We start from the raw sequence: 57,671 nt of genomic DNA, 5'->3' as shown, positions 1-57,671 counted from the left end.
CCAGGTTACATGGCAACAAACACATCATCTACAAATGTTAATGTAACATTACCAACGGGTGAAAAAGTTACTATGCCAAAATATACTGTTGGTAAAACTGGTTTGAACGTGAAACAGATGAGTACAGGAAATGTTGTTACAAATGATATGGAAACAAATGCTGTGGCTCAGCCAACAAGCACAACTAATAATATGGCTATGTTACCAAATACAGGTCAAGAACAAAGAAATAGTATGCTAGCAGGACTTATGGCATTACTTGCAGGTGTTGCAACATTCTTCGGATTCCGTCGTAAATCATCACAAAAATAATACACAAAGAAAAAGACCTCAGTTCTAGTGACTGGGGCCCTTTTTTACCTTGACAAGTTAGATGGTTATTTTCAACTATAAATAGTCACTGTCTTTTTAACGGAATCACAAGAAATGTCTGATCAAGTATCTCTTGCTAAATTGATATACCGAAATAAATAATAACAATAAATATAAAAGTTTATGAAATTTAAGTGAGTGTGAATCCGTAGTATAAACTTAAATATGCAAATAGCTAAGTTTTACTAATGAAGCGGGGGATGTATTTACAGATAAGCATGCCTAACTGTTTTCCATTTTTTATTTGGTAACAGTTTTGAATAGAATATGATGAGTTACGCAAGAATCCTCATATATACATATGTTTCCATTACAATAGAATTAAGAAAAACAAAGAGGAGGTTACAATCATGACTTGGGCAAGTATCATTTTAGGTATTGTAAAATTAATTAAAGGTTTAGTGGACACATTTGCAAAATAAGCAATTATTACAGAGATAATGGACTGGAACATAGTTTCCAGTCCTGTTTTTATCTAAGCCACAATATTCATTAAAACTAAGATAACTAAAAATCTCAAAAAGATGTTGCAGGCAAGTATGTTTTAACAAGCAATGGCTAGGGATATCAATAAGGGTGATTTTTATGGATAGAGTTATTTATGCATGTAAATTTGGTTTGACATTTGCTTTAGTATTTTCCACTCTGCGTTATTTACTTCCGTCTCCAGTGAGTATTTTTGGTTCATTTATTTTTTCTTTAAGTGCAACTATTTTAACATTTCTCGTATTTTGGTTTTTAGTAGGAAAACGAAAAGAATAAGTATCTTTTTAACGAGAAAGACCTGATTTAGTGCCAAAAACATTTAATCGGGTCTTTGTTATAGATATTATTGAAAATAAAGCACTTCCTTTAACCACCACAAAAACACAAAGAGTACCTTATATGTATCGAAAGTGTAGCGTGCTTCAATCTAAACGCTATTAATTTGATTCATATAAATTTTTTACAGTGGATTTATCATAACGCATATTGTTGTAATATTGCTTGATATAAGTCAAATGGAAAGAAATTTATTCAGTGATCTGTTGATTTATTGATTAGAGTTGGTTATAATGAATTTTGTGTTACTTGTCCTGGTAGCTCAGCTGGATAGAGCAATGGCCTTCTAAGCCATCGGTCGGGGGTTCGAATCCCTCCCAGGACGTTAAATTATATGAACTTATCAACATTTCGAAGGTGTAAGCGTCAAATAAGTGTCAGGAAATATTTTTCCGACATGCTGAGCTTGCATCTTTTTTATGTTTTCCTAAGCGATGAGTATAAATAAATAACGCTCATCTGACTTTATATCCTCATATATAATGCAATTAGCGATCTATCATTGAACAATAAAAAGCGAGACTGCATATGCTATCCCACCGCAAAAATCAACTTTAGTTTATTAAGTATTCTATTTTACTGTCTAGCTCACTATAATTAATAGTATTGATTTCATTTTCATTAAGAAATTTTTCGTTTTGGATATTAATTTCTTTAGCATCATTTAAAATGAACACAAATTCATTAGGTCTATGTCTTTTTATTTTTCTTGCTTGCATAGCATCTGTTAGTTTTGATTTTATGACCATTGAATTATTAGGATTTGAAATCACGTTAATAAACTTTTCTTTTTGATTTTTATTAGCACTGATAAAGAAATCAAAACTATGAACAATGCCACTTGTGCCTATGATAGGTAGGTCTCTTCCATATGATATATTATGTTCATCTAATTTAGATGCCACTGATTCTGAAAATATATTTTGCACTCTGGACTTTGAGAGAACATACATATCATTGATAAAAATAAGGCACTGTAATAAATTATGTTTGGACAGATTGAAGTTTTTATAATTTGTTTTTATGAAAATATCATCTGTTGAATGGTTATACATAACGCCGTATGCAGAAAGGTGTTCCTCGAATGCTTTTTTACGTTCTTTAGATTTGTTTATAAAAATGCCATTACGCTCTAACCCGAATATAGTATATCCATCGTCACTTAAAGTGATAGTGTTACTAGACTGATCATATAGAGCGTATATGACTATGTTATCTAAGGCGCTATCTTTAAATGGTGTATCTATGCGAACTGTATTACTAGACAAATCGGAAAATTCTAATTCTTTTTCGTACCAAGTTACGTACTCTTTTTTCAATAAAACAGCATTGAATGTCGCCATATTCATACGCCTCCTTTATTTAATACTTTGTATATTATTATAAGCCAAAAATGAGTGATAGGCACTATACAAGTTATATAGCTCAGGGAAATCTTTTGGGCTTATTTTATATACATATCTATCTTTTTTCTCATGAGTGTTGCTGTAAATGTGAATATGACTTTTGGGGGCAGTTGTACCATCTGGATTTTTATGTATACCACCATTAACATCAATTCTAACTAAAACATGGTGTGTATCTTTAAAAATAAGTGAAATAGAAAATCTGTCCTTTTCGATATTCCCTCTTTTTAGAACAATGAAATATTTTATACCAAGTCTAAAACTTACTACATCTTGTCTTTCATTAATTCTAGATACAACTGATTCCTGTAGTTTTCTTTCATTTATAAAATTTTCTAGATATTTCAATTCATTAATCAATGCTTTAACATGGATTTCTTCTAAACTATTTAAGTCTAAGTCTTTCATCACTTGTCCTCCAATCTTTTTGATTTCATTCACATACATTGTGTGAAGTGAGAGGGTAGGCATGTTAACTTGTAAAATGTAATAAGCAGTATAACAGTGAATATTATTGTGTTTCGTGGCACGTAATGTAATAAGACTTCTAAAGAAATGGATGACAGATGAAACTTCTAATTAAGCTAACCTAAGATATGAAGTGATTAACACATGGTTGGAAAAAAGGAGATAAATGCACTGTTGCTAGTGTAAATAGAGTGATAAATAGTACTGAGGTTACATCACAATTGTATTCTAGCACATTTTAGTTTAAAAATAAACATGGTTTTAATTATGATATAATGTGGTGTAAAATGTTTAACAAGTACTCTGATAAATTGATTTGTTATATCAAAAAGAAGGATAGTACTTTTTGGGATTTACTTAATTAATTAGGTAAAATACAACATGGGAAGAATCCTTAACTTGATTAATTTACTTTATATAAATTTCGAAATTAAATTAATATGTTGATTTAGCTCAAAACTTATGATACATTGAATATGAAAAGGGCATGCGGGAACATGTCTCTAGTGAGTCCGTTAAAAAGACGGTGACTGGTTATATTTTATAAAATGACTATCGTACCTATCAAAGTTAGCGATAGTTATTTTTTATGATTACGATTACCAACCCTAGAAGAGTGACGACAAATGAGCCGAAACTTATCATAAAAACTAATATATCATTCATAGAATCAAATCAAGATGTTGATTTAGCCCAAAGCTTATGATATATTAAGTATGAAAAGAGACATGCGGGAACATGTCTCTAATGAGCCCGTTAAAAAGACGGTGACTAATATTAATAGCATAAAAAATAGCCATCGATACTAACCAAAGTATAAGCTAGATGGTTATTTTTTTATGGCTACATTTATGATTACGATCACCAACCCTAGAAGAGTGACGACAAATGAGCCTAAACTTGTCATAAGACCTAATGTATCATTCATAGAATCAAATCAAGATGTTGATTTAGCCCAAAGCTTATGATACATTAAATATGAAAAGGGACATGCTGGAACATGCCCCGAAAGAGCCCGTTAAAAAGACGGTGGCTTTGTTAAATGGTAAAAACCATCTAGTTACTAACCAAAGTATAAGCTAGATGGTTATTTTTTTATGGCTACATTTATGATTACGATCACCAACCCTAGAAGAGTGACGACAAATGAGCCGAAACTTATCATAAGGCATAGTGCTTCCGCAACTGTTACCATAGGGGCGTCTCCTTTCTAAAGATTTTGAGTAATGGCACCATAGGCACCACCTCCTTTATACTTGGATAGCCACCATCCACTTAACTTGCTCGGTTGTATTTTAACACAATTACATACAGAATGTTACTTTGTGTTGCGCGTAATAATATACAAAGATATTTTGTTTGAAAATAAGTATATTAACTTATTACGCTCTTTAATTCTTCCATTTTCTTACTACATAAATAAATTCCCTTTGGCATTGCGATAATGGACTTTAGATTCTCTTTGAAATAGCATAAGCAAGCTTAACACGCCAACTTTCCCAACAATCATTGTCATAATAATTAATATTTTGCTCAATGTTCCGTAACTAGCGGAGATGCCCGTAGATAATCCAACTGTACCAAATGCTGATACGACTTCAAAGGCGATATCTGCTAATGACAAGTTAGGTTGTGTCAATGTAAAGCCAAAAATAATGAGTAGCACAAAAGTAATAGCGGATAATGTAACTGCCAATGCTTTGTGTACTTGCTTGTTGTCGATAGAACGATTTAATATGTGAATTTGTTGTTGTCCTCTAAGTTCATAAACAACAAAAAGAATAACGACGGCAAAGGTCGTGACTTTAATCCCACCGGCCGCACTAATTGGACCTGCACCTATAAACATTAAGCACATCATCATGATCATTGTGCTTGGAGAAATCATCTGCATATCTACTGTATTAAATCCTGCTGTTCGTGCACTAGTAGATTGAAAAAATGCAGCTAACCATTGCTCGCCAAATGAAAGTCCTTTAAGTGAATGACCTTGTTCCAATACAAAAAATAAAATTGTACCTATAACTAACAATAGCAACGTCATGATGATTGTGACTTTACTATGCAACTGCAGTTTTTTAATTCTGCGTGTTGTTATCAAGTCGTAAAGGACGATATAACCAATTCCACCCATAATAATTAGAAAGGCGACGATTAAGTTAACGGCTGGCTGGTTTACATACTGCATCAGACTATCTGGAAAAAGAGAGAAGCCTGCGTTATTAAAAGCAGATACAGATGTGAAAAGGCTCATAAATAGCCCTTTAGACCAGCCAAATGTTGGGACGAATTCAAATGCTAACAAAATTGTACCTAACGTTTCAAAAAATAATGTGAAATAAAAAATGAGTCCAATTAAATGTTGGAACACACCGATATCATCTATATTGAATTGTAGTTTTAATAGCTTATTATTTTTATACGATAAATGTTGTTGTGTCATTACTAATAACATCATAGAAACAGTGATAATCCCCATGCCGCCAATTTGAATAAGTAGCATAATGATGATGTCGCCCCATATATTGAATTGTGTTGTAACGTCAACAGTTGAGAGGCCTGTTACGGTAAAGGCACTCGTTGCCACGTACATGGCATCAATAAAGGAAATAGGTTTACGCCCTGTAAAGGGGAGTGATAACAAAATGGATCCTATCATTGTAGTCGCAATAAACAAACTGAAATAAAGTCGAATAGGTTGTTTAAAGAAAGACATGTCTGCGCCTCGGTTCTTTTTGATGTAACTATAGCACCATGTAAATCGAACGGCAATTATTTTTATAAAATATGTGCAAGCATAAAATGACATTTGTCACATGATATTCATGACAAATGCGACTGCCCTTATATATACGCACAACTTAAACTATATATAAACAGTTGAAAGTAGGTGGCGTTGATGATTGAAGTTCAGCAGATTACAAAGGTATACGGCGAGAAAAAAGTGTTAGATAATGTTTCCTTTCAATTGAATGAAGGAACGTGTATGGCACTGATTGGACCCAATGGGGCAGGGAAATCAACACTTATTGATGTCTTGATTGGTAATTTACATGCGAGTAGTGGCGCAGTTAAGAGCGAGCATAATTTACGAGATAAACAACATATTGGGATTTTGTATCAGAAAACATCTTTTCCTGAATACGTTAAAGTTAAAGAATTGTTTCAGCTGTATCGGACATTTTATAAAAACAGTATGTCGTTTGAAATGTTTCAACGTGTGACACGTTTTAACCAACAAAAGTTAAATCAATATGCTTCAAATTTGTCAGGTGGAGAGGCAAGACTATTAGATTTTGCGTTGTCAATTATGGGGAATCCACGCCTAATGATACTCGATGAACCGACAAGTGCGATGGATACAGAAACACGTCAACATTTTTGGCAACTCATTGAGGAAATGAAACGACAAGGAAAGACAATATTATATACGTCGCATTATATTGAAGAAGTTGAAAGGATGGCGGATCGTGTTGTCGTGCTTGATCAAGGTCGACTTAAAATAGATAGTACACCGCATCAAATTCGTTATCAGCAGATGGCAACACATATTCAGTTACCTTATGTAGATGACAAGATTATTTCGGAAATAGCGAAAATGGAAAGTGTCAGCTCAGCTAATGACAATCAAGAAGGTTATCTTGTTGTCACAACAGATGTGACGCCGATAATCCAACTACTCATTGCACATCATATTGATTTAAACCAAATTGAAATATCGAAATCTTCGCTGTTAGATACTTTGTTTTCAGCTGATGAAGAAGAGGAGGCACTGCAATGATTTGGGCATATTTTAAACATGAATTGTTACTTTTAACGAGAAAGCGCATATCACTTGTATTATCTATCTTATTACCGATTATCTTTTACATCATTTTTACAACGATTATTCAATTACCTGAGTCTTATGAGGCAAAATTTTATAAAGAATATATGTTCAGTATGGCGGTATTTAGTTTGAGTAGCTTTTGTCTGTTAACCTTTCCAATTGATTTGATTAAAGACAAGCAAACAGGTTGGCAAAAAAACTTATTCAAAACGCCTTTATCGCCGTCTTCATACTATTTAGGAAAAACAATGAAAATTATGTTGTTATTTTGTGTGGCCATTATTTTATTGTTTGTGACAGGACATGTGTACAAAGGGGTCTCACTCTCATTAGATAAATGGATCGTATCCGGCATTTTCTTATGGCTTGGTGCAAGTACGTTATTATCACTAGGTATATTGATTGCACAAATACGTGATATTGAAAATGCGAGTCATATCGCAAATTTAGTGTATCTCGTTTTAGCGATGATTAGTGGACTTTGGTTCCCTGTAGATCAATTTCCACAATGGTTACAAAAAATTGCCTATGTCATGCCAACATATCACATTAAAGAACTGGCACAAGTGTATGTTGAAGAAAGCAAGGTGCATATTGTATCTTGTTGTGTTTTAATTGCATACGTTATACTATTTTTAATGATAACGTATGGCATTCGTAAAAAACGGAAGTGATCTCGCATAATGTTTTTAGAAAAAATAAAGCAAAATCCAATCGCAACTGTCAATATGGTTTATTGTATTTTCCCGATACTTAGCTTAAGTATGATGCAGTCTTCTGGGCCGTTGTGGCTAGGTGTTTTAGTGACGATTCAGTTTATTCTAGGGTATGTGTTGTTGTGTTACCGTGATATGTCGCACAATATCTTACTAAGAAGATTAATACTGCTCATGCATTATGTAGGTATTATTTATTTTATTTATTTTTTTGATGGCTATTATTTTTACTTTTATTTCTATTCAGCATTTATTTTGCCTTTTGCGTTGCGTGTGACATATAAATCATTAGAAATGCAGCTTTATGTCAGTGCGATGCTGTTCTCATTTGCAATTATAACGGTAAGATACCCATCATTATGGGTTATGATGTTGGCGATACTTATTGTATTACTCGGGATGACGATGGCGAACTTTAGCAGTGTGAAAACGCAAAAGTTGAAAGATGAACTGATGAAGAAGAATGCACATATCAATATGTTAATTGCTGATTACGAAAGAAATAGAATTGGTCAAGATTTGCATGATACGCTTGGACATATTTTTGCGAGTTTGAGTATCAAGTCAGAGTTAGCAACGAAATTGTTAGAGAATAAACGGGTGGATCAAGCAAGGGAAGAGCTAGCAAGTATTCATCAATTATCACGGGACGCACTCGTAAAAGTACGTGCTATCGTGGAAGATGTGAAGTTTCAGTCATTTGAAGAAGAAGTACAGACGATGGCGATTTTGTTAGAAAATGCGAATATAACATTTCAATTTGAACATGCGGAAAGTACTCAATCACTGCAGCCTACAATACAAGCAACGTTAGCGATGATTTTGCGTGAGATGGTGAATAATGTGATTAAGCATGCGAAGGCTAAAACGGTAACCGGGCAAATGATAGAAGACGGTAGTCAAATGATTTTCATATTTGAAGATGATGGTGTCGGTATGACGCATATCACACAAGATGATTTTAAAAGTATTCGTCAGCGTGTCCAAGCATTGGATGGCGTGTTTGATGTTCAAAATTTAGAAAAAGGGTTGCGTATAGTTATAACATTTTCAAAAGGGACTGAATGCAAATGATTTCAATTGTAATAGCAGAAGATCAAGAAATGTTGAGAAAAGCAATGGTGCAACTATTTGAGCTACGTGATGATATTAATGTTTTAGCAGATGTTGCAGATGGCGAAGCGGCGTTAAAAGTGATTCAAGATCAGCGACCAGATGTTGCGATATTAGATGTAGAAATGCCTAAAATGTCAGGGTTACAAGTATCGCAGGCGATTAAAGATGCTGGATTACCAACGAAAGTCATTATTGTAACGACTTTTAAGCGACCAGGTTACTTTGAACGTGCAGTTGTCAACGATGTCGATGCCTATGTATTAAAAGAACGTTCTGTTGATGATTTAGCGCAAACGATTCACAATGTGATGGCGGGTCAAAAAGAATACAGTGAATCTTTAATGACGTCACTATTACAATACAAAAACCCATTAACAGAGAAAGAACAACTTGTGTTGAAGGAGATTGGCAGAGGGCTGACGAGTAAAGAAATTGCTGAAACACTCTACTTATCTAACGGCACGATCCGCAACTACACATCGGTTATTATTGAAAAACTGCATGCAGAAAATCGATTCGATGCATGGCGTAAAGCAATGGACAAAGGATGGCTCTCGTAGACAAGGCTAATGATGTATACCAATGAGCGAAATAACTTACTGAGGTCATCCGTTTATGATGTAACTTATCCAACAATTAGGCAGCCTAACTGTTCAATGCAAGGCGTCTATAACACAGTTAAGCACGGATTATAATGAGTTAGGCATTATTTAGCATGACATTCGAAAAGTGAGATAAACTTGTGGTTAAAATATCAAATTCAAGTCTCAGCCAGATGCGACAGGCCAGTATCTACTTGTAGCGCAAGTGTGGGGCTATCAATAAGGGTGATAGTGATGAGCAGACTACTTTATGCGATTAAATTTAGTATCATACTTATGTTAGTTTTAAGTACGGCACTGTATTTTGTCCCTGTCCCTGATGGATTTCTTTACAAATTAATGTATTCGGCATGTGTAGGTATAATGACTTCATTATTAACATTATTTTTAGTGGGTAAACATCCTAATAAATGAATATAAAATAGGCGAAGCAATCTATTACAGTAGGCGGCTTCGCTTTTTTATTTGTGGAAGTTGAACAGTTGGGCATCGTAACTGTTAGAAATTGTCTGTCAAAAATACAGTTAGGCATGAAATATGATGAGTTAAGAATGATTCAACATAAGATGAAAAGGATAAGCTATAGTGTAATTAACAAAACGAAGTCATCATACATAGTGATTTGTTTTGAAACTATCTTACTTAAGGAGTGTACAGCGATATGACAGAAATTATTAACGCAATTAAAGACACAGTACAAGCAGGATTAGATCAAGATTGGTTATCAATGGGAACAGGCATTGCTAACATCGTAGCACAAGGTATTGACTTTGTTTCAGGATTCTTCGGCTAAATATACGAAGTGTCAATGATTAAAATAAACGAGAGGTGTATACTATGACAGAAATTATTAATACAATTAAAGATACAGTACAAGCAGGATTGGACCAAGACTGGTTATCAATGGGAACAGGTATTGCGAACATTGTAGCGCAAGGCATTGACTTTATTTCAGGATTTTTCGGTTAATCTCCCTTTAAAAATATAAATGATGGGCTAGAGTTGCATTGAGAGATGTACTCTAGCTTTTTCGTGTTTGAATCTTAAAAAGCAGTAGAGCGCGTAAAAATGCCACGAAGCTAAGACATCATGACTTTATGCTCTGGGAAACCGACAATCGGTGTCCCAAAAGCAGGCGTTTGTCTCAACCTAGCGGCATTCATCATTACTATTCGCTTTCTGGTGCCCAAACAAGAATATCGTGACCATCATCATTCTTGGCGTTTAAATCTTCAAAGCCGTTTTTGATGAAGAAGCCTTTTGATTCGAAACGAGCGATTGCTTTAATTGGGTGACCGAGTGACTTCGCATATTCAAGTAATGCTGAGCCATATCCTCTGTTCCAATAGGCTTCGAGTACTTCTAACTTCCAAACGACTAGGTAATCTTCGTAATCAGGGAAGTACGTTTCTTCAACTTCTCCTTTACGATACAACGCCATACGTGCAACAAGCTTTTCTCCAACGTAAATACCATAAAATGGAGAGTCGGAGCTTGCATCAATCATTTCCCCATGCAGTTCATTAACAAGGTAAAGATCTTTGTTGCCGAAGTCTTTACGGAATGCTTCAAATAGTTCTTCTGTCTTATAATTGATATCAAGATGTGTTACTTTTGCCATGTGATGACCCCCTTTGTTCTCTTTCTTCCATTATAACGCAATTCTGAAAGTTATTGAAGTAAGCCGTTAAATTGTCAGATGCTTGTATAACCATTATACTGATATCGAATACTAGTTAAGGAGATATGAGCATGGAGTGTTTAAATATCACGATGAATGAGTCGGATTCGTTTATTAAAGACTACACGAATCATAATGCGCAAATTTTACAATTTTATACCTATGATCCTAATCAAACTGAAAGCTATGACCGACGTATGGCGCATCAGAACAATGGGAGAGAGGCAGTTGTTGCCGATGTGATTCGTGATTATATGTCAGATTTAATGCTCACAGACACCCAAAAAGAGAATATTAAAGCCTTATCAGAAGGGGCTAAAGTCGTGATTGGTGGGCAACAAGCTGGATTGTTTACAGGGCCGCTGTATACGTTTCATAAAATTTTATCCATTTTAACAAAGGCGGATGCGTTGTCTGCTGAATATAATCAACCTGTTGTGCCGGTGTTTTGGATTGCAGGAGAAGACCATGACTTTGATGAAGTGAACCATACATACGCAATGAATCAGCGTGTAGGTCAACTGAATAAAGTGAAATACCATACGATGACGCCGCCGGAAACAACGGTTTCACGTTATACGCCGGATAAAGAAGCGCTACGCGATGTATTGGCGCAGTTTTTTGCGTCATTACCTGAAACACCACATTCTAAAACTTTATTTGATGAAGTGGAACGTATCATTGAACAGTCAGAAACTTGGGTAGATTGTTTTAAACATATAGTCCAACGTTGTTTTGGTGCGCAAGGTATTTTACTGATTGATGCTCAGCACGCGTCACTGAGAAAGTTGGAAAAACCGTTATTTGAACAGTTAATTCAACGTCATAACGATGTGGATCATGCATTTCGTGATGTACAACGTCAAACGACTGAAGCGGGACTAGCACAGATGATTCAAACGGACACGAATGTGCATTTATTCTTGCATGAAGAGGGGCAACGCCAACTACTCACTTTCGAGAATGGTGTATTTAAGTTGAGTAAAAGTGGACGTACGTATACGGAAACGGAATTGTTGTCGCTCGTTGAAGCGGAACCGGAACGTTTTTCAAATAACGTTGTAACACGTCCATTAATGCAAGAATGGGTGTTTAATACGGTTGCTTTTATTGGCGGCCCAAGTGAGATTAAATACTGGGCAGAGTTACGAGATGTTTTCAAGCTGTTTGATGTACAAATGCCAATCGTCTTGCCACGTATGCGTATTACGTATGTATCGGCACAAACTGAGAAGTTGCTAAATCAATATGAATTAACACTAGAAGAAGTGATGGTGTCTGGTGTGGATTCAGCGCGTCAACGTTTCGTTCGTGCACAAGCGTCTGATGTTGTACTTGAACAAATTGAAGAAATGTTACACAAACAACAAGCCTTTTATGAGACGTTAACAGAAGAAATGTCAGATACAGAAGATAACCGTAACTTATTGAAGAAAAATCATGGCATTCAAATGTATCAATACAGCTATTTGAAAAATCGCTATTTAAATAATATTGCACGTGAGAATGCGATTAGTATGCGCCATTTTAAAGTTCTGGGAGAGACGTTGCATCCAATGGGTGGCTTACAAGAACGTGTGTGGAATCCACTGCAATTATTGAATGAAAATGGGCTGGATATGTATGCGTCCACCACTTTCCCTCCACTTCGCTACACTTTTGATCAAATAATCGTGAAACTATAGATATATCAAGCTTTTGAGGATGATTCGCTATATGCGGATGATCCTCTTTTTTTATTTTTTAGATAAAATTTGATGATTTTTACAGAATTAGTGGAGGATAGTGGTGAGATGTGGTAAATTATAAATAAGGTGAGGTGAGAAGAAATGTTCATGGGCGAATATGAAAATAAGCTTGATGCAAAAGGGCGTATGATTGTTCCGTCTAAGTTTCGTTATGACTTAAATGAACGTTTCATTATCACACGAGGCCTTGATAAATGTTTGTTCGGTTATACACTTGAGGAATGGCAAACGATAGAAGACAAAATGAAAACCTTACCTATGACTAAACGTGATGCGCGTAAATTTATGCGTATGTTCTTCTCCGGTGCCATTGAAGTGGAAATTGACAAGCAAGGACGTATAAATATTCCGGCAAAGTTGCGTGAATATGCGAATCTCGATAAAGAATGTACCGTTATCGGTGTTTCAAACCGTATTGAGATTTGGGATCGTGCGACATGGAATGATTTTTACGATGAATCTGAAGAGAACTTTGAAGCAATTGCAGAAGATTTAATTGATTTTGATTTTTAATATATCGGAGGTTTTGGCGTGTTTCATCATATAAGTGTTTTACTACGAGAGACAGTCGATCAACTGAATATCAAAGAAGACGGTGTCTACGTCGATTGTACGCTTGGTGGTGCTGGACATGCGCAATACCTTCTCAGTCAGCTGTCTGATCAAGGGCGATTGATTGCGATTGATCAGGATACAACGGCGATTGAACATGCGAAAGAAAAGCTACAAGATGACTTGCATAAAGTCACTTTTGTACATAGTAATTTTAGACACTTAAATCAAATTTTGGATGATTTAGGAATCGAAAAGGTTGATGGTATTTTGTATGATTTAGGCGTTTCAAGTCCACAACTTGATGTGCCTGAACGAGGCTTTAGTTATCATCACGATGCGAAACTTGATATGAGAATGGATCAGACACAAGCGTTATCAGCGTATGAAGTCGTTAATGAGTGGTCATACGAAGATTTGGTTAAAATCTTTTTCCGATACGGTGAAGAGAAGTTCTCAAAACAAATTGCACGTAAAATTGAAGCAAGACGCGAAACACAACCTATCACGACAACTTTAGAGCTTGTGGAATGTATTAAAGAGGGTATCCCGGCTAAAGCACGACGCAAAGGCGGTCATCCGGCGAAACGTGTATTCCAAGCGATTCGCATTGCAGTAAATGATGAATTGGCTGCATTTGAAGATGCATTAGAACAAGCTATCGAACGTGTGAAAGTCGGCGGACGCATTTCAGTCATTACTTTCCATTCTTTAGAAGATCGCTTATGTAAGCAGATGTTTCAAGAGTATGAGAAAGGACCTGACGTACCGAGAGGCTTACCAGTCGTTCCAGAGGCATACACACCTAAGTTGAAACGTGTCAATCGCAAACCAATTGTGGCGAGTGATTCGGATTTAGAAGATAACAATCGTGCAAGAAGTGCAAAACTTCGAGTCGCAGAAATATTAAAGTAAAGGAGCTAGTGAGATAATTATGGCTGTAGAAAGAATTTATGAACCGTACCAACAGCAAATGGCAGAGCCGCAAAGCGTCCCGAATGCGGCACCAAAACAAAAGACTGTAAAGAAGCAAGTCGTTGTAAAGTTTACTCGTTTTGAAAAGCTTCTATACATATCGTTAGTTGCAATTATTGCTGCAATCAGTATTTATATGTTGTCACTAAAAATGGACGCGTATGATACACGTGGAAAAATTGCAGATTTGGAACAAAAAATCGAACAACAATCTAGTCAAAATAGCGCATTAAAATCTGAAACAATGAAGAATGCTTCATATGAACGTATCTATGACAAAGCTCAAAAGCAAGGCATGAGTCTACAGAACGAGAATGTAAAGGTAGTGCGTAAAGATGGCGAAACGAAAAATTAAAATTAAAAAAAATAAACTAGGAGCAGTCCTCCTGATTGGTTTTATTGGGCTGCTCTTTTTTTCATTGGTTTTAAGGTATGGTTATGTCATGTTATCTGGCCAGTCTTCTGGCGAAAATTTAATTATGCGTGCCAATCAGAAATATTTGTCACAGTTAGATCAGTCGGCAGAACGCGGAAAAATATACGATCGCAATGGTAAAGTACTTGCCGAAGATGTCGATCGTTTTCGTTTAGCAGCGGTTATTGATAAACGTGCAAGTGAAGATTCGAAAGAGCCACGGCACGTCGTTGATAAAAAGAAAACAGCGAAACAATTAGCGAAAGTCATTGATATGTCCGAAAAAGACATTGAAAAACGTCTAAACATGAAAAAAGCTTTCCAAGTTGAATTTGGAAAAGCCGGTCAAAATTTAACATATCATGACAAAGAAAAAATTGAGAAAATGAAACTTCCTGGCATTGCGATGTATCCTGAAGTGCAACGTTTCTATCCGAACGGTAATTTTGCCTCTCACTTAATTGGTATGGCGCAAAAAGACCCTGACACAGGAGAATTAAAAGGGGCACTCGGTGTCGAAAAAATATTCGATAGCTACCTGTCAGGTGAAAAAGGGCACGCTTCATATACGAGAGATATTTGGGGGTATATCATTCCCAATTCTAAAAATGAAGTCGCACCAAAACGTGGTGATGACGTCCATTTAACAATTGATGCCAACATCCAAGTGTTTGTCGAAGAAGCGTTAGACAAAATGGTTGAGCGCTATGAACCAAAGGACTTGTTTGCGGTTGTAATGGATGCAAAAACAGGCGAAATCTTAGCATACAGTCAACGTCCAACATTTAATCCTGAAACGGGTAAAGACTTTGGTAAGAAGTGGGCGAATGACTTGTATCAAAACTTATACGAGCCAGGGTCTACGTTTAAGACGTTTGGATTGGCAGCGGCGATTCAAGAAGGGGCGTTCAAACCAAACGAGAAATACGAATCAGGCTACCGTGACATTCAAGGTTCACGCATTTACGACTGGAATAAAAAAGGGTGGGGCGAAATTCCGATGAGCCTCGGTTTTACGTATTCTTCCAACACGTTAATGATGAAATTACAGGATATGGTCGGTGCGGACAAGATGCAGTCGTGGTATGAAAAATTCGGGTTTGGCGAGTCCACAGGCAGTTTGTTTGATGGCGAACAAAGTGGTAACATCGCATGGGAAAATGAACTGATGCAAAAAACAAGTTCGTTCGGTCAGTCAACGACCGTTACACCGGCACAAATGCTTCAAGCACAGTCTGCGTTTTTCAATAAAGGAGAAATGATTCGTCCATATTTTGTAGAATCTGTAATGAATCCTGTATCAGATGAAACGTTCTACAAAGGAAAACGTGAAGTAGCAGGCAAACCGATTACGCCTGAAACAGCGAAAAAGGTATCTGAGGAACTTGATAAAGTCGTTAACAGTAAAAAAAGTCACGCGAGCCACTACAAAGTTGAAGGTTACCGTATTGCAGGTAAGACCGGGACTGCACAAGTCGCCGACCCAGAAAATGGTGGTTATGTGCAAGGACCTAACCCGTACTTTTCAAGTTTTATCGGTCATGCACCAAGCAAAAATCCACGTGTTGTTGTGTATGCGGGCATGAGTTTAGCACAAAAACGAGATCAAGAAGCATATGAAATGGGTGTTAGTCGCGCATTTATACCAATTATGAAAAATACGTTGCAATATTTAAATGTTGGCGATGATGAAATCAATGAGAAAGTGACGATTAACAAAGTACCAGATGTCACAGAAAAAACGGTTGAAAAAGCGGAACAAGCATTGACCGATAAGTCATTGAACCCAGTTGTGATTGGACAAGGAGAGAAAGTTGTCAGCCAAAGTCCAACATCAAGCACGCGTTTATTACCACATAGTAATGTATTGTTGTTGACGAATGGTGACTTAACAATGCCAAACATGACAGGATGGACACGTGATGATCTCGTCGCATTTGAATCATTGACAGGTGTGAAAGTGAAAGTGAAAGGTAGCGGATTTGTGTCATCACAATCTCTAGGTTACCAATCACCAATAGATAAGAAAACAACGATAGAAGTCGAATTGAAATCTGAAGAGCCAGAGTAAATGATATGGAGGAGGAACATGTTTCAGCATAGCTGCGTTGGAGAGTGGGAACGAAGGCACATTTCGTTGCACGCATCTCTTCGTACCTAGCACTTGTTCCTTTCTCTATACGTATCAATAGGAATCTTAAATATTAGGACAAAATTTAAAGGAGACTATCATGGGAATCATTAGTGCAGTTATCGCATTTATTATTACAGCAGTATTAGTACCAATTTTAATTCCAACTTTGAAGCGAATGAAGTTTGGACAAAGTATTCGTGAAGAAGGACCACAAAGCCATATGAAAAAAACTGGAACACCAACAATGGGCGGTTTGACATTTTTGATTGGTGCAATTGTTACAACGATTATCGCAAGTATTTTTGTTGAACCGGCAAGTCCGTTATTATTATTGCTCTTTGTAACAATTGGGTTTGGTTTGATTGGTTTTATTGATGATTATATTATTGTTGTTAAGAAGAATAACCAAGGTTTAACGAGTAAGCAGAAGTTTTTAGCGCAAATTGCCATTGCTGTCGTTTTCTTTATTGTCGCAAAAGGTTTCAATGCGTTTGATTTCTCAACAAGCATTAATTTACCGTTTACAGATGTATCAATACCGTTATCATTTGCGTATGTCATCTTTATTGTATTTTGGCAAGTCGGTTTTTCTAATGCGGTTAACCTAACAGATGGTTTAGATGGTTTGGCAACAGGTCTATCTATTATTGGTTTTACGATGTATGCGATTATGAGTTTTGTGTTAGCGCAACCTGCTATCGGTTTATTCTGTATTATTATGGTGGCAGCACTTGCTGGTTTCTTACCATATAACATTAACCCTGCAAAAGTCTTTATGGGCGATACAGGAAGCTTAGCACTCGGTGGTATTTTTGCGACCGTATCTATTATGTTAAATCAAGAGTTATCTTTATTATTTATCGGGCTCGTATTTGTGATTGAAACGTTGTCAGTGATGATTCAGGTTACATCATTTAAATTGACAGGTAAACGTGTGTTCAAAATGAGTCCATTACACCATCACTTTGAACTTGTTGGTTGGAGTGAATGGAAAGTTGTAACAGTATTTTGGTCAGTTGGGTTAATTACAGGTCTTATCGGCTTGTGGATTGGAGTGAGCTAATTGATAAACTATACAGGTTTAAAAGGAAAAAAGGTACTCGTGCTCGGCATGGCGAAAAGTGGTTATGAAGCCGCTAAATTGTTGCATCGCTTAGGTGCAGATGTGACAGTCAATGATGGCAAAGACTTATCGCAGGACCCACATACAAAAGATCTTGAGTCATTGGGCATCAATGTTGTCAGTGGGTCACATCCGATTGCATTGTTAGATGAAAGTCCAGTCATCGTGAAAAATCCGGGTATTCCATATAGCGTACCATTGTTACAAGAAGCCCAAGCCAAAGGGTTAAAAATTCTGACTGAAGTGGAGCTTAGTTATTTAATTTCTGAAGCACCTATTATCGGGATTACAGGTACAAATGGTAAAACAACTGTGACATCTTTACTTGGCGACATGTTTAATAAAAGTCGTGAAACAGGTCATCTAGCTGGTAATATTGGTTATGTTGCTTCAAAAGTGGCACAAGATGTGCGTGCGGATGAATATTTAGTGACGGAATTGTCATCATTCCAATTACTAGGAATTGAACATTATCGTCCACACATTGCGATTATAACGAATATTTACGAAGCACATATCGACTATCACGGGTCATTGGTAGAATATCAAGAGGCGAAAAAACAGATTTTTAAAAATCAAACAGAAAGCGATTATTTAATTTTTAATTACCAACAACGTCATCTAATCGACCCAACACAGATTAAAGCGAAAATCTTATACTTTTCAACAGAGCATCCGGTTGACGGCATTTATGTAGAAAATGATTATATCGTATACAAGGGTATTCATTTAATTCATTTAGATGATATTGTATTACCAGGTACGCACAACTTAGAAAATATTTTAGCAGCAACCATGGCGGCGATTTTAGCAGGCGTTTCAGTGAGCGCAATCGTGCAATCACTGACGACATTCTCTGGTATCTCACATCGTCTTCAATATATTGGTAACAATAAAACGAATAAATATTATAATGATTCAAAAGCAACAAACACATTGGCAACACAATTTGCCTTGAAATCATTCAAACAACCGATTATCTGGTTGTGCGGTGGGCTAGACCGCGGCAATGGTTTCGATGACTTAATACCGTATATGGACAATGTTCGTGTCATGGTTGCATTTGGTGAAACACAAGAAAAGTTCGTGAAGCTCGGAGAAAGCCAAGGTAAACTCGTCATTCGAGCGATTGACGTTGTTGATGCGGTCAACAAAATTCAAGAAGTAATCGAACCGAATGATGTGGTGTTATTATCGCCAGCATGTGCAAGTTGGGATCAATATGATACATTTGAACAACGTGGTGACATGTTTATTTCAGCGTTTCGCAGTCACTTGCCATCACATTAAGGATGTGGATTGAATGACAGAAGAAATCCCAAAAATTGATAATACATTTCTTAAAGAAAAACGTATGCGCCAATTGAAAAAAAGGCGTCGTATACAACTCGGTATTGTTGGAAGTCTCTTACTATTAGTCGTGCTGATTCTCGTCTACATGTATTCGCCGATTAGTATTGTGAAACAAGTGACAGTGAGTGGGAATCATTACGTTGCTACTGACAAAATCGAAAAAGCATTGAAAGTAGGTAAAGAGACACGCGTGTATTCGTATGATAGTGGTGCAGCAGAAAAACGTATCGAAAAACATGCGTTGATTAAGCAGGCGGATATTCATAAAGGGCTATTCAATTCGCTACATGTTGAAATTAAAGAACATGAAATTGTCGGCATTACAACTGTGAAAGATAAAGAAGTGCCGATTATCGAAAATGGACGCATTTTGAAAGATTTTAACGAAACATTGCCAAACGAAGCACCTTATCTTGAAGGCTTTAAAGGTACAGAAAAGCAGAAGCTTGTTGAAGCGTTAGAAAAGATGAGCCGTACAACGAGAGCACAAATTTCAGAAATTGTGCATGAGCCTAAAAAGAACCAGCCACATTTGATTCGTTTGTACATGCGTGATGGTATTGAAGTATTAGGTAATACGAAAACCATTGCGAGCAAACTCAAATACTACCCGAGCATGTCACAAGCATTAGAAAAAGATGAAACTGGGAACTTAAAAAAATCAGGCTTTATTGATTTATCTGTCGGTGCAACATTTATTCCGTATGAAAATCTAAAAAATGATGCGAATGGTTCAGCAAGTTCACAGCAGATTGAAACGAAAACACAGCAAGAAGATGAAGCAAAAGACGAATTGCAAAAAGCATTGAACAAAATTAAAGAGGGCGAACAACAAAATAATTAAGCTTTGTATGTTATGGCTGAACACAGTCATGTAACAAAACAAGTGTGATGTTCGTATGAACGCTGGAATAATGAACAAAAAAGTTAGAAATTAAATAGGTTTATAGTTCACATTAGTAGAGTGTTATTGTAAACTTATAATAGTGTGAAAATGTAAAGAACTGTCAGGAGGTGCCTATCTATGGAAGAGCATTATTATGTTAGTGTAGATATCGGCTCATCAAGCGTGAAAGTAATCGTTGGTGAAAAATTTCATAACGGAATCAATGTGATAGGTACAGGGCAAACCTACACAAATGGAATAAAAAATGGTTTGATTGATGACTTTGATATTGCGAAACAAGCAATCAAAGACACGATTAAGAAAGCATCTATTGCGTCAGGTATTGACATCAAAGAAGTTTTCTTGAAATTACCAATCGTGAGTACAGAAATATATGATGAATCAAATAAGATGGAGTTCCATGAAGATACTGAAATTGATGGAACACATATTGAAACAGTTTTAGAAGGTATTCGTAACAAAAATGATGAACCTGACTCAGAAGTTGTCAATGTCTTCCCAATCCGTTTTGTTGTGGATGATGACAATGAAGTATCTGATCCGAAAGAACTTGTTGCACGTCATTCATTACAAGTCGATGCAGGTGTCATTGCGATTCATAAATCGATTCTAATCAACATGATCAAATGTGTCGAAGCGAGTGGCGTAGATGTGTTGGATGTATATTCTGATTCATACAACTATCGTTCAATTTTAACGCCGACAGAACGTGAACTCGGTGCATGTGTTATTGACATCGGTGAAGACTTAACGCAAATTGCCTTTTATGAACGTGGTGAACTATTAGATGCAGATGTCATTTTAATGGCAGGACGCCAGATCACAGACGACATTGCGCAATTTTTAAATACGACGTACGATGCTGCTGAGAAGATTAAACAACAATACGGACATGCGTTCTATGACTCAGCTTCTGATCAAGACGTGTTCACAGTCGAACAACTTGATTCTGATGAAGTTGCACAGTACACGCAAAAAGAGTTGAGCGATGTGATTGAAGCACGTGTTGAAGATATTTTCTTTGAAGTATTCGACGTGTTAGAAGCGCTAGACTTAACAAAAGTTAACGGCGGATTTGTTATCACAGGTGGCTCAGCCAACTTACTAGGTGTGAAAGAACTACTACAAGACATGGTGAGCGAAAAAGTGCGTATTCACACACCATCACAAATGGGTGTGCGCAAACCTGAATTTTCTTCAGCAATTTCTACAATTTCTAGCAGTATTGCTTTCGATGAGTTGTTAGATTATGTTACAATAAGTAATCATGATAACGAGGAAATTGAAGAAGAAGTCATCGAAAATGACACAAGATCACATGAGTCAAAACCAAGCGGCTTTGAGTCATTCTTTAAGAGAAAACCGAAAAAGCAGCCACAAGCACAGTCACAAGAAGCGTATTCTGACTATGACAATGGCGACGCACATGTAGAAAACACAGACGCTGAAAACGGTGAACCAAAACAAGAAGAAAGTAAATTCAAAAAAATTATGAAATCTCTGTTTGATTGATTGGCTACAAAGATTAGGAGGAAAATTAAATGTTAGAATTTGAGCAAGGATTTAATCATTTGGCGACACTTAAAGTTATCGGTGTCGGTGGCGGCGGTAACAACGCTGTAAACCGTATGATCGACCACGGTATGAACAACGTTGAATTTATTGCAATTAATACAGACGGTCAAGCTTTGAACTTATCAAAAGCTGAGTCTAAAATCCAAATCGGTGAAAAATTAACACGTGGTTTAGGTGCAGGTGCCAACCCTGAGATTGGTAAAAAAGCAGCTGAAGAATCACGTGAACAAATTGAAGATGCAATTCAAGGTGCAGACATGGTATTCGTTACAGCAGGTATGGGTGGCGGTACTGGTACAGGTGCAGCACCAGTTGTAGCCAAAATCGCTAAAGAAATGGGCGCATTAACTGTAGGTGTTGTCACTCGTCCATTTAGCTTTGAAGGGCGTAAACGTCAAACACAAGCAGCTGCAGGTGTAGAATCTATGAAAGCGGCTGTTGATACATTAATCGTTATTCCTAACGATCGCTTATTAGACATCGTTGACAAATCAACACCAATGATGGAAGCATTCAAAGAAGCTGACAACGTATTACGTCAAGGTGTACAAGGTATTTCTGACTTAATCGCTGTATCTGGTGAAGTAAACTTAGACTTTGCTGACGTTAAAACAATTATGTCTAACCAAGGTTCAGCATTAATGGGTATCGGTGTATCATCAGGCGAAAACCGTGCTGTTGAAGCTGCGAAAAAAGCTATTTCATCACCATTACTTGAAACATCAATCGTTGGTGCACAAGGTGTGTTAATGAACATCACTGGTGGCGAATCTTTATCATTATTCGAAGCACAAGAAGCAGCGGATATCGTTCAAGATGCAGCTGACGAAGATGTTAACATGATCTTCGGTACAGTGATCAACCCAGAATTACAAGATGAAATCGTTGTAACAGTTATCGCAACTGGTTTTGAAGACAAGCCATCATCACAAGCACGTAAACAAGGTCATTCAGGCTTTGGTGCAAGTGCAACACAAGCACCTGCAAAAGAATCAAGCTTTGGTGGCGGTATGGCATCATCTAGTCAAGATAAAGAAGCAGATAGCGGACGTGCGCACACAACTGCTGATGATGACATTCCAAGCTTCATCCGTAACAGAGAAGAAAGACGCTCAAGAAGAACTCGTCGTTAATCTGAAGCGTTATGATAAATATAAGGTTGCCCGTTGATTTGGGAACCTACTATGAACTTACGAACAAAAGTGCTAGGGCAAATGTCATTACTTCATTGTCCTAGCATTTCGTATTTCAGGGAATAGGACAGAAAACGCAATGTTACAAAAAACTTTCGTAGTCTAGCCCTATTACAACATTGAAGGGAGTGTATGCGATGGAAGTATTTGTCCAACGAGCACACCATTTATCCTATGAACTGGCACGTACGCAAGGCGTTACAATTGGCTTTACGACACGACAAGGTGGACAGAGTCCGTATCCGAAAGGTGCGTTTAACATGGCACGCTATATTGATGATGCGCCTGAAAATGTTACGCAACATCAACAAATACTTGCGGATGAGATTGGGATACCGCGTGAGCAATGGGTATTTCCTATCCAAACGCACGGTCATAACGTTGTTGAGATTACGTCAGCCGATAGAGGGAAAAATATTGACGCATTAAGTAACGATGTCTTGTACGGTATTGATGGTATGTATACGTATGATAGTGATACCATGTTGACGATGTGTTATGCAGATTGTGTGCCGATTTACTTTTATAGTCCGAAACATCATTTTATCGGTTTAGCACATGCGGGTTGGAGAGGGACAGTACAACAAATTGTACATGAACTTATTAAGCAGTTTCCGTATGACTTGCAAGATTTACATGTTGTCATTGGACCAGCTACGTCGAGTTCATATGAAATAAATGATGATATTCTCAGTCAGTTTCAACAACTCCCGATTAACACCACTGACTATATTGAAACACGTGCACCTAATCGCCACGGCATTGATTTGAAGCGCGCGAATGCAGAACTATGTATACACTATGGCATACCAGCAGCCAATATTGATACGACGAAGCATGCGACATCTGAAGAATTGGACCGTTTTTTCTCATATCGTGTTGAACGTGGACAAACAGGTCGGATGCTTGCTTTCATAGCACAATCAAGCGAAAGAGAGTTGAATGAAGATGTCTGTTAAAGAGAATTTAGCTGAGATTGAAAAGACACTAATGGCACATACACCGAATAATGATTCGTCATCATTGCCGAACGTGATTGCCGTTACAAAATATGTTACAATAGAGCGAGCTCAAGAGGCTTATGATGCAGGGATACGTCACTTCGGTGAAAACCGATTAGAAGGCTTTCTCGAGAAAAAGGCAGCATTACCAGATGATGTCACAATGCATTTTATAGGGTCGTTACAGTCACGCAAAGTGAAAGATGTCATCAATGAGGTTGACTATTTACATGCGTTAGACCGTAAAAGCTTGGCGAAGGAAATTAACAAACGTGCAGAACATGAAGTGAAATGTTTTGTACAAGTCAATGTATCGGGTGAAGCTTCAAAACATGGTGTGTCTTTAGACGAGGTACGTCCATTTATTGAGATGCTTGAAGCGTATGAACATATTCGCGTTGTTGGTTTGATGACAATGGCACCTTATACAGATGATACAGCTTATTTAAAGTCGATTTTTGAACAACTTAAACATAAACGTGATGAAATCCAAGCGCTTAATCTCTCGCATGCCCCATGTACAGAGTTATCAATGGGGATGAGCAATGATTACGCACTCGCAACAGAAGAAGGCGCAACATTTGTAAGGATTGGCACGCGTCTAGTAGGAAAAGAGGAGTGAACCCATGGCAATTAAAGATTTGTTCAACGGTTTTTTTACGATTGAAGAGGAAGAAGATACGTTTGTAGAAGAACCGCAACAAGAACGCAAACAAAATACAGAGACGACACATGCGACGAAGCCAGCACCAGAACGTCCACGTACGTTACAATCTGTTCCTAAAAAGCAATCAACACGTATTAAAACACCGAAGAATGAGCGACAATTTCAAGTGCCGCAACAATCGAATTATCAAGGACAAGGGAATGTGGTAAGTATGAATCCATCACAAGACATTGAGCAAAACGGCAGTTCTAAAATGTGCTTGTTTGAGCCACGTGTATTTTCGGATACACAAGATATTGCAGATGAGTTGAAAAACCGTCGTGCAACACTCGTAAACTTACAGCGTATTGATCAGGTATCAGCAAAGCGCATCATTGATTTCTTAAGCGGAACGGTGTATGCGATTGGTGGCGATATTCAGCGTGTCGGTGCAGATATTTTCTTATGTACACCTGATAACGTAGAAGTTGCGGGTAGCATTACAGATCAAATTGAATCAATGGAGACCCCATACGAATAAGGAGACTTATATGAGCGTAGAATTATTAACAACGATTGTACAATTTATTCTATTTGTCGTACGTATTTATACAATTGGGATGATTATTTATATCTTTATGTCGTGGATACCGGGTGCGAGAGAGAGTTTCGTTGGGCGATTTATGGCGAAAATATACGAACCATTTTTAGAGCCTTTCCGACGTTTTATTCCGCCACTTGGTATGATTGATTTGTCACCGATTGTTGCATTTATCGTATTGAATCTATTTTCGCAAGGGATTGTTGCGATATTTAATATGATTATCAAGCATTTTTATTAATGTTTACGTGTGACTAGAATGCGAAATCACATATTATTTTTAAGGGTATCCCGTTCTAGGACAACGTGTCTTATAGCGGGATTTTTCATATAAGAAACAACAGTAGTAATGGAGGCGTCTGAAATCGATATATATCAGCACTTTAGAACAGAAGAACAGCCCATAATAGATACGTTATTAGATAAAGTTAGAATTGCATCTGAACAATATGCGCCAGTGTTAACAAACTTTTTAGATCCACGTGGACAATACATATTAGAAGTGATTGTCGGCAGTTTCCCAGATATGACGGTACACTTTAATGGTGGGATACAGGCAGAACGATGTCGTGCAGTTATTGCGCCAGAGTATTATGTGCCTGACGAAGCAGATTTTGAATTATCGTTAATTGAAATCGACTATCCAGAGATGTTTGTGACGCTAGAACACCGCCATATACTTGGAACATTGATGTCGTTAGGGATTGAAAGAGAACAGGTTGGCGATATTATTGTCGGCGAACGTACGCAGTTTATTTTGACAAATCAGTTAGAATCTTATATTATGATGGAATTAACAAAGATTAAAGGCGCGACAGTCAAACTCAATGTCGTTCCACTTCAAGATATGGTACAATCTAAAGCATACTGGCAAACAACCGATGCGACGGTCAGTGCATTACGCCTTGACGTTGTATTGAAAGAGATGGTTCGGAAATCTCGTGGTATTGCGAAAGAATTAATACAGCGCAAACGTGTTAAAGTGAATCATACTGTGATAGAAGCGGTAGATTACCAGCTAGAACAAGGCGATTTATTATCGATTCAAGGATTCGGAAGAGCACGTATTACAGCAATTGGTGATCGTACGAAAAAAGATAAATTAAGAATAACCTATCAAACATTATTTAAATAGTGTATGATGGAGGAGGGCACTTTTAATGGCTTATACACCAAGTGAAATTAAAAACAAATCATTTACACGTATTAAAAATGGTTTTGAACCGACAGAAGTTGAATCATACTTGAGCGAATTATCGCGTGAGATTGAAAGACTTAAAGAGGACAAGAAGCAACTTGAAAAAGTTTTAGAAGAACGTGAATCACATATTCAATCGTTCAAAGAAGTTGAAAAGTCAGTCGGTGAAGCGCTTGTGAGTGCACAGCGTTCGGCAGACGAAACGAAAGCAGCTGCACAAAAAGAACATGATGTGATTATCGCAAAAGCAAAAGCTGAAGGTGAGCGCATCGTGAACGACAGTCTTGAAAAAGCACGTCGCATGGCTTTCCAAACAGAAGATATGAAACGTCAATCGAAAGTTTTCCGTTCTCGTTTCAAAATGTTAGTTGAAGCACAGTTGGACTTGTTGAAAAATGACGATTGGGACTACTTACTCAATTATGATTTAGACGCACAACAAGTGACAGAAGAAAACTTTGCACATCTGAATAAAGAAGATATTACGGATGCTGACAAAGAAAGCCAAACAAAAGAAACATCAAAAGAAAAAGAAGACAAACAAGAAGAAAAAACAGAATCAAAAGAGGCAGACAAGCAAGAAAAATAAGTGATGACAACAGCGAGCTGGGGACGGTGAGAGCCTGGTGGATGACCTTTTCTTGTATCACTGACTTTTTAATCATATCAATAAATTTTAACGAGAGAACTCTAAGCTGAGTTAATCAGGGTGGTACCGCGGTATGTCCGTCCCTGTTAGTTGAGCTTAGAGTTCTTTCTAGTATAAAGGAGTGTATAGGGATATGGAGTACAAAGATACGTTATTAATGCCAAAAACAAAATTTCCAATGCGTGGGGGATTACCAAACAAAGAACCACAAATTCAACAAACATGGCAAGATCAAGATTTATACTACAAGTTGTTAGCGAAAAATGAAGGGAAACCACACTTCATTTTACATGACGGTCCACCGTATGCGAACGGTAACTTGCACATGGGACACGCACTGAACAAAATTTTAAAAGACTTTATCGTGCGTTACAAAACGATGCAAGGCTTCTATACACCTTACGTGCCAGGTTGGGATACGCACGGTTTACCAATCGAACAAGCACTGACTAAAAAAGGTGTGAAGCGTAAAGAAATGTCTACCGCTGAATTCCGTAAAATGTGTGAAGCTTTTGCGATGGAACAAATTGAAAACCAAAAAGCAGACTTCCGCCGTTTAGGTGTCAATGGTAACTTTGACGATCCATATGTGACGTTAAAACCTGAGTACGAAGCAGCACAAATCCGTGTATTTGGTGAAATGGCAGATCGTGGCTTAATCTATAAAGGTAAAAAGCCAGTATACTGGTCACCGTCAAGTGAATCATCATTAGCTGAAGCGGAAATCGAATACCACGATAAACAATCAGCATCAATTTACGTCGCATTCGATGTTAAAGATGCGAAAGGTGTCGTTGATGAAGATGCGAAATTCATCATCTGGACAACAACGCCTTGGACATTGCCAGCAAACGTGGCAATCAGTGTCCACCCTGAATTAACATATGTTCAAATGAATGTTGAAGGCACGAAATACATTGTCGCCGAAGCATTAGTGGACGAAGTAGCAGAACAACTTGGTTGGGATAAAGAAACAATTGTACGTGAAAAAGAAGTAAAAGGTTCAGACCTTGAGTATGTAGAAGCACAACATCCGTTTATCGACCGTGTATCACTTGTTATTAACGGTGAACACGTTACAACAGATGCGGGTACAGGTTGTGTACATACAGCACCTGGACACGGGGAAGACGACTATATCGTTGGTCAAAAATATGATTTAGAAGTCATCAGCCCAGTTGACGCAAAAGGTGTTTTCACAGAAGAAGCAGGTCAATTTGCAGGATTATTTTATGATAAAGCGAACAAAGCAATCACAGAATTATTAACAGAAAAAGGTGCGTTATTAAAACTCGACTTTATTACGCATAGTTACCCACATGACTGGCGTACGAAAAAACCAGTTATTTTCCGTGCCACACCACAATGGTTTGCATCAATTTCTAAAGTACGTCAAGATATTTTAGATGCCATCGATCAAACAAAATTCAAAGTGGACTGGGGTAAAACACGTATTTACAACATGATCCGTGACCGTGGCGAATGGGTTATCTCACGTCAACGTGTATGGGGGGTACCACTTCCAGTATTCTACGCTGAAAACGGCGACATCATCATGACGAAAGAAACAGTTTACCACGTTGCAGATTTATTTGAAAAACATGGTTCTAACATCTGGTTTGAACGTGAAGCGAAAGATTTATTACCAGAAGGCTTCACACATCCTGGTAGCCCGAACGGTATTTTCACGAAAGAAGAAGACATCATGGACGTATGGTTCGACTCAGGTTCATCACACCGTGGCGTATTAGAAACACGTCCAGAGTTAAGCTTCCCAGCTGACTTGTACTTAGAAGGTAGTGACCAATATCGTGGTTGGTTCAACTCATCTATTACAACATCAGTGGCAACACGTAACGTATCGCCATACAAAATGTTATTATCACATGGTTTCGTAATGGACGGCGAAGGTAAGAAAATGAGTAAGTCACTTGGTAACGTCATCGTACCGGACACAGTCGTGAAACAAAAAGGTGCAGACATCGCACGTTTATGGGTAAGCTCAGTAGACTATCTTGCAGACGTTCGTATCTCAGACGAAATCTTAAAACAAGTTGCTGATGTGTACCGTAAAATCCGTAACACATTACGTTTCTTACTTGGTAACATCAATGACTACAACCCTGAAACAGACAAAGTCGCTGAAAGTGATTTATTAGAAGTAGATCGTTACATCTTAAATCGCTTACGTGAATTTACAAATAGTACATTAGAACACTTTGAAAACTACGATTACCTAGACATTTACCAAGAAGTTCAAAACTTTATCAACGTTGAATTAAGTAACTTCTATTTAGATTACGGTAAAGATATTTTATATATCGAAGCACAATCTGCGCATAAACGTCGTAGCATGCAAACAGTGTTATACGAAATCTTAGTCAATATGACAAAATTATTGGCACCAATCATCCCGCATACAGCTGATGAAGTATGGTCACATATTGAACAAGAAACAGTAGAAAGCGTACACTTAACAGACATGCCAAAACCTGAAGAGGTAGACCAACAGTTATTAGATAAATGGGCACAATTCATGGCACTACGCGACGATGTAAACCGTGCACTTGAAGCAGCACGTAACGAAAAAGTTATCGGTAAATCTTTAGAAGCAAAAGTACGTATCGGTAACAGCGAATCATTCGATACAGTTGCATTCTTAAAAGACTTTGCAGACTTGAACCAATTATTCATCGTTTCTCAAGTGGAAGTAGTTGATGCACCAACAGGTCAAGCATATCAACATGCGACAATCGAAATTGCCAAAGCTGACGGTGAAAAATGTGAACGTTGCTGGAACTACAGCGATGACTTAGGCACAGTCGGTGAGTTAACAAACTTATGTCCACGCTGTCAACAAGTTGTATCAACACTTGTATAAGTGATGCCACAACTAAATAAGCAATAGCACAAGCCACTCCTTGAACAAATGTAGATGTTTAAGGTGTGGTTTTTTAAGGTGTGAATTGTATAATCAACTGTAATAGCAATTTCATATATAGATATTTTGTTAAATTTTGTATAAGTGAAGTGATACAGAATGATTACTATAACCAAACAATTAGAAGGCAAATATACGAACTTTGTTAAACCAATTGAAGATTATATAAAGTGGCTCAATAGTTATCGTCACTTTAAAAAGCCTATTGAAATAATCTTGCATGATCATCCAATTCTTTCTTACGGCTATTTATGTGATTGCCATGTAGATATGAAAGATAGAAAAATTTATTATTCTTTATATGGTATAGAGCAAGGTATAAAAAAACGAAAAAAATCAAAGCAGGATGCATTTATATCAGTTGTTTTTGATGTATTTGGAGACTTAGCGTTACAACTTAGTAAGTTTTATATGATAGATCAAGACAATTGTGATATTCATGAATATATTCGCCAGTATGAAGAGTACGAAAAAAGAATGTATCAAGAAAAAGAAGCGATGGTTCACCAACATATTTATATGACACCTGCGTATCAAAAATACTTAAAGCACGGTTTGAAAATCAAGTTCAAAAAAGAGATACCTAAAAGAATTGTTGAGGCAATGCAATTGTTTGAAACATTTCTACATCAACAAATGACGTTCCCAATACGTGTGACAGTTACATTCACAAAGAAAAGTTTAAAAGATTGTGATGGTTATTTTGTATTACCACATCACTCGTCAGATTATCCTAAAATTAAAGTGTCATTGCAAGACTATCAACGTATAAAGAAAAAACATGGTACTTATACAGCTGTTCTAAATACACTGGAAATTTTAGCTCATGAACTAGGACATTATCATGAATATATAAATGGCAAATGGTTTGAAGATGAGATACAAAGTGAGACATACGCAGATCAGTTTGAACAGAACATCATACAATTATTTATTGATGATGTATATGCACCGTTTTTTAGAAAAAAGTATGGCAATGATAGGGTATAGTTCCTATGAAAATAGCAAAAATAATATATTAAAGGCAGACAAGGATGACAATTTTATGTCACTTGTCTGTCTTTTTGCGTAAAGCAATCATATCTTTGACACTTAAAATAACATATTACTCTATGATGAGTGGTTAAATGAACTTTTGGACAGTGGTTAACATTTTAAAAGCCTAAATGATACGAAAACTCAAAAGAAGGGTATTTGAATAACTTTAATAAAACTTGAAACTAAATTTATATTGATATACAATGTCGTCAGAAAGTACTTTGTTTACATGTAATTTTTGTATCTGATAGATTTGAGGTGGATTATATGAAAAAAATCATTCTATTTTTATGTGTGGCAATTTCATTGACATTAAGTTTGATAGTGATAGATTTAGCGAAGTCATACTCTTTTTATAATCATATTGAAAAAGACAGTGAAAAGATTAACTTTTATTTTGATACCGTGCCTAAAAAACACGATAAAGAGGCATGGGCTTATTTTACATATCTCTCAAAAAAATACAATGTTGAAATAACAAAAGTTACATATATCAATGATTATAAAATATTGATTAATACAACAGATAATCAGTTGAAGCAAGAAGCAGATAAAGATAAAAATTTGAAAATCTTTGATAGTGAACTGAAGATTAAGGTTTTCCCTTTAAATAAAACGAATCTTACAGAAGAAGGGATATATTATTTAAAAGGGAAAGAGAAAGATGCTCGACAAGTAAATGCACTTATAAATCAGGATGTAGGTTCGACAGATATCATGGATAATTCGATTTTTGATGACTTATCCTTAGATTTCTTTAGTACGTCTTTAACAGTATTTTTAATCGTGCTGCTATTCGCTGTCCTGTTGCACGATTTATTAAACCAAAAAGAAGAATTAAAGATTCTTTATGATCTAGGCTATCGCAAATCTCAAATTGTAAAATTTATAATTCATCGCTTATCTAAAATTATATGGATGTATATTGTGTCTAGTATGGTTCTGACGCTATTAAGTTACATTATGGTATACAATGATGGATACATTCATATGGCATTATTAATTGCTGTACTGATAGAAGTGTTATTACTTATAATGTTGTATATTTTTATAGTGGTAATCGTCCATTTTTTTGTGATGCGTTACGCTAGAAACAGCCGTAGTTACAGTAAATATGTGTTGATAGCCATGTATATGATGATTTCAGTAATTGCGATTGTATTGGTTACAATGTCAACGACGCAAATCATTTCTAACTACAAAGACTATCAAAAACAAAAAATATCTTTGAAGCATTGGGACATTACGAAAGACCATTACGGAACACTCGTACATCATGTAGGTCAGGTAAAGAGCCGTGAAATTGATAAAGCAGTCAGCATTAAAATGAAGACTTATTTTTTAAGTGATGAAAATAAAGGTTTTATTGCAGATATGGAAAATTTCTTAAATGATGGTCTCTATGTATATCAATATAATGAAAAAAAGAATGCGGATATTGAACCAGAGGGAAAGACAGTAATCATTGATGAAAATTATCTGAGAAAGCATCCTAAGAAAACGGTAGATAATGATGATGTATTACAATATATAAAGAAAGAAGACAAGACGCAAAATATACTTGTACCTGCAAGGTTCAAACAGTATAAACAAGAAATTATTAAAAACTACAATGAAAATTTTGCAGGTTATAGGGATATAGGGAATGAACCTTTTAGTATGGACCCAACTTTGCATATCAATATCATATGGGTAAAAAATGATATAGATTACTTCACATATAACGCTAGAATTGGTGGCGCTAAAAATACAATTGTAGCACCTATTGCCATTGTTGAAACAGGTAATATAGATCCATTGAACTATAGTCATTATTTCTCTAATGCGTATTATTTTAAAAGTTATTTAGACAATCCATACGAAACAATCCATGAAGGCCTGAAAAAACATAAACTTGATGGCGTGATTCAAAGTGCATATGCGGTTTACGATACGAAAGTAGACATTGTAAAAGAGTTGCAGACGGAAATGTACAAATACACAGGATTGGCGTTACTCACGAGTATTACGTTCATTATTACAACATTGACGTTTATTCAAATTTACTTCAAGTCGTACCAGTTCCAAATTTTCCTCAAACGTTCATTGGGGTATAGTTACTGGTCGATTCACAAGTGGATGCTGTTTTTCCTTGTCATGTTGCATGTGTTGATGGGATTACTTTTATTAACAAGTCACAATATCATTGCGATTTCGGTCTTTGCGTCAATTACATTGATAGAAACCTTATCTGTGGCATTTACGTTTATGAAGTTGAATCGTGAAAATGTCAATCTCGTGTTAAAGGGGAAGAAAGATGATTAATTTACAAAATATTCATAAATCATTTGGTAACAAGCGTATTTTGGAAAATTTTGATTTAACGATTGAACAAGGTGATTTTGTCGTTATTCATGGGGCGAGTGGGAAAGGCAAATCGACATTGCTCAATATTATCGGTTTGTTGGAAAATCCTGATTCAGGCACGATTACGTTTAAAGGACAAACGATTCATAAAGAAAAAGATAAGCTGTCGTTTAAACGAGATGACATTGCCTATGTATATCAGCATTATGGTTTGTTAGAAAACGAGTCGATTTTAAAAAATTTAACGTTGCCTTTAAATGTCGAGAATAAAGATGAAGCACGTATTCAAGACGTGATGGCACGTGTAGGATTAGCGGATATGCCATTAAAAACAAAAGTCTATACGTGTAGTGGCGGTGAGCAACAAAGACTTGCGATTGCACGTGCGATTTTGAAACAGCCGAGTGTGATTATTGCGGATGAGCCAACCGGTAACTTGGATGGTCAAAACAGTGACACGATCATGTCACTCTTTAAAGAACTAAATGCGTCGGGAGTAACGGTTGTATTAGCGACGCATGAACCTACCTATTTTGACATGGGTAATAAAGAAATTGACTTAGATCAAATATAAAATGGAGCTGTACATGGTCGATGTTTTTAAATGATGATGTACGGCTTTATGTGCGTAGTTGAAGGGGACGAATATGAGAAAAGGTTTCTTAATTTTTGGTATTTTAGTCATTGGACTTTTATATATTTATCATGAACTATCATATGATGCGCCTGTTTATGGATTTCATGGTGGTTGTGAAATCGTTGATGATTATGATGGGGATGTTACAGTAGATGGACCTATTTATATTGAAAAGAGAAGTCGTAAGCTTATCAAGATGAAACAAGCAGAGCATGCACAGGAGAGTCGATTGGCGCAAATAAGAGATGAAATTGTCGATTTTATTTATCATCGCCACAATGTACAACATCATCATGGTGCCATGCCAGAAAAACATCGCATTACATGTGAACCACCAAAATCTTCGCATTGATTTTTCAATGTTCATATTCAGATTTATAAGCATGAGTACCGTTCTTCTGTGGCAAATGGTATAATAAGGCAATGAATCCACTCAGAAAGGATTAATGGAGATGAAACGACCTTATTATATAGGATTGTCACTCTTTATACTGATCGTCATGCTGATTGCGGATCAGTTATCAAAATGGGTGATTGCAACACAAATGACAATTGGCGAGTCTTTCACGGTTATACCGAATTTCCTATCTATTACGTCGCATCGTAATGATGGTGCGGCATGGGGGATTTTAAGTGGTCAAATGATTTTTTTCTATTTGATTACAATCGTGATTATTATCGCATTGATTGTATTTTATTTTAAAGAAGCGAAAGATCATATGATGATGCAAGTGGCGATTAGTTTGTTACTTGCAGGTGCGCTCGGTAACTTTATTGACCGTGTCATGAACGGAGAAGTCGTGGATTTTGTAGATACGATTCTTTTCGGCTATGATTTTCCAATTTTTAATATTGCGGATGCCAGTTTGACGATTGGTGTGGGCTTGCTTGTTATCATTCTATTAACAGACAAAACAAAAGAGAAGAAAAAGGTGTAATTTATGGAACAACATCAATTTACAATTGAAGCGGAGACGCATCATTTACAGCGTATTGATAAAATATTACCAAGTTTTAATAGCGATTGGTCGCGCAGTCAAATACAGGAATGGATTAAAGAAGGTTTAGTTGCGGTTAATGGTAAGCCAGTTAAATCAAATTATAAACTAAAGCTTGGCGATGAAGTCGTTGTCACAGAGAAAAAAGTTGTTGAAGCGGATATTCAACCGGAAAATCTTAATTTAGATATTTATTATGAAGATGAAGATGTGGCGATTGTTTACAAGCCAAAAGGGATGGTTGTGCATCCGTCAGCAGGTCACTATTCTGGGACACTCGTGAATGGCTTAATGTATCAAATTAAAGATCTGTCGGGTATCAATGGCGAAATCCGTCCGGGTATTGTGCATCGTATTGATAAAGATACGTCAGGACTGTTAATGATTGCTAAAAATGACGTGGCGCATCGTGCGCTTGTTGAACAATTAATGGCGAAAACAGTGACGCGAAAATATACAGCGCTTGTACATGGACACATTCCACATGAATTCGGGACGATTGATGCACCGATTGGCCGTAATAAAAATGATCGTCAGTCAATGGCTGTGGAAGATGATGGTAAGCCAGCTGTGACACATTTTAATGTATTAGAAAACTTTAAAAACCATACGCTTGTGTCATGCCAATTAGAAACGGGACGTACGCACCAAATTCGTGTGCATATGAAATATATTGGTTATCCACTAGTGGGCGACCCTAAGTATGGTCCGAAGAAAACGCCTGATATTGGTGGACAAGCGTTACATGCAGGTGTCATTGGTTTTGAACATCCACGTACGGGTGAATATATTGAACGTACGGCGCCGCTTCCTGAGTCATTTGAAGCAGTGATTGAGCAAGCACGTCGTGAAGAGATTTAATGATGTCGTCGTGTTGTGAAACAGTGGCGTTGTGGGACATTATGATGCGAAGTGAAAATGTACAATAGTTACTATTTTTCACTTCTAGTCCCTATCTCTGCCACGATGTGTGATTTTTTCACAAATAGTTTTGACAAGACGGCAAAAAAAGAGTAAGATAAATTCAGCAAAACAAACAAAACGATAACGTCTTTAAATGGGAGTCCAGAGAGGCTCAAAAGACATGATATATACGAAAAGAAGCGATGGCTTGGTGGATGCTGACGTACGGGAGACGTCTATCCATATCTCACAGCTGTTTCAGCTTTAGTTAAACTCATGTCTTTAAAGATGTGAGTTTTTTTGTGCATAAGGAGGGGTTACGTTGACAAGTCGTATCATTTTAGATGAATCTGCTATTAATCGCACGTTAACACGCATTGCCCATGAAATTTTAGAGTACAACAAAGGCTCTGAAAATTTGGCACTACTTGGTATTAAAACGCGTGGCGAGTTCTTAGCGAAACGTATTCAACAGAAGATTCAACAGATTGAAGCGGTAGATGTCCCAACAGGCACGCTTGATATTACAAGTTTTCGTGATGATAAAGATGCGCGTCATATCGTAAATGATAAGACGTATCAAATTGACACGGATTTAAATGACCGTGTGGTTATCATTGTGGATGATGTGCTTTACACAGGACGAACGGTGCGTGCGTCACTCGATGCGATTTTGTTGCACAGTCGCCCGAAAAAAATTGGCTTGGCTACGCTTGTTGATCGTGGTCATCGAGAGTTGCCGATTCGTGCAGATTTTGTCGGTAAAAATATTCCGACATCACACGAAGAATCAGTCAATGTTTATTTAACAGAAACAGACGATCGCAATGCGGTTGAAATTACATAGTATCACCTTTTAATTCAGTACGAGAGACTGGCAAAGGTACGTTGTAACAATAGAAGGATTCCATAGGTGTCATGACAGATACAGTTAGGTAAGGACTAAGTGTATCCAATCGTGATGAATATGTAAGAATTCTGATACTGTTATACACCACCAGTCTCTTACCGAACAAGGTTAAGAGACTTTTTTTATGACGAAAGGAAGAACAACATGGAAAACGAACAAATGTTTAAACGAACGGTGACACCGGTACTGGATGTCAACGAAAAACCAAATGCGGGACAGTGGGCATTTTTAAGCTTGCAGCACTTATTTGCGATGTTTGGTGCAACGGTTTTAGTACCTTTCTTAACAGGCTTACCTGTATCTTCTGCATTGCTTGCATCAGGTATCGGAACGTTGCTCTATATTTTAATAACGAAAGGAAAAATTCCGGCTTACCTTGGCTCAAGTTTCGCCTTTATTACGCCAATTATTACGGGCTTAAGTACGAATAGCTTAGGGGATATGCTTGTTGCCTTATTCATGAGTGGTGTGATGTACGTCATCATCGGTATTGCGATTCGCATAAGTGGTACGAACTGGCTCATGCAATTGTTACCACCGGTTGTTGTAGGACCTGTCATCATGGTTATCGGTCTAAGCTTAGCACCAACTGCTGTTAACATGGCAATGTTTGAAAATTCAAGTGCGATGAAAGATTATAACTTGACGTATGTGGCCGTAGCGGCAATTACATTGTTCGTCACATTGCTTGTACAAGGTTTTGCGAAAGGCTTCTTCTCACTGATTCCGGTGTTAATCGGAATCGTGGTCGGCTATATCACAGCAATTTTATTCGGAATTGTGGACTTCAAACCGGTTGCTGAAGCGAAGTGGTTCCAGTTCCCAGACATTTACATTCCGTTTGCGGACTACCAACCGTCCTTCCATATCGGGCTTGTAGCGGTTATGTTACCGATCGTATTCGTAACAGTCAGTGAACATATCGGTCATCAAATGGTCATTAACAAAATTGTCGGACGTAACTTCTTTAAAGACCCGGGTCTACATCGCTCTATTATCGGGGACGGGGTATCAACAATGTTCTCAAGTATTATCGGTGGTCCACCAAGTACGACATACGGTGAAAACATCGGTGTGCTTGCGATTACAAGGATTTACAGTATCTACGTAATCGGTGGCGCTGCGGTCATCGCGATTATTCTCGGTTTTGTTGGTAAGTTTACAGCGCTTGTATCATCTATCCCAACGCCGGTAATGGGTGGGGTTTCCATCTTACTATTCGGTACGATTGCCGCAAGTGGTTTACGCATGATTGTAGAAAGCCAAGTCGACTTTGCGAAGAACCGCAACTTAGTGATTGCATCTGTCATTCTTGTCATCGGTATTGGTAACATGATGTTGAATTTATCAGATGTCGGTGTGCACTTAACGATTGAAGGGATGGCATTATCTGCAACGGCAGGTATCGTCTTAAACTTGTTATTACCAAAAAGCTAAATATCACAAATAGCTAACTATCAAAGGAGGATCCATAATGAAACATCTTGTCTCAATGGCAAACTTAAAGATTGAAGAAATGCAACATGTGATCGACACAGCGATAGCGTATAAAAGTGGTGCAGTGCAACCTAGTCTTAACGGAAAATATATTGCAAATTTATTTTTTGAAAACTCAACACGAACGAAATGTAGTTTTGAAATGGCGGAACAACGCCTTGATATGAAAGTCATCAACTTTGAAACGGCGACGTCTTCAGTGAACAAAGGGGAATCGCTATATGACACGTGTCGAACGCTACAAAGTATCGGCTGTGACGCGCTCGTCATTAGACATCCAGAAAATGATTACTACAATCAATTGTTGGACATGGGTGTGCCGATTATTAATGCTGGTGATGGTAGTGGGCAACATCCAACACAAAGCTTGTTAGACTTAATGACGATTTATGAAGAGTTCGGACGTTTTAAAGGATTGAAAGTTGTGATTTGCGGTGATATTAAAAACTCACGCGTGGCACGCAGTAATTACCATAGCTTAACGGCACTAGGTGCAGAAGTTGTCTTCTCAAGTCCAGAAATCTGGCAAGATGATGAGATGCCGGGTGAATATGTGGATTTAGATGATGTCATTCACGATGTGGATATTGTTATGTTACTCCGTGTACAACATGAACGTCATGGAGACGGCGAACAATCTTTTGATGCGACGACGTACCATGAACGTTATGGTCTTTCACAAGTACGTTATGATCAATTGAAAGACACGGCGATCGTTATGCACCCTGCGCCTGTGAACCGCGGGGTTGAAATTGCAGATCACCTTGTTGAAGCACCGAAGTCACGTATTTTTAAACAAATGGAAAACGGCGTATACGTACGTATGGCTGTGTTAACTGAAACGATACAATCTTAAAGGAGCGAGTCAAGATGAAATTAATTCAAAATGCACAAGTTTTAGAAGCAGGATCATTGAAAAAGGTAGATGTGTTAATCGAAGGTAAGACGATTAAACAAATTGCACCGTCGATTGATGTGACTGAAGAGATGACAGTGATTGATGCGAAAGGGCAATTTTTAGCACCGGGATTTGTAGACGTCCATGTTCATTTAAGAGAGCCAGGTGGCGAGCATAAAGAAACGATTGAGACGGGGACACTTGCAGCAGCACGTGGTGGTTTTACAACGGTATGTCCAATGCCAAATACAAAACCTGTGCCAGACTCAGTTGAAAACATGGAAAGATTAAACCAGTTAATTGCGGATAACGCACATGTTCGTGTATTACCATACGCAGCGATTACAGAACGTCAAGCAGGCAAGCAACATGTTGACTTTGAAGCTTTAACAAAAGAAGGGGCGTTTGCTTTTACAGATGACGGTGTTGGTGTACAAAAAGCGGCGATGATGTACGAGGCGATGCAAAAGGCAAAAGCACAAGGTAAAGCGATTGTTGCGCACTGTGAAGATAACAGCTTAATTTACGGTGGTGCGATGCATGAGGGGAAACGCAGTGCAGAGCTAGGTATTCCGGGTATTCCAAATATTTGTGAATCTGTTCAAATTGCACGTGATGTGTTACTAAGTGAAGCAACAGGCTGTCACTACCACGTGTGTCACGTATCAACGAAAGAAAGTGTGCGTGTGATTCGTGATGCGAAACGTGCAGGTATTCATGTAACTGCAGAAGTGACACCACACCACTTATTATTAACGGAAGATGATGTGCCGGGCGATAACGCCATGTACAAAATGAATCCACCTTTACGTAGCCAAGAAGATAAAGCAGCGTTAATTGAAGGCTTATTAGACGGTACGATTGACTGTATCGCAACAGACCATGCACCACATGCAGCGGATGAAAAAGCACAAACGATGACACGTGCGCCATTCGGTATTGTTGGTAGCGAAACGGCATTCCCGCTTCTTTACACACACTATGTAAAAACGGGCGAATGGACGTTACAACAATTGGTAGATTACTTAACAATCAAGCCTGCTGAGACGTTTAACTTACCATATGGACGACTTGCTGAAGGCGAATTGGCAGACTTAACGTTGATTAACTTAGAAGATGAGTTTGAAATTAAAGCAGAAGATTTCTTATCAAAAGCAACAAACACACCATTTATCGGTGAAAAAGTATACGGTAATCCAGTATTAACAATGGTCGAAGGTGACATTCGATACGAGGGGGAACATGCATAATGTTTGAAAAGCGCTATATCGTTCTAGAAGATGGTACGTATTATACAGGGTTTAAGTTAGGTTCAGATAACTTAACAAAAGGGGAAATTGTGTTTAACACAGCGATGACAGGTTATCAAGAAACGATTTCAGATCCGTCATACACAGGTCAAATTATTACATTCACATATCCGTTAATCGGCAACTACGGCATTAACTACGATGACTTTGAATCATTAACGCCAACATTAAATGGTGTTGTTGTGAAAGAAGCATGTGCGTATCCGAGCAACTTCCGCGCACAAAAGTCATTTGACGAAGTATTGAAAGAGTACGACATTCCGGGTATTAGCGGTGTCGATACACGTAGCATTACGAAAAAAATTCGTCAACATGGGGTGCTAAAAGCGGCATTTGTTGATAACGCAGATGAAATTGACGCAATGATTGAAACGTTGAAAACAATTGAATTGCCACGAACTGAAGTGCCAACGGTCTCAACGAAAACGCCATACGTTTCAACTGGTGTAGACAGACGTGTTGTACTTGTCGACTTCGGTAAAAAACAAAATATCGTGCGTGAATTAAATGCACGTGGCTGTGAAGTAACGGTTGTACCTTATGATACGACAGCAGAAGAAATTCTTAAAATGTCGCCAAACGGAGTGATGTTATCAAACGGCCCTGGAGATCCAGATGATGTGAAAGTCGCGTTAGACATGATTAATGGCATTCTAGGCAAAATTCCATTTTTCGGTATTTGTCTTGGACATCAATTATTCGCACTGTCACAAGGGGCAACGTCATTCAAAATGAAGTTCGGTCATCGTGGGGCGAACCATCCTGTGAAAGACTTAGCAACTGGCAAAATCGCATTAACGAGCCAAAACCACGGTTATGCGATCGATGCGGCGTCTATTGAACAAACAGATCTTGAAATTACGCACATCGCATTGAACGATGGCACAGTAGAAGGCTTGAAACATAAAACATTACCGGCATTTTCAGTACAATACCATCCGGAAGCATGTCCAGGTCCAACAGACTCTAACTATTTATTCGATCAATTTATCGACTTAATGGAACAAAATAAACAAAAGGAGCGCGTTCATAATGCCTAAAAGAAATGATATTCAAACGATTCTTGTAATTGGATCAGGTCCGATTATTATCGGTCAAGCAGCAGAATTCGACTATGCAGGCACACAAGCATGTCTTGCATTGAAAGAAGAAGGCTATCGTGTCATCCTTGTTAACTCAAACCCAGCAACGATTATGACGGATAAAGAAATTGCGGACAAAGTTTATATCGAACCACTCACACATGATTTTATCGCACGTATTATTCGTAAAGAACAACCAGATGCCTTACTTCCAACACTCGGCGGTCAAACAGGGTTGAACATGGCGATTGAATTGCATGAAAGTGGTGTTCTCGAATCTAACAACGTGCAACTGCTCGGTACAGAACTTGCGTCAATTAATCAAGCGGAAGATAGAGAGTTGTTCCGTGCTTTAATGAATGATTTGGACGTACCCGTGCCAGAAAGTGATATTGTTAACACACTTGAACAAGCATTTGCGTTTAAAGAACAGGTCGGCTATCCATTAATCGTCCGTCCAGCCTTTACAATGGGTGGTACAGGCGGCGGTATTTGTTACAACGATGAAGAACTGCACGAAGTTGTATCAAACGGTCTGAAATATAGTCCAGCGACGCAATGTTTAATCGAAAAATCAATTGCAGGGTATAAAGAGATTGAATATGAAGTAATGCGTGATAAAAATGATAACGCCATCGTTGTATGTAACATGGAAAATATCGACCCAGTCGGTATTCATACAGGGGACTCAGTCGTTGTTGCACCGAGTCAAACGTTGTCAGACGTGGAATATCAAATGTTACGTGATGTCTCATTGAAAGTGATTCGTGCGTTAGGCATTGAAGGGGGTTGTAACGTTCAGTTAGCGTTAGATCCACATTCGATGAATTACTACATTATCGAAGTAAATCCACGTGTATCACGTTCATCAGCACTTGCGTCTAAAGCGACAGGTTACCCAATTGCGAAATTGGCAGCGAAAATTGCAGTAGGTATGACGTTAGATGAGATGAAAAACCCAGTAACAGGGACATCATATGCGGCGTTTGAACCGAGCTTAGACTATGTTGTATCTAAAATTCCACGTTTCCCATTCGATAAATTTGAAAAAGGTGAGCGTGAACTGGGTACGCAAATGAAGGCGACAGGGGAAGTTATGTCTATCGGACGCACGTACGAAGAATCACTACTCAAAGCGATTCGTTCATTGGAATACGGCGTACACCACCTCGGCCTTCCGAATGGTGAATCATTCGACTTAGATTACATTAAAAAGCGTATTGAAGCGCAAGACGATGAGCGTCTGTTCTTTATCGGCGAGGCGATTCGTCGTGGTACAACGTTAGAAGAACTGCATGAAATGACAAAAATTGATTACTTCTTCTTGCATAAATTTAAAAATATCATTGATATCGAACATACGTTGAAAGATAACAAAGGCGATATTGATTACTTACGCTTGGCGAAACGTTATGGCTTTAGTGACCGTACAATTGCACACCGCTTTGAAATGACGGAAGAAGAAGTGGTTGCACTACGTCAAGAACACGGCATTCAACCTGTATACAAAATGGTTGACACGTGTGCGGCAGAGTTTGAATCGGCAACGCCATACTACTATGGCACGTACGAAGAAGAAAATGAATCCATTGTAACAGAAAAAGAAAAAATTATCGTGCTTGGCTCAGGTCCAATTCGTATCGGTCAAGGGGTAGAGTTTGACTACGCAACAGTGCATGCGGTATGGGCTATCCAAAATGCAGGATATGAAGCGATCATCGTCAACAACAACCCAGAAACAGTATCAACAGACTTCTCAATTTCTGATAAGTTGTATTTTGAACCACTTACAGAAGAAGATGTGATGAACATTATTAATCTTGAGCAGCCTAAAGGGGTTGTCGTGCAGTTCGGTGGACAAACAGCGATTAATTTAGCCGAAAAATTAGCGAAACACGGTGTGAAAATTTTAGGAACGTCATTAGAAGACTTAAACCGTGCGGAAGACCGTAAAGAATTTGAAGCACTATTACGCAATATTGATGTGCCACAACCAAAAGGGAAAACAGCGACATCTGCACAAGAAGCGTTAGATAATGCTCGAGAAATCGGTTACCCAGTCGTTGTCCGTCCATCATATGTACTTGGCGGACGTGCGATGGAAATCGTCTATAATGATGATGAGTTACACAATTATATGACAGAAGCGGTAAAAGCGAGTCCAGATCATCCAGTACTTGTCGACCGTTACTTAACAGGTAAAGAAATTGAAGTCGATGCGATTTGTGACGGCGAAACAGTGATTATCCCAGGTATTATGGAGCATATCGAACGTGCAGGGGTTCACTCAGGTGACTCAATTGCGGTATATCCACCACAAACGTTGTCACAAGAGGAGATTGATACGTTAGAAGCGTACACAATCAAGTTGGCAAAAGGTTTAAACATTGTCGGATTAATCAACATTCAATTTGTCTTAGCACACGACGGTGTATACGTACTTGAAGTGAATCCACGTGCGAGCCGTACCGTACCATTTTTAAGTAAGATTACAGGCATTCAAATGGCACAACTTGCTATGCGTGCGATTATAGGCGAGAAATTAGCTGATCTTGGTTTCAAACAAGGTGTGCAACCTTACCAAGAAGGCGTGTTTGTAAAAGCACCAGTCTTTAGTTTTAACAAGCTGAAAAACGTCGATATTACACTTGGACCTGAAATGAAATCAACAGGGGAGGTGATGGGGCGTGACTTAACGCTTGAAAAAGCATTGTTCAAAGGCTTAACAGCTGCGGGCATGACTGTGAAAGATTATGGTACAGCATTAATTACAGTAAGCGATAAAGACAAAGACGAAATGGTTAAAATCGCACAACGCTTGAATGCAGTCGGCTACAAAATTATCGCAACAGCAGGGACTGCGAAAAAATTAGCAGAACATGATATTAAAGTAGAAACTGTCGGTAAAATCGGCGGTCACGACGACTTAATTTCAAAAATACAAGCAGGCGATGTACAAATTGTTATTAACACGATGACGAAAGGTAAAACGATTGAACGCGATGGTTTCCAAATCCGTCGTACATCAGTAGAGAACGGCGTACCTTGTTTAACATCTTTAGATACAGCAAATGCATTAACGAACGTGATTGAAAGCATGACATTTTCAATGCGTAATATGTAGGAGGGACGAAAGCGGTGGAAAAGTTAACAGTCATTTCAAATGAACAAATTGCAGATCGTATTTATGAATTGAAAGTAGCTGGGCCGGTTGTGGTATCATTAAAGCAACCGGGACAGTTCGTCCATATTAAAGCAGGGCAAGGGACTCAGCATATGTTGCGACGTCCAATATCAATTTGTGAGATTGATCCAGCAAATGAAAGTTTTACGATGTTGTTTCGTGCGGAAGGTGCAGGAACACAGAAGATTGCAGCACTGCGCCAAGGAGATGAATTAGACATTTTAGCACCTCTTGGCAATGGCTTCCCAGTAGACAAAGCGAAGCAAAAAGCATTGCTTATTGGTGGCGGAATTGGTGTGCCACCGCTTTACGAACTCTCAAAACAATTGAATGCACGTGGTATTGAAACGGTGCATGTCTTAGGATTCCGTTCGCAAAAAGATGTGTTCTATCAAGCGCAATTTGAAGCACTCGGCGAGACACATATTGTGACAGAAGATGGTACAGCTGGGACACAAGGCTTTGTAACAACGGTCATTGATCAGTTACCAGTGGATTATGACACGTACTACACATGTGGCCCGAAACCGATGTTAAAGGCACTGACTGAAATGGATACGTTGAAAGATGTGCCGGGTTACATTTCATTAGAAGAACGTATGGGATGCGGTATTGGGGCATGTTATGCATGTGTTTGCCACGTACCAGATAGCCCAACTGACTATGTCAAAGTATGTACAGATGGCCCAGTATTTGAAAAAGGAACGGTGGTACTATGAGTCGATTGAATGTTGAAATCCCAGGTTTATCACTTAAAAACCCGATTATGCCAGCGAGTGGTTGTTTTGCGTTTGGTGCGGAGTACAGTCAGTTTTATGATTTGTCGGAGTTAGGGGCAATCATGATTAAAGCGGCAACAAAAGAAGCACGCTTTGGCAATGAAACGCCACGTGTTGCTGAAACGGATAGCGGCATGATTAATGCGATTGGGTTACAAAACCCGGGCGTCCACCATATTTTAGAACATGAGCTAAAAGCACTGGAACAATACGATGTGCCGATTATTGCGAACGTTGCAGGCTCTGTAGAAGAAGACTACGTGTACGTTGCAGAACATATTTCTAAAGCACCGAATGTGAAAGCGTTAGAATTAAACATTTCATGTCCAAATGTAAAAGAAGGTGGTATGCAGTTTGGCGTCGATCCACAAGTGGCAGCTGAATTGACGCGTAAAGTAAAGGCCGTTTCATCAGTGCCTGTTTACGTGAAGTTATCGCCGAATGTGACAAACATTGTTGAAATGGCGACAGCAATCGCTGAATATGCGGATGGCTTAACGATGATTAACACGTTAGTCGGCTTACGCATTGACGCCAATACGGGTAAACCGATTATTAACAATATTATCGGTGGATTGAGTGGCCCAGCCATTAAACCTGTCGCATTGCGTATGGTATATGAAGTGCGTAAAGCATTGCCAGATATGCCGATTATCGCAATGGGCGGCGTGCAAGATGTTCAAGACGTGATTGACTTTATTTCTGTAGGGGCAGACGCAGTCGCTGTCGGTACAGCCAACTTCCAAAATCCAACCGTATGTAAAGACTTGATTGACGCGTTGCCAGCCCGTTTGGATGAACTTGGCGTGACACATATTCATGAACTTAAAGGACGTACACAAGGAGGGCTTGCCTAAATGAAACGTACACCGATTATCGCATTGGACTTTGCGACAAAGGAAGAAGTAATGACATTCCTTGCACGTTTTGATGAACCGTTGTTTGTAAAGATTGGCATGGAACTGTTCTATCAAACAGGCCCTGCACTATTGGAAGAAATTAAGCAACAAGGTCATGATATTTTCTTGGACTTGAAACTTCATGATATTCCGAACACCGTTGGCAAAGCGATGGCAGGACTTGGACGTTTGAATGTCGACCTTGTGAACGTACACGCGGCAGGTGGTACTGAAATGATGCAACGTGCGGTCGAAGGATTACGTAGCACTAACCCTGATACAAAGATTATCGCTGTAACACAACTGACGTCAACGACAGAAGCACAACTGCATAACGAACAAAAGATTGAGATGTCGATGGAAGAAGCAGTTTGTCATTATGCGAAATTGGCCCAGCAGTCAGGTTTGGATGGTGTCGTGTGTTCACCACTTGAAGCGGCTGCGATCACTGAACACTGTGGTACGTCATTTTTGAAAGTGACACCGGGTGTGCGTCCGGCTAATGCAGACGTGAATGATCAGAAGCGTGTGACGACACCAGAACAAGCGAGACAGTTCGGATCAACACATATCGTTGTAGGTAGACCGATTACGCAAAGCAGTGATCCGGTCGCAAGTTATCATCAAATTAAAGAAAGTTGGTTAAGTGAATGGTAAAAGCAATTGCACAATCATTATTAGATATTGAAGCAGTGTCATTATCACCGAATGACATGTTTACATGGAGCTCAGGTATTAAATCACCTATTTATTGTGACAACCGAGTAACTTTAGGTTTTCCAGCAGTACGTGAAGCAATTCGTGACGGTTTAACAGAATTGATTGAGCAACATTTTCCAGAGGTAGAAATCGTATCAGGTACAGCGACAGCAGGTATTCCACATGCTGCTTACGTCTCTGATAAAATGAACTTACCGATGAACTACGTACGTTCAAAAAGTAAAAGCCATGGGAAACAAAATCAAATCGAAGGCGCTAACAGCAAAGGGAAAAAAGTTGTTGTGATTGAAGACTTAATTTCAACAGGTGGTTCATCTATTACAGCGGTAGAAGCATTGCGTGAAGCAGGTGCGGACGTATTAGGTGTCGTTGCTATCTTCACATATGGCTTACAAAAAGCAGACGACATGTTTGGTGAAGCAGGCGTACCATTTTATACAATCAGCAACTATGATGAATTAATTGAAGTCGCTGAAGCACAAGGGAAAATTACTGCGGACGATATTGAAACATTAGTCGCATGGCGCAACGCATTATAAGATAAACGAAAACGCTAAACGTATCTGAGAAAGATGTGCTTAGCGTTTTTCTTATTTGACATATAGTACACCTAGGTGTACTATATGTCAAAGGAGGAGAGAGATGGATAAATTTAGCTTTGAACAGTTTAATGAAATGCATCTAACCTTTATCAAAGTGAATCAGCTGATTAATGAAGTGATTGAAGAACAAAACATTATGATTTCACGAGAGCAATTAGGGGTCTTCAAACTATTACTCAAGCATAAGCAATTACCGTTAAAGACGATTGCAGAAAAACAAGGTGTCTATAAAACTGCTGTTTCTAAAAGAATTAAAAAGCTTGAAGACAAAGGTTTCGTGAAACGACTTAACTCATCAGATAAACGAGAAAAAGTCATCACATTAACAGATGAAGGCAAAGCGTTTTATCAAGAAAGGCAACAGCTGCTTTATGAAGGGTTTATGAATAAATTGAATTTAGATGACTCGCAAGCCAGCGCATTTTTTTCATATATGCATGAAATCAATCAGTTAATGAATCAAGGAGAGAGAAAAAATGACAAATGATATTAAAATTCACGTACTACATACTGGGGAAGTTATTGTTGATGAAGCACTACCATTTGGTTACGAATCAAATAGACCACTCGCTTGGACAGGTTTATTCCGTTCAAAGCAACATCAAATTAGCATTCCAGTGTCAGTTTACTTAATTGAACATCCGAAAGGGTTAATTTTAATCGATACTGGTTGGCATACTGATAATAGAACGAAACAAATGAGAAACTTGTTGTTCCAATATCCAGTCAATAAAGCGTATTTACCAGCAAATAAGGCAGTACATGAACAATTAAAGCAACTCGGCTATGAACCGAAAGATATTGATTACGTATTAATGAGTCATATGCATTGTGATCATGCAGACGGCCTTAGACATGTCAAAGACGCCAAAAATATTTTATTAAGCGAACCGGAGTACAAAGCGATCAAAAAGGATAAATTACATTATCTTCCACATGAATGGAAAGGCGTAGAATTAAATACATTCCCACTATCACATACAGGCTTAGGACCAAAAGGCTACTCATTTGATTTATTTGGTGATCAAACGGTTCAAATGATTTGGTGCCCAGGTCACAGTAAAGGCTTATGTGCCACAATGGTGAAAAATGAAAAAGATGACCGCTTCGTATTGCTTGCCGCTGATGTCGGCTATGCGAATAAATCGTGGGAAGAAAATATTTTACCGGGTGTGTTAGATAACAAAAAAGACGCACAAGCATCATTAAATTGGGTGCGCAAAACAGCCGCTGATCAAAATTGTATCGAAGCGTTAGCAAACCACGATGCGCAAACAAAACCACATATCATTACTTTATAGTAACGAAAAAAGACCCCAAACTGGAGGTCTTTTTTCTATACCAAATGTTATTTCTGTTGTTCGGGTAGGGCAAGTTGGAAGTTGACGCCAAACTTATCCTGTACCCACGCAAACTCGCGATATTGTGGTGGCATTGCTGTTTTCGGCATTAAAATCGCACCACCGTCTTTAAGGCCATTAAATAAACGTTCCATTTCAAAAACATCTTTCACAGTCACATACATAGACATTGCAGGTGTCATGTCAATCGGTGTGCCGTTCACATTATCAATCGCCATAAACACTTGATTGTTCAATGTGAAAATCGCATGTTGCACTTTGCCCGCTTGTTCAGGCGTACTGTCATCGTATTTGACCATCGTAATAATCTCGCTATATTCAAATAATGATGTGTATTTTTGAATTGCGGCTTCTGCATCGCCATTAAACATTAAAAACGTCGTAATTTTTGGGATTTGCATGAGATAGACTCCTTTATCATTTGATTGGATTAGGGAGCGGGACGACAAAACTAAGGTTTCTGTAGTGCTCCCACAGTTTGTTAAAACGCATTTTCACTTCAGACACCTAGTGCCATTTACATGTATTGGCTCACTTACTTAAAGAATTTTTCCTATGTCCTAGTCACTTTCTAATCACATATTTGCGCAATGCTCAGGTTTTGCTCGAATCCGAAACACTTCCGCATAGGCTTATGCTTTTACTTCCTTCAATAACCAGTTACAATAAGGTTAAATCATATTGGGAGGTTATCGTTTATGATTAGTATGCATTTATTAATTCCAATTTTGGCTATGTTAGCCATTCTCGGTGGCGGTTGGTTATTCCTACGTTGGTATTTAAGATAAGTAAGCGTTAAGACTCTTTTTGTTTTAACGCTTGAATTTTATCGTAATCTGGCGTCGCATAGCGTGTTTTTTGGTTATCATATGTCACAAAACCAGGTTTTGCACCGCTCGGCTTATGCACGTGTCGAATTTGTGTATAGTCGACGGGGATTTGACCTGATTGACCGGCTTTTGAAAAGTAAGCTGCAATCATTGCGGCTTCATCAATCGTTTGTTCTGTTGGCTGGTCATTTAATATCACGACATGACTGCCTGGAAAGTCTTTCGTATGGAACCAATAATGTGATTTTTGTGCGCGTTTATTCGTTAAATAATCATTTTGTTTGTTGTTTTTACCGACAAGAATCGTATCGCCATCTGTAGACTGATACGTTTGTAATTTAACCGCACTAGTTTTCTTTTTCTTATGCTGTTTTCGTTGGCGAATATAGCCTTGTTCTGCCAATTCCTCACGTATTTCATCAATATCATCTACGGTAATATGTGCTAGCTGTTGCTCGATATTTTCAAAGTATTGAATGTTTTCTTCTGTTAATTGAAGCTGGTGTGTCAACTCACGTTCACGTGTTTTCATTCGATTGTACTGCTTGTAATAATACTGTGCGTTTTCAGCAGGGGACTTCATCGTATTCAACGGGATCGTTACTTGTTCGCCCGTATAGTAGTTCAACGCATCTAATGTTTTATCGCCTTGTTTCAACTGATAAATATTAGCAGTAATCAATTCGCCGTAGAGCTGTTGCGTTTCTTTTTCTTGCGTACCTAGTTGTTCGTCAATCAACTTACTGTGCTTGTTTTGATATTTTTGTAGCAGTTGTTGTACGAGCTTCACAAGGTCATTCGCACGCTGTTTTACACGCGCACGTTCGCCACGTGCATCATAAAAGCGGTCGAGCAGTTCGTGGAGTGACGCAAAGTGTACAACATCATCATCGAATTGTGACAGTGTCATAAAATAAAAATCTTCTTTACCTGTTTCATGATTTTTATGAAAAACAGGGACGGGTTCTGCTTCAGTTGCTGCCATTACTTCGTCAAACGCTTCTGGCAATGTGTGCGGCGTCATAAAATGTCTGCGTGACACGATTTCTTTCGTAATAAGCGGTGAGAAGCCTTCAAACGTTTGGAGTAGCTGACGATTAATACGTCCAGCGTTGAAGTCAATAAACTGTAAAACATCCGCCCCTTTGTAATCATATGGATTCTGCTTATTTTGTGCAGGTGGGCCTTCGTATTGGAATCCCGGCATAACTGTGCGATATTGGTTCGTATTCGGTGTAAGATGTTTAAAGCCTTCAATAATTTTATAATCTTCATTCACTAAAATCAGATTACTATGTTTTCCCATAATTTCTAAAATAACGGTTCTAAAAATTGTATCGCCAATTTCGTCTTTGCTTTCTACATCAATTTCAACACGTCGGTCGTTATCAATTTGACGTATCGCACGTACGATGCCACCTTCTAAATGTTTACGGAATACACGTGCAAACATCGGCGGCTCAAACGGATTGTCATATTTTTTCGTTGTCAGGTGGATACGTGCAAAGTTAGGGTGGATTGACAACAGCAATTGATGGTTTTTGCGATGTTGTCGAATGACCATAAGCACTGTATCGTTTTCTGGCTGATTAATTTTATGGATACGTCCACCTACCAAACTTTGTAAATCAGCTACCATTTTTCTCGTAAAGAGGCCATCAAATGCCATAATGCTTTGCCACCTTTCAATGATTTTTCATCTCATCATTATAACATATCCCGTACCGCATTCGAGTTTTCAGCGTTTAGAACGGCGTAAAAATCAGCAATCTTGTACATAGGGCGACAAATGAGTAAATCGCAGTGGGTGTCTAAAGTGAGATGTGTTTTCACAAATTTTTAAAACCATACAGAAGCTTTTTCTAAAAATGAAATGACTGTACTAAGTGTGTGCGAACTGCTTGAAAGCGACAGGTGTTGTAATAATCGCCCTATACAAGTGAAATCAACTTATGTTAAGATATTGTAATAACTAGAAGAATAACGTAGAAAGGTCGTTAGGCATGGATACTGAAAAAGGCTTACTTATCGTTCTGTCAGGTCCCTCCGGTGTGGGGAAGGGAACTGTTAGAAAACGTATTTTCGATGATCCAAACACATCTTATAAATATTCAATCTCGATGACGACACGTGATATGCGCGAGGGCGAACAAGATGGCGTGGATTATTTCTTTAAAACCCGTGACGCATTTGAACAACTTATTGAACAAGATGCTTTTATTGAGTACGCAGAGTATGTCGGCAACTACTATGGAACGCCTGTTCAATATGTGAAAGATACAATGAATGAAGGACATGATGTTTTTCTTGAGATTGAAGTGGAAGGTGCGAAACAAGTGCGCAAGAAGTTTCCAGACGCACTGTTTATCTTTTTAGCGCCACCAAGTCTCGATCATCTCAAAGAGCGTTTGATTGGTCGTGGGACAGAGTCATCTGAAAAGATTCAACGTCGTGTCGATGAAGCACGCAAGGAAGTTGAAATGATGAACTTGTATGACTATGTCGTTGTTAACGATGAAGTAGACTTAGCGAAAGACCGTATTCAGTCGATTGTTGAAGCAGAACATCTGAAGCGTGAACGCATCGAAGCAAAATATCGAAAAATGTTATTGGAGGCTAAAAAGTAATGTTATATCCACCGTTACATCAATTACAAGATAAGATTAATTCAAAATATTTAATCGCAACTACTGCCGCAAAACGTGCAAGAGAGATTCAAGAGAACCCAGAAGGCTTGTTGTTAGATAACTACACAAGCAAGAAAACTGTCGGTCGTGCATTGGAAGAAATGGCTGTAAGTAAAGTTGTGCCTAACGTAGACTTAAAAGATTACTAATTATAAATGATGAAGACTTGGCTTGAGTATAAAGAGCTGAGTCTTTTTTTTGGGCTGTCCATCTTCTGTGGTGGATAGATAATTTAAAGTACCTAGTTTTTTACCGTAATTTCATATATGTAATAGCTGATCATGTCTAAGTGTACAATCTTGATGGGTTGTGCGCTTTTTCAGTATCATCGTTTTTTTATTGCTCGCTTTCCTGCAGGCCTCGCTCGAACTAATAAACGCTTTAATTTGAAGCATTAAGAAGCGTTTCTGGATTTCTCACTTCGGCTCACTCTGCAAGGCGTCTCGCAATAGAAGCGATCCCTTCACGACTCTAAATACATACTACAATAGGGCGTTCTCGCTTTTTTATCGAAATGGGTATCAATTGTTCGTGCTGATGTATGTGAAGATCTATTAGAAACAGCTATTGGTGATATAGATAGGAGTTCTACTCAAATGGTAGGTGTTTTTGGCTCAATTACTGTACCCATTTTTATGAAATATCATGTTAAATATATTATAATGCACATAAGAGTCTATAAATCAGGAGTGAAACTATGAAGAACATTTTATTAGCGGTGACGGGTGGTATCGCAGCCTATAAAGCGATTGATTTGACGAGTAAATTGACACAAGCGGGCTATGATGTACGTGTAATGTTAACGGAACATGCGCAACAGTTCGTTACACCGTTATCTTTTCAAGCGATAAGCCGTAACGCTGTGTATACAGATACGTTTATGGAACAAAATCCTGCAGAAATTCAACATATCACATTAGGCGATTGGGCAGATGCGATTATTATTGCACCGGCAACTGCGAATATCATTTCTAAATTGAGTCACGGTTTGGCAGATGATATGGTCTCAACAACGTTGCTTGCGACGACAACGCCGAAATTAATTGCACCCGCTATGAATGTTCATATGTATGAAAATCCACGTATCCAAGCCAATATGGCAACGCTTAAAGCCGATGGTTATCACTTTATTGAGCCGGGAGAAGGTTTCTTAGCATGTGGCTATATTGCGAAAGGGCGCATGGCAGAACCTTTAGATATTATTGCTGGTTTGAAACAACTGCATGCACCGCAAGAAGCGGCACTAGCGAAGAAGGTTGACAGTTATTTCACGGGCAAACATGTATTAATTACGGCTGGACCTACTGTGGAAGAAATTGATCCGGTTCGTTTCGTGTCTAATCGTGCGTCTGGTAAGACGGGCTACGCGATTGCAGCGGCTTTAGTGGCACAAGGGGCGCATGTGACGTTAGTGTCAGGACCGACCTATTTAACACCACCAGAAGGCGTAACATTTGTTTCAGTAACAAGTGCAAAGGAAATGTTCGAAGCGGTTGTGTCACGCTATGACGCTCAAGATGTCGTATTCAAAACAGCAGCTGTTTCAGATTATACACCTGTGAATAAATTAGAACATAAAATGAAAAAACAAGATGGCAATGTAACGGTTGAGTTTGAGCGTACACAAGATATTTTAAAATATTTAGGTGAACATAAAACACATCAAATGCTTGTTGGCTTTGCGGCAGAAACACAAAACGTCGCACACTATGCCCAACAAAAGTTAGAACGTAAAAATGCGGACGTGATTATTGCGAATAATGTTGGCGACCGTTCCATTGGGTTTAACTCTGACGATAATGAAGTGACATTGTATTTTAAAAATGGCGATGCACAAACACTTGAAAAAGGGCCAAAATCTGAACTTGCTTTTAAAATTTTAGCAGCGTTAGAAAGTAGCTGGCGTGTATGATCGCACAAGTCATTGTAGACGTTGCCGCCAAAAGTGTGGATCGAACATTTGATTATATTGTGCCAGAAGATTTATTAGATGTTATTCAACCGGGCGTACGCGTACTCGTGCCATTTGGTCCACGTAAAATTCAAGGATATGTTATGCAACTTGTATCAGACGCTGAAACTGATATTGAAATCAATCGCTTAAAACCTATTTATGAAGTGAAAGATATTCAACCTGAGCTAACAGAGGAACTCGTTAAGTTAAGCGAATGGTATAGCCATTACTTTGTCGCAAAACGTATTTCTATGTTGGAAGCAATGTTGCCAAGTGCGATGAAAGCGAAATATACAAAAGTCTTTGAATTGGTTGAACCCGATTGTTTACCTGAACAGCTGTTGCATCGTTTTAATCGAGAGGGCATTTATCCGTATAAAACGGCGCAAAGCAATGAGGATGTGGCTGAGTTATTGCACTATATGAAACAAGGGGCAGTGCGAGAAGTGACGCTGCTATCACAACATACTGGCAAAAAGAAACAGCGTGCCGTACGTGTTGTCGAGCCTGAAATGGGCGATAGTGTGTTGCTAGATTTGGAGAAACGACCGAAACAATATGACGTGTTGGCGTTTTTATTAGACGAACAACATCGTGACGTATCATTGCGTGAATTGAAAGACATGAACTTTTCTACATCAGCCATTAATACGTTAGAGCGTAATGGTATTATTGAAAAATACGATGTTGTCGTTGAACGTGATCCATATGAAGGGCGTATTTTTGAACAAGAACAAAAACGTCAATTGACGGATGAACAACAAGTTGCCTTTGATCAAATTAACGAAGCGGCTGAAGACCAACGAGCTGAGACATTTTTACTACACGGCGTGACAGGTTCTGGAAAAACAGAAGTCTATTTACAAATCATTGATTGCGTACTTGAACGGGGTCAAGAAGCGATGATGCTCGTACCGGAAATCGCATTGACACCGCAAATGGTGCAGCGGTTTAAACGTCGTTTCGGTGATGAAGTGGCTGTACTACATTCAGGCTTATCACATGGCGAACGTTATGATGAATGGCAAAAAATACGAGATGGCCGCGCACGTGTAAGCGTTGGTGCACGATCAAGTGTGTTTGCGCCATTTAAAAATCTTGGTGTGATTATTATAGATGAAGAACATGAAGCGACATATAAGCAAGAAGATTATCCACGTTATCATGCGAAAGAAATCGCAGAGTGGCGCAGTCAATATCATCAATGTCCACTTGTTTTAGGGAGTGCCACACCAAGCTTAGAAAGCTATGCACGTGCGTCGAAAAATGTTTATACTTTATTATCTATGCCAACACGTGTGAATCAGCAACCGTTGCCAGATATACGTATTCGAGATATGCGTGAAGAACTCGCAAATGGGAATCGCTCGATCTTTTCAGAAGACTTGGCACAAGCGATTGAGACACGATTAGAAAAGCAAGAACAAGTCGTACTATTTTTAAATCGACGTGGCTATGCGTCATTTATGTTATGTCGTGATTGTGGTCATGTCCCACAATGTCCAAACTGTGATATTTCAATGACATATCATAAAACGACGGATGAGTTGAAATGTCATTACTGTGGTTACCATGAACCTGCACCTTTCCAATGTCCAAGCTGTGGGAGTGAACATATTCGACAAATGGGAACAGGGACACAGCGTGTGGAAGAGTTGATACAAGAACGTTTTCCATCCGCACGCATTATCCGTATGGACGTTGATACGACGAGTAAAAAAGGCAGTCACGAAAAATTGTTGAAAGACTTTGGAGACGGGAAAGGCGATATACTCCTTGGGACACAGATGATTGCGAAAGGATTAGATTTTCCGAACATCACATTAGTCGGCGTACTGAACGCAGATACGATGCTCAATTTACCAGACTTTCGCTCCAGTGAACGAACATATCAGATTTTAACCCAAGTTGCCGGGCGTGCTGGACGCCATAAGAAAAAAGGGGAAGTCATCATTCAAACGTACAACCCAGATCATTATGCGATAGAAGACGTACAAGCGAATGATTATTTAGCTTTTTATGATAAGGAAATGCGATTCCGTCAATTAGCCAAGTACCCACCTTATTTTTATTTGATTAACTTTACAATTACACATGAAAAAATGAAAGTAGCGCTACAAGCAGCGACGCACGTTCATCAAATATTACTGCAACATCTGACAGAACGCGCCTTTATATTAGGACCAGCCCCAGCGGCACTCTCAAGAATTAACAATGAATTTCGCTTTCAAATTTTATTAAAATACAAAAGTGAACCGGGGTTAATCAATGCATTACGCTACTTGGATGATTATTATCATGAGCGTTACGAACAAGAAAAACTGGCGTTACGCATCGACATTGGACCATATATGATGATGTAACGGATAACTAAATAATAACAGCACAACAAAGCGACGATTCAGTACGTAGCCATGTACGAAATCGTCGCTTTATTTAATAGGTACAAAAAAGAGGGGCGCACCCCTCTTTTTTAATGCTTGAACTTAGTCTTCTTTACGTTTCTTTTTACGACCGAATAGAAGTAACGAACCTAATCCTGCAAACATTGTACCAAATGCTGCTGAATTTGCACCCATTTCACCAGTATCAGGTAATGCTGATTGATTATTGTGATGATCTTTTGCATGGCTGTTTGAAGAATTATTGTTGTGATTATCGTCGTCTAAGTCGTCCGTAGTGTCATGACTTGAGTCGCTGTCAGAATCCGAATCGCTGTCCGAGTCAGAGTCGCTATCCGAGTCCGAGTCGCTATCCGAATCCGAGTCACTGTCCGAGTCCGAATCGCTGTCCGAATCCGAATCGCTATCCGAGTCCGAATCGCTGTCAGAATCCGAGTCACTGTCAGAATCACTATCCGAGTCCGAATCACTATCCGAGTCCGAATCGCTATCCGAGTCAGAGTCGCTATCCGAGTCGCTATCCGAGTCGCTATCCGAGTCGCTATCCGAATCCGAATCGCTATCAGAATCCGAATCGCTATCAGAATCCGAATCGCTATCAGAATCCGAAT

General features: G+C 38.4%; 58 protein-coding genes and 1 tRNA gene (1 of these 59 running past the window's edge). 49 read left to right on the top strand and 10 right to left on the bottom strand.

The window, feature by feature from the left end:
* The 4 genes from TP70_RS04645 to TP70_RS04640 all read left to right on the top strand — a co-directional run.
* A protein-coding gene (locus tag TP70_RS04645; RefSeq protein WP_044359799.1) for an LPXTG cell wall anchor domain-containing protein crosses the window boundary here: on the top strand, positions 1–312 show its 3' portion. It extends 1,764 nt beyond the left edge of the window; 312 of the gene's 2,076 nt are visible here — the last part of the coding sequence; the start codon falls outside the window, past its left edge; its stop codon occupies positions 310–312.
* A gap of 410 nt (positions 313–722) precedes the next feature.
* On the top strand, positions 723–794 hold the full coding sequence (locus TP70_RS12980; protein ID WP_106904272.1) for an alpha-1/alpha-2 family phenol-soluble modulin: 72 nt from the start codon (positions 723–725) through the stop codon (positions 792–794).
* Between the two features lie 163 nt (positions 795–957).
* Positions 958–1,134 (top strand): hypothetical protein, encoded by a 177-nt coding sequence (locus TP70_RS12380; RefSeq protein ID WP_169743605.1) that lies wholly within the window; start codon positions 958–960, stop codon positions 1,132–1,134.
* 311 nt (positions 1,135–1,445) lie between these two features.
* Positions 1,446–1,519 (top strand) — tRNA-Arg (locus TP70_RS04640).
* A 229-nt stretch (positions 1,520–1,748) separates the two neighbouring features.
* Here the strand turns inward: TP70_RS04640 and TP70_RS04635 are convergent.
* The 6 genes from TP70_RS04635 to TP70_RS04625 all read right to left on the bottom strand — a co-directional run bounded on the left by TP70_RS04635 (position 1,749) and on the right by TP70_RS04625 (position 5,784).
* Entirely contained in the window at positions 1,749–2,537 is a 789-nt protein-coding gene (locus tag TP70_RS04635; RefSeq protein ID WP_044359797.1) for a DUF1828 domain-containing protein, read from the bottom strand.
* Between the two features lie 15 nt (positions 2,538–2,552).
* Positions 2,553–3,041 (bottom strand): DUF6978 family protein, encoded by a 489-nt coding sequence (locus tag TP70_RS04630; RefSeq protein WP_411914109.1) that lies wholly within the window; start codon positions 3,039–3,041, stop codon positions 2,553–2,555.
* A 597-nt stretch (positions 3,042–3,638) separates the two neighbouring features.
* Entirely contained in the window at positions 3,639–3,734 is a 96-nt protein-coding gene (locus TP70_RS12695; RefSeq protein ID WP_338091860.1) for a putative holin-like toxin, read from the bottom strand.
* A 163-nt stretch (positions 3,735–3,897) separates the two neighbouring features.
* Positions 3,898–3,996, bottom strand: coding sequence for a putative holin-like toxin (locus TP70_RS12975; protein WP_411914108.1), 99 nt, complete (start codon positions 3,994–3,996; stop codon positions 3,898–3,900).
* A gap of 159 nt (positions 3,997–4,155) precedes the next feature.
* Entirely contained in the window at positions 4,156–4,263 is a 108-nt protein-coding gene (locus tag TP70_RS12690; protein ID WP_084207645.1) for a putative holin-like toxin, read from the bottom strand.
* Positions 4,264–4,479: 216 nt separating this feature from the next.
* Positions 4,480–5,784, bottom strand: a complete 1,305-nt coding sequence (locus TP70_RS04625; protein WP_044359793.1) for a TrkH family potassium uptake protein — start codon at positions 5,782–5,784, stop codon at positions 4,480–4,482.
* 183 nt (positions 5,785–5,967) lie between these two features.
* Here TP70_RS04625 and TP70_RS04620 point away from each other — a divergent pair, with 183 nt between their 5' ends.
* The 6 genes from TP70_RS04620 to TP70_RS11935 all read left to right on the top strand — a co-directional run bounded on the left by TP70_RS04620 (position 5,968) and on the right by TP70_RS11935 (position 10,300).
* Positions 5,968–6,849 (top strand): ABC transporter ATP-binding protein, encoded by an 882-nt coding sequence (locus tag TP70_RS04620; RefSeq protein WP_044359791.1) that lies wholly within the window; start codon positions 5,968–5,970, stop codon positions 6,847–6,849.
* The gene (locus tag TP70_RS04615) at positions 6,846–7,571 is read left to right on the top strand and encodes an ABC transporter permease (protein WP_044359789.1); all 726 of its coding nucleotides are present in this window, start codon (positions 6,846–6,848) and stop codon (positions 7,569–7,571) included. The genes TP70_RS04620 and TP70_RS04615 overlap by 4 nt, the downstream gene beginning before the upstream one ends.
* 9 nt (positions 7,572–7,580) lie before the next feature.
* Positions 7,581–8,687, top strand: a complete 1,107-nt coding sequence (locus tag TP70_RS04610; RefSeq protein ID WP_044359787.1) for a sensor histidine kinase — start codon at positions 7,581–7,583, stop codon at positions 8,685–8,687.
* Positions 8,684–9,289: a response regulator transcription factor gene (locus TP70_RS04605; RefSeq protein WP_044359853.1), complete on the top strand. Its 606-nt coding sequence runs from the start codon at positions 8,684–8,686 to the stop codon at positions 9,287–9,289. The genes TP70_RS04610 and TP70_RS04605 overlap by 4 nt, the downstream gene beginning before the upstream one ends.
* A 703-nt stretch (positions 9,290–9,992) precedes the next feature.
* The gene (locus TP70_RS11940) at positions 9,993–10,124 is read left to right on the top strand and encodes a beta-class phenol-soluble modulin (protein WP_084207644.1); all 132 of its coding nucleotides are present in this window, start codon (positions 9,993–9,995) and stop codon (positions 10,122–10,124) included.
* Between the two features lie 44 nt (positions 10,125–10,168).
* The gene (locus tag TP70_RS11935; protein ID WP_084207643.1) at positions 10,169–10,300 is read left to right on the top strand and encodes a beta-class phenol-soluble modulin; all 132 of its coding nucleotides are present in this window, start codon (positions 10,169–10,171) and stop codon (positions 10,298–10,300) included.
* Positions 10,301–10,499: 199 nt separating this feature from the next.
* Here the strand turns inward: TP70_RS11935 and TP70_RS04600 are convergent, their stop codons facing one another.
* Positions 10,500–10,952, bottom strand: a complete 453-nt coding sequence (locus TP70_RS04600) for an N-acetyltransferase (protein ID WP_044359785.1) — start codon at positions 10,950–10,952, stop codon at positions 10,500–10,502.
* Positions 10,953–11,083: 131 nt separating this feature from the next.
* Between TP70_RS04600 and bshC the strand changes: the two genes are divergently transcribed.
* From bshC to TP70_RS04425, 35 genes are all read left to right on the top strand, one after another.
* Positions 11,084–12,697, top strand: coding sequence for a bacillithiol biosynthesis cysteine-adding enzyme BshC (gene bshC, locus TP70_RS04595; RefSeq protein WP_044359784.1), 1,614 nt, complete (start codon positions 11,084–11,086; stop codon positions 12,695–12,697).
* Between the two features lie 144 nt (positions 12,698–12,841).
* Positions 12,842–13,273 carry a division/cell wall cluster transcriptional repressor MraZ gene (gene mraZ, locus TP70_RS04590; protein ID WP_044359783.1) on the top strand — a complete coding sequence of 144 codons (432 nt, stop codon included), beginning with the start codon at positions 12,842–12,844 and terminating at the stop codon, positions 13,271–13,273.
* 18 nt (positions 13,274–13,291) lie between these two features.
* Positions 13,292–14,227, top strand: a complete 936-nt coding sequence (rsmH, locus tag TP70_RS04585) for a 16S rRNA (cytosine(1402)-N(4))-methyltransferase RsmH (protein ID WP_044359781.1) — start codon at positions 13,292–13,294, stop codon at positions 14,225–14,227.
* 19 nt (positions 14,228–14,246) lie between these two features.
* Complete coding sequence (gene ftsL / locus TP70_RS04580; RefSeq protein WP_044359780.1) at positions 14,247–14,642, top strand: cell division protein FtsL; 396 nt, start codon at positions 14,247–14,249, stop codon at positions 14,640–14,642.
* On the top strand, positions 14,623–16,773 hold the full coding sequence (locus tag TP70_RS04575; RefSeq protein ID WP_044359778.1) for a penicillin-binding protein: 2,151 nt from the start codon (positions 14,623–14,625) through the stop codon (positions 16,771–16,773). The genes ftsL and TP70_RS04575 overlap by 20 nt, the downstream gene beginning before the upstream one ends.
* A gap of 160 nt (positions 16,774–16,933) precedes the next feature.
* Positions 16,934–17,899 carry a phospho-N-acetylmuramoyl-pentapeptide-transferase gene (gene mraY / locus TP70_RS04570; RefSeq protein WP_044359776.1) on the top strand — a complete coding sequence of 322 codons (966 nt, stop codon included), beginning with the start codon at positions 16,934–16,936 and terminating at the stop codon, positions 17,897–17,899.
* The gene (murD, locus tag TP70_RS04565) at positions 17,900–19,249 is read left to right on the top strand and encodes a UDP-N-acetylmuramoyl-L-alanine--D-glutamate ligase (protein ID WP_044359775.1); all 1,350 of its coding nucleotides are present in this window, start codon (positions 17,900–17,902) and stop codon (positions 19,247–19,249) included.
* A gap of 13 nt (positions 19,250–19,262) precedes the next feature.
* Positions 19,263–20,156 carry a cell division protein FtsQ/DivIB gene (locus TP70_RS04560; protein ID WP_044359774.1) on the top strand — a complete coding sequence of 298 codons (894 nt, stop codon included), beginning with the start codon at positions 19,263–19,265 and terminating at the stop codon, positions 20,154–20,156.
* Between the two features lie 180 nt (positions 20,157–20,336).
* On the top strand, positions 20,337–21,731 hold the full coding sequence (gene ftsA / locus TP70_RS04555; protein ID WP_044359772.1) for a cell division protein FtsA: 1,395 nt from the start codon (positions 20,337–20,339) through the stop codon (positions 21,729–21,731).
* 29 nt (positions 21,732–21,760) lie between these two features.
* Positions 21,761–22,927: a cell division protein FtsZ gene (gene ftsZ / locus TP70_RS04550; protein WP_044359771.1), complete on the top strand. Its 1,167-nt coding sequence runs from the start codon at positions 21,761–21,763 to the stop codon at positions 22,925–22,927.
* A gap of 197 nt (positions 22,928–23,124) precedes the next feature.
* Positions 23,125–23,946: a peptidoglycan editing factor PgeF gene (gene pgeF / locus TP70_RS04545; protein ID WP_044359770.1), complete on the top strand. Its 822-nt coding sequence runs from the start codon at positions 23,125–23,127 to the stop codon at positions 23,944–23,946.
* On the top strand, positions 23,936–24,610 hold the full coding sequence (locus tag TP70_RS04540; RefSeq protein ID WP_044359851.1) for a YggS family pyridoxal phosphate-dependent enzyme: 675 nt from the start codon (positions 23,936–23,938) through the stop codon (positions 24,608–24,610). Before pgeF ends, TP70_RS04540 begins: the two co-directional genes overlap by 11 nt.
* A gap of 4 nt (positions 24,611–24,614) precedes the next feature.
* Positions 24,615–25,175 carry a cell division protein SepF gene (locus TP70_RS04535; protein WP_044359769.1) on the top strand — a complete coding sequence of 187 codons (561 nt, stop codon included), beginning with the start codon at positions 24,615–24,617 and terminating at the stop codon, positions 25,173–25,175.
* A gap of 10 nt (positions 25,176–25,185) precedes the next feature.
* Positions 25,186–25,476 carry a YggT family protein gene (locus TP70_RS04530; RefSeq protein WP_044359768.1) on the top strand — a complete coding sequence of 97 codons (291 nt, stop codon included), beginning with the start codon at positions 25,186–25,188 and terminating at the stop codon, positions 25,474–25,476.
* A 108-nt stretch (positions 25,477–25,584) separates the two neighbouring features.
* Complete coding sequence (locus tag TP70_RS04525; RefSeq protein WP_044359767.1) at positions 25,585–26,370, top strand: YlmH family RNA-binding protein; 786 nt, start codon at positions 25,585–25,587, stop codon at positions 26,368–26,370.
* Positions 26,371–26,395: 25 nt separating this feature from the next.
* The gene (locus tag TP70_RS04520) at positions 26,396–27,022 is read left to right on the top strand and encodes a DivIVA domain-containing protein (RefSeq protein ID WP_044359766.1); all 627 of its coding nucleotides are present in this window, start codon (positions 26,396–26,398) and stop codon (positions 27,020–27,022) included.
* A 193-nt stretch (positions 27,023–27,215) separates the two neighbouring features.
* Positions 27,216–29,963, top strand: a complete 2,748-nt coding sequence (gene ileS, locus TP70_RS04515) for an isoleucine--tRNA ligase (RefSeq protein ID WP_044359765.1) — start codon at positions 27,216–27,218, stop codon at positions 29,961–29,963.
* A gap of 159 nt (positions 29,964–30,122) precedes the next feature.
* Positions 30,123–31,013, top strand: coding sequence for a hypothetical protein (locus TP70_RS04510; RefSeq protein ID WP_044359764.1), 891 nt, complete (start codon positions 30,123–30,125; stop codon positions 31,011–31,013).
* Between the two features lie 315 nt (positions 31,014–31,328).
* Positions 31,329–33,365 carry a DUF1430 domain-containing protein gene (locus TP70_RS04505; protein WP_044359762.1) on the top strand — a complete coding sequence of 679 codons (2,037 nt, stop codon included), beginning with the start codon at positions 31,329–31,331 and terminating at the stop codon, positions 33,363–33,365.
* Entirely contained in the window at positions 33,358–33,981 is a 624-nt protein-coding gene (locus TP70_RS04500) for an ABC transporter ATP-binding protein (RefSeq protein WP_044359761.1), read from the top strand. The genes TP70_RS04505 and TP70_RS04500 overlap by 8 nt, the downstream gene beginning before the upstream one ends.
* Positions 33,982–34,054: 73 nt before the next feature.
* Positions 34,055–34,396, top strand: coding sequence for a hypothetical protein (locus tag TP70_RS04495; protein WP_044359760.1), 342 nt, complete (start codon positions 34,055–34,057; stop codon positions 34,394–34,396).
* A gap of 100 nt (positions 34,397–34,496) precedes the next feature.
* Entirely contained in the window at positions 34,497–34,982 is a 486-nt protein-coding gene (gene lspA, locus TP70_RS04490; RefSeq protein ID WP_044359757.1) for a signal peptidase II, read from the top strand.
* A gap of 3 nt (positions 34,983–34,985) precedes the next feature.
* Positions 34,986–35,903 carry an RluA family pseudouridine synthase gene (locus TP70_RS04485; RefSeq protein WP_044359755.1) on the top strand — a complete coding sequence of 306 codons (918 nt, stop codon included), beginning with the start codon at positions 34,986–34,988 and terminating at the stop codon, positions 35,901–35,903.
* Between the two features lie 364 nt (positions 35,904–36,267).
* Complete coding sequence (pyrR, locus tag TP70_RS04480) at positions 36,268–36,792, top strand: bifunctional pyr operon transcriptional regulator/uracil phosphoribosyltransferase PyrR (protein ID WP_044359754.1); 525 nt, start codon at positions 36,268–36,270, stop codon at positions 36,790–36,792.
* Between the two features lie 207 nt (positions 36,793–36,999).
* Positions 37,000–38,292, top strand: coding sequence for a uracil-xanthine permease family protein (locus TP70_RS04475; RefSeq protein ID WP_044359753.1), 1,293 nt, complete (start codon positions 37,000–37,002; stop codon positions 38,290–38,292).
* Positions 38,293–38,329: 37 nt separating this feature from the next.
* Entirely contained in the window at positions 38,330–39,208 is an 879-nt protein-coding gene (locus TP70_RS04470; protein WP_044359751.1) for an aspartate carbamoyltransferase catalytic subunit, read from the top strand.
* Between the two features lie 14 nt (positions 39,209–39,222).
* Positions 39,223–40,500 (top strand): dihydroorotase, encoded by a 1,278-nt coding sequence (locus TP70_RS04465; RefSeq protein ID WP_044359749.1) that lies wholly within the window; start codon positions 39,223–39,225, stop codon positions 40,498–40,500.
* A complete protein-coding gene (locus TP70_RS04460) occupies positions 40,500–41,600 on the top strand; it encodes a carbamoyl phosphate synthase small subunit (RefSeq protein WP_044359747.1) in 1,101 nt (366 codons plus the stop codon). Before TP70_RS04465 ends, TP70_RS04460 begins: the two co-directional genes overlap by 1 nt.
* Positions 41,593–44,766, top strand: a complete 3,174-nt coding sequence (gene carB, locus TP70_RS04455) for a carbamoyl-phosphate synthase large subunit (protein WP_044359746.1) — start codon at positions 41,593–41,595, stop codon at positions 44,764–44,766. Before TP70_RS04460 ends, carB begins: the two co-directional genes overlap by 8 nt.
* Before the next feature lie 14 nt (positions 44,767–44,780).
* Positions 44,781–45,545 (top strand): dihydroorotate dehydrogenase electron transfer subunit, encoded by a 765-nt coding sequence (locus tag TP70_RS04450; RefSeq protein ID WP_044359745.1) that lies wholly within the window; start codon positions 44,781–44,783, stop codon positions 45,543–45,545.
* Positions 45,542–46,462: a dihydroorotate dehydrogenase gene (locus tag TP70_RS04445; RefSeq protein WP_044359744.1), complete on the top strand. Its 921-nt coding sequence runs from the start codon at positions 45,542–45,544 to the stop codon at positions 46,460–46,462. The genes TP70_RS04450 and TP70_RS04445 overlap by 4 nt, the downstream gene beginning before the upstream one ends.
* Positions 46,463–47,161, top strand: coding sequence for an orotidine-5'-phosphate decarboxylase (gene pyrF, locus TP70_RS04440; protein WP_044359743.1), 699 nt, complete (start codon positions 46,463–46,465; stop codon positions 47,159–47,161).
* Complete coding sequence (gene pyrE, locus TP70_RS04435; RefSeq protein WP_044359742.1) at positions 47,155–47,763, top strand: orotate phosphoribosyltransferase; 609 nt, start codon at positions 47,155–47,157, stop codon at positions 47,761–47,763. The genes pyrF and pyrE overlap by 7 nt, the downstream gene beginning before the upstream one ends.
* A gap of 103 nt (positions 47,764–47,866) precedes the next feature.
* Complete coding sequence (locus TP70_RS04430) at positions 47,867–48,313, top strand: MarR family transcriptional regulator (RefSeq protein ID WP_044359741.1); 447 nt, start codon at positions 47,867–47,869, stop codon at positions 48,311–48,313.
* Positions 48,303–49,127, top strand: coding sequence for an N-acyl homoserine lactonase family protein (locus tag TP70_RS04425; protein ID WP_044359740.1), 825 nt, complete (start codon positions 48,303–48,305; stop codon positions 49,125–49,127). The genes TP70_RS04430 and TP70_RS04425 overlap by 11 nt, the downstream gene beginning before the upstream one ends.
* Before the next feature lie 47 nt (positions 49,128–49,174).
* Here TP70_RS04425 and TP70_RS04420 read toward each other — a convergent pair whose 3' ends face one another.
* Positions 49,175–49,588, bottom strand: coding sequence for a VOC family protein (locus TP70_RS04420; protein WP_044359739.1), 414 nt, complete (start codon positions 49,586–49,588; stop codon positions 49,175–49,177).
* Between the two features lie 394 nt (positions 49,589–49,982).
* Positions 49,983–51,686, bottom strand: coding sequence for an Rqc2 family fibronectin-binding protein (locus tag TP70_RS04415; RefSeq protein ID WP_044359737.1), 1,704 nt, complete (start codon positions 51,684–51,686; stop codon positions 49,983–49,985).
* Between the two features lie 334 nt (positions 51,687–52,020).
* Between TP70_RS04415 and gmk the strand changes: the two genes are divergently transcribed.
* The 4 genes from gmk (at position 52,021) to priA (ending at position 57,021) form a co-directional block, all read left to right on the top strand.
* Positions 52,021–52,644, top strand: coding sequence for a guanylate kinase (gene gmk / locus TP70_RS04410; RefSeq protein ID WP_044359736.1), 624 nt, complete (start codon positions 52,021–52,023; stop codon positions 52,642–52,644).
* Positions 52,644–52,853, top strand: a complete 210-nt coding sequence (rpoZ, locus tag TP70_RS04405; RefSeq protein ID WP_044359734.1) for a DNA-directed RNA polymerase subunit omega — start codon at positions 52,644–52,646, stop codon at positions 52,851–52,853. Before gmk ends, rpoZ begins: the two co-directional genes overlap by 1 nt.
* Positions 52,854–53,401: 548 nt before the next feature.
* Positions 53,402–54,616: a bifunctional phosphopantothenoylcysteine decarboxylase/phosphopantothenate--cysteine ligase CoaBC gene (gene coaBC / locus TP70_RS04400; protein WP_044359733.1), complete on the top strand. Its 1,215-nt coding sequence runs from the start codon at positions 53,402–53,404 to the stop codon at positions 54,614–54,616.
* Complete coding sequence (priA, locus tag TP70_RS04395) at positions 54,613–57,021, top strand: primosomal protein N' (protein ID WP_044359731.1); 2,409 nt, start codon at positions 54,613–54,615, stop codon at positions 57,019–57,021. The genes coaBC and priA overlap by 4 nt, the downstream gene beginning before the upstream one ends.
* 123 nt (positions 57,022–57,144) lie before the next feature.
* Here priA and TP70_RS04390 read toward each other — a convergent pair.
* On the bottom strand, positions 57,145–57,671 hold a 527-nt coding region (locus TP70_RS04390), incomplete at its 5' end, for an LPXTG cell wall anchor domain-containing protein (protein ID WP_044359729.1).

This window comes from Staphylococcus microti, from assembly GCF_000934465.1.
GTDB lineage: Bacteria > Bacillota > Bacilli > Staphylococcales > Staphylococcaceae > Staphylococcus > Staphylococcus microti.
The sequence above is the reverse complement of the archived record's forward strand: the minus strand, read 5'-3'. Positions and strand labels throughout refer to the sequence as shown.

What these genes read in the sequence shown, in the direction of transcription:
- TP70_RS12380 (WP_169743605.1), top strand. Translation starts at nt 958, where the DNA reads ATGGATAGAGTTATTTATGCATGTAAATTTGGTTTGACATTTGCTTTA.
- TP70_RS04635 (WP_044359797.1), bottom strand. Translation starts at nt 2,537, where the DNA reads ATGGCGACATTCAATGCTGTTTTATTGAAAAAAGAGTACGTAACTTGG.
- TP70_RS12695 (WP_338091860.1), bottom strand. Translation starts at nt 3,734, where the DNA reads ATGAATGATATATTAGTTTTTATGATAAGTTTCGGCTCATTTGTCGTC.
- TP70_RS12975 (WP_411914108.1), bottom strand. Translation starts at nt 3,996, where the DNA reads ATGAATGATACATTAGGTCTTATGACAAGTTTAGGCTCATTTGTCGTC.
- TP70_RS12690 (WP_084207645.1), bottom strand. Translation starts at nt 4,263, where the DNA reads ATGGTAACAGTTGCGGAAGCACTATGCCTTATGATAAGTTTCGGCTCA.
- TP70_RS04625 (WP_044359793.1), bottom strand. Translation starts at nt 5,784, where the DNA reads ATGTCTTTCTTTAAACAACCTATTCGACTTTATTTCAGTTTGTTTATT.
- TP70_RS04620 (WP_044359791.1), top strand. Translation starts at nt 5,968, where the DNA reads ATGATTGAAGTTCAGCAGATTACAAAGGTATACGGCGAGAAAAAAGTG.
- TP70_RS04615 (WP_044359789.1), top strand. Translation starts at nt 6,846, where the DNA reads ATGATTTGGGCATATTTTAAACATGAATTGTTACTTTTAACGAGAAAG.
- TP70_RS04610 (WP_044359787.1), top strand. Translation starts at nt 7,581, where the DNA reads ATGTTTTTAGAAAAAATAAAGCAAAATCCAATCGCAACTGTCAATATG.
- TP70_RS04605 (WP_044359853.1), top strand. Translation starts at nt 8,684, where the DNA reads ATGATTTCAATTGTAATAGCAGAAGATCAAGAAATGTTGAGAAAAGCA.
- TP70_RS11940 (WP_084207644.1), top strand. Translation starts at nt 9,993, where the DNA reads ATGACAGAAATTATTAACGCAATTAAAGACACAGTACAAGCAGGATTA.
- TP70_RS11935 (WP_084207643.1), top strand. Translation starts at nt 10,169, where the DNA reads ATGACAGAAATTATTAATACAATTAAAGATACAGTACAAGCAGGATTG.
- TP70_RS04600 (WP_044359785.1), bottom strand. Translation starts at nt 10,952, where the DNA reads ATGGCAAAAGTAACACATCTTGATATCAATTATAAGACAGAAGAACTA.
- bshC (WP_044359784.1), top strand. Translation starts at nt 11,084, where the DNA reads ATGGAGTGTTTAAATATCACGATGAATGAGTCGGATTCGTTTATTAAA.
- mraZ (WP_044359783.1), top strand. Translation starts at nt 12,842, where the DNA reads ATGTTCATGGGCGAATATGAAAATAAGCTTGATGCAAAAGGGCGTATG.
- ftsL (WP_044359780.1), top strand. Translation starts at nt 14,247, where the DNA reads ATGGCTGTAGAAAGAATTTATGAACCGTACCAACAGCAAATGGCAGAG.
- TP70_RS04575 (WP_044359778.1), top strand. Translation starts at nt 14,623, where the DNA reads ATGGCGAAACGAAAAATTAAAATTAAAAAAAATAAACTAGGAGCAGTC.
- mraY (WP_044359776.1), top strand. Translation starts at nt 16,934, where the DNA reads ATGGGAATCATTAGTGCAGTTATCGCATTTATTATTACAGCAGTATTA.
- TP70_RS04560 (WP_044359774.1), top strand. Translation starts at nt 19,263, where the DNA reads ATGACAGAAGAAATCCCAAAAATTGATAATACATTTCTTAAAGAAAAA.
- ftsA (WP_044359772.1), top strand. Translation starts at nt 20,337, where the DNA reads ATGGAAGAGCATTATTATGTTAGTGTAGATATCGGCTCATCAAGCGTG.
- ftsZ (WP_044359771.1), top strand. Translation starts at nt 21,761, where the DNA reads ATGTTAGAATTTGAGCAAGGATTTAATCATTTGGCGACACTTAAAGTT.
- pgeF (WP_044359770.1), top strand. Translation starts at nt 23,125, where the DNA reads ATGGAAGTATTTGTCCAACGAGCACACCATTTATCCTATGAACTGGCA.
- TP70_RS04540 (WP_044359851.1), top strand. Translation starts at nt 23,936, where the DNA reads ATGTCTGTTAAAGAGAATTTAGCTGAGATTGAAAAGACACTAATGGCA.
- TP70_RS04535 (WP_044359769.1), top strand. Translation starts at nt 24,615, where the DNA reads ATGGCAATTAAAGATTTGTTCAACGGTTTTTTTACGATTGAAGAGGAA.
- TP70_RS04530 (WP_044359768.1), top strand. Translation starts at nt 25,186, where the DNA reads ATGAGCGTAGAATTATTAACAACGATTGTACAATTTATTCTATTTGTC.
- TP70_RS04525 (WP_044359767.1), top strand. Translation starts at nt 25,585, where the DNA reads ATGGAGGCGTCTGAAATCGATATATATCAGCACTTTAGAACAGAAGAA.
- TP70_RS04520 (WP_044359766.1), top strand. Translation starts at nt 26,396, where the DNA reads ATGGCTTATACACCAAGTGAAATTAAAAACAAATCATTTACACGTATT.
- ileS (WP_044359765.1), top strand. Translation starts at nt 27,216, where the DNA reads ATGGAGTACAAAGATACGTTATTAATGCCAAAAACAAAATTTCCAATG.
- TP70_RS04510 (WP_044359764.1), top strand. Translation starts at nt 30,123, where the DNA reads ATGATTACTATAACCAAACAATTAGAAGGCAAATATACGAACTTTGTT.
- TP70_RS04505 (WP_044359762.1), top strand. Translation starts at nt 31,329, where the DNA reads ATGAAAAAAATCATTCTATTTTTATGTGTGGCAATTTCATTGACATTA.
- TP70_RS04500 (WP_044359761.1), top strand. Translation starts at nt 33,358, where the DNA reads ATGATTAATTTACAAAATATTCATAAATCATTTGGTAACAAGCGTATT.
- TP70_RS04495 (WP_044359760.1), top strand. Translation starts at nt 34,055, where the DNA reads ATGAGAAAAGGTTTCTTAATTTTTGGTATTTTAGTCATTGGACTTTTA.
- lspA (WP_044359757.1), top strand. Translation starts at nt 34,497, where the DNA reads ATGAAACGACCTTATTATATAGGATTGTCACTCTTTATACTGATCGTC.
- TP70_RS04485 (WP_044359755.1), top strand. Translation starts at nt 34,986, where the DNA reads ATGGAACAACATCAATTTACAATTGAAGCGGAGACGCATCATTTACAG.
- TP70_RS04475 (WP_044359753.1), top strand. Translation starts at nt 37,000, where the DNA reads ATGGAAAACGAACAAATGTTTAAACGAACGGTGACACCGGTACTGGAT.
- TP70_RS04470 (WP_044359751.1), top strand. Translation starts at nt 38,330, where the DNA reads ATGAAACATCTTGTCTCAATGGCAAACTTAAAGATTGAAGAAATGCAA.
- TP70_RS04465 (WP_044359749.1), top strand. Translation starts at nt 39,223, where the DNA reads ATGAAATTAATTCAAAATGCACAAGTTTTAGAAGCAGGATCATTGAAA.
- TP70_RS04460 (WP_044359747.1), top strand. Translation starts at nt 40,500, where the DNA reads ATGTTTGAAAAGCGCTATATCGTTCTAGAAGATGGTACGTATTATACA.
- carB (WP_044359746.1), top strand. Translation starts at nt 41,593, where the DNA reads ATGCCTAAAAGAAATGATATTCAAACGATTCTTGTAATTGGATCAGGT.
- TP70_RS04445 (WP_044359744.1), top strand. Translation starts at nt 45,542, where the DNA reads ATGAGTCGATTGAATGTTGAAATCCCAGGTTTATCACTTAAAAACCCG.
- pyrF (WP_044359743.1), top strand. Translation starts at nt 46,463, where the DNA reads ATGAAACGTACACCGATTATCGCATTGGACTTTGCGACAAAGGAAGAA.
- pyrE (WP_044359742.1), top strand. Translation starts at nt 47,155, where the DNA reads ATGGTAAAAGCAATTGCACAATCATTATTAGATATTGAAGCAGTGTCA.
- TP70_RS04430 (WP_044359741.1), top strand. Translation starts at nt 47,867, where the DNA reads ATGGATAAATTTAGCTTTGAACAGTTTAATGAAATGCATCTAACCTTT.
- TP70_RS04425 (WP_044359740.1), top strand. Translation starts at nt 48,303, where the DNA reads ATGACAAATGATATTAAAATTCACGTACTACATACTGGGGAAGTTATT.
- TP70_RS04420 (WP_044359739.1), bottom strand. Translation starts at nt 49,588, where the DNA reads ATGCAAATCCCAAAAATTACGACGTTTTTAATGTTTAATGGCGATGCA.
- TP70_RS04415 (WP_044359737.1), bottom strand. Translation starts at nt 51,686, where the DNA reads ATGGCATTTGATGGCCTCTTTACGAGAAAAATGGTAGCTGATTTACAA.
- gmk (WP_044359736.1), top strand. Translation starts at nt 52,021, where the DNA reads ATGGATACTGAAAAAGGCTTACTTATCGTTCTGTCAGGTCCCTCCGGT.
- rpoZ (WP_044359734.1), top strand. Translation starts at nt 52,644, where the DNA reads ATGTTATATCCACCGTTACATCAATTACAAGATAAGATTAATTCAAAA.
- coaBC (WP_044359733.1), top strand. Translation starts at nt 53,402, where the DNA reads ATGAAGAACATTTTATTAGCGGTGACGGGTGGTATCGCAGCCTATAAA.
- priA (WP_044359731.1), top strand. Translation starts at nt 54,613, where the DNA reads ATGATCGCACAAGTCATTGTAGACGTTGCCGCCAAAAGTGTGGATCGA.